The 57,671-nt window shown below is 49.6% G+C and carries 51 protein-coding genes (1 of these 51 only partly in view); 40 read left to right on the top strand and 11 right to left on the bottom strand.

Annotation, left to right across the window (positions count from 1 at the left end):
- Positions 1-402 carry the 5' portion of a PadR family transcriptional regulator gene (locus tag PAT3040_RS14765; protein ID WP_108993337.1) on the bottom strand. It extends 138 nt beyond the left edge of the window, so the window shows 402 of its 540 coding nt (coding positions 1-402); it begins with the start codon at positions 400-402; the stop codon falls past the left edge of the window.
- Positions 403-637: 235 nt separating this feature from the next.
- Between PAT3040_RS14765 and PAT3040_RS14760 the strand changes: the two genes are divergently transcribed.
- A complete protein-coding gene (locus PAT3040_RS14760) occupies positions 638-1,099 on the top strand; it encodes a CBS domain-containing protein (protein WP_108993336.1) in 462 nt (153 codons plus the stop codon).
- Positions 1,100-1,280: 181 nt separating this feature from the next.
- On the opposite strand, the gene PAT3040_RS14755 is transcribed toward PAT3040_RS14760, so the two are convergent.
- Positions 1,281-1,967 (bottom strand): GntR family transcriptional regulator, encoded by a 687-nt coding sequence (locus PAT3040_RS14755; RefSeq protein ID WP_181376623.1) that lies wholly within the window; start codon positions 1,965-1,967, stop codon positions 1,281-1,283.
- A 243-nt stretch (positions 1,968-2,210) separates the two neighbouring features.
- Here PAT3040_RS14755 and dapA point away from each other — a divergent pair, with 243 nt between their 5' ends.
- The 12 genes from dapA (at position 2,211) to PAT3040_RS14695 (ending at position 18,223) form a co-directional block, all read left to right on the top strand.
- Entirely contained in the window at positions 2,211-3,146 is a 936-nt protein-coding gene (gene dapA / locus PAT3040_RS14750) for a 4-hydroxy-tetrahydrodipicolinate synthase (protein ID WP_108993334.1), read from the top strand.
- The gene (locus PAT3040_RS14745; protein ID WP_258234981.1) at positions 3,118-5,268 is read left to right on the top strand and encodes an MGH1-like glycoside hydrolase domain-containing protein; all 2,151 of its coding nucleotides are present in this window, start codon (positions 3,118-3,120) and stop codon (positions 5,266-5,268) included. Before dapA ends, PAT3040_RS14745 begins: the two co-directional genes overlap by 29 nt.
- Positions 5,269-5,272: 4 nt before the next feature.
- Positions 5,273-6,436, top strand: coding sequence for an iron-containing alcohol dehydrogenase (locus PAT3040_RS14740; protein ID WP_108993333.1), 1,164 nt, complete (start codon positions 5,273-5,275; stop codon positions 6,434-6,436).
- Between the two features lie 16 nt (positions 6,437-6,452).
- Entirely contained in the window at positions 6,453-7,508 is a 1,056-nt protein-coding gene (locus tag PAT3040_RS14735; protein ID WP_108993332.1) for a sialidase family protein, read from the top strand.
- A gap of 39 nt (positions 7,509-7,547) precedes the next feature.
- Positions 7,548-9,806, top strand: coding sequence for a helix-turn-helix domain-containing protein (locus PAT3040_RS14730; protein WP_108993331.1), 2,259 nt, complete (start codon positions 7,548-7,550; stop codon positions 9,804-9,806).
- Between the two features lie 287 nt (positions 9,807-10,093).
- Positions 10,094-11,023 (top strand): ABC transporter permease, encoded by a 930-nt coding sequence (locus PAT3040_RS14725; RefSeq protein ID WP_108993330.1) that lies wholly within the window; start codon positions 10,094-10,096, stop codon positions 11,021-11,023.
- A 23-nt stretch (positions 11,024-11,046) separates the two neighbouring features.
- The gene (locus PAT3040_RS14720; RefSeq protein WP_108993329.1) at positions 11,047-11,919 is read left to right on the top strand and encodes a carbohydrate ABC transporter permease; all 873 of its coding nucleotides are present in this window, start codon (positions 11,047-11,049) and stop codon (positions 11,917-11,919) included.
- Between the two features lie 66 nt (positions 11,920-11,985).
- Entirely contained in the window at positions 11,986-13,506 is a 1,521-nt protein-coding gene (locus PAT3040_RS14715; RefSeq protein WP_087568014.1) for an extracellular solute-binding protein, read from the top strand.
- Positions 13,507-13,580: 74 nt separating this feature from the next.
- Entirely contained in the window at positions 13,581-14,432 is an 852-nt protein-coding gene (locus tag PAT3040_RS14710; RefSeq protein ID WP_108993328.1) for a glycoside hydrolase family 43 protein, read from the top strand.
- Positions 14,423-15,739 carry a four-carbon acid sugar kinase family protein gene (locus PAT3040_RS14705; protein ID WP_108993327.1) on the top strand — a complete coding sequence of 439 codons (1,317 nt, stop codon included), beginning with the start codon at positions 14,423-14,425 and terminating at the stop codon, positions 15,737-15,739. Before PAT3040_RS14710 ends, PAT3040_RS14705 begins: the two co-directional genes overlap by 10 nt.
- Positions 15,736-16,743 carry a 4-hydroxythreonine-4-phosphate dehydrogenase PdxA gene (pdxA, locus tag PAT3040_RS14700; protein ID WP_108993326.1) on the top strand — a complete coding sequence of 336 codons (1,008 nt, stop codon included), beginning with the start codon at positions 15,736-15,738 and terminating at the stop codon, positions 16,741-16,743. The genes PAT3040_RS14705 and pdxA overlap by 4 nt, the downstream gene beginning before the upstream one ends.
- Positions 16,744-16,750: 7 nt before the next feature.
- Positions 16,751-18,223: a DUF5605 domain-containing protein gene (locus tag PAT3040_RS14695; protein ID WP_108993325.1), complete on the top strand. Its 1,473-nt coding sequence runs from the start codon at positions 16,751-16,753 to the stop codon at positions 18,221-18,223.
- Positions 18,224-18,734: 511 nt separating this feature from the next.
- Here PAT3040_RS14695 and PAT3040_RS14690 read toward each other — a convergent pair.
- A complete protein-coding gene (locus tag PAT3040_RS14690; protein WP_108993324.1) occupies positions 18,735-19,142 on the bottom strand; it encodes a hypothetical protein in 408 nt (135 codons plus the stop codon).
- Between the two features lie 34 nt (positions 19,143-19,176).
- On the opposite strand from PAT3040_RS14690, the gene PAT3040_RS14685 reads away from it, so the two are divergent.
- On the top strand, positions 19,177-20,352 hold the full coding sequence (locus PAT3040_RS14685) for a hypothetical protein (RefSeq protein WP_108993323.1): 1,176 nt from the start codon (positions 19,177-19,179) through the stop codon (positions 20,350-20,352).
- Between the two features lie 364 nt (positions 20,353-20,716).
- Complete coding sequence (locus tag PAT3040_RS14680) at positions 20,717-21,469, top strand: LamG-like jellyroll fold domain-containing protein (RefSeq protein WP_108993322.1); 753 nt, start codon at positions 20,717-20,719, stop codon at positions 21,467-21,469.
- Positions 21,470-21,507: 38 nt separating this feature from the next.
- Here PAT3040_RS14680 and PAT3040_RS14675 read toward each other — a convergent pair whose 3' ends face one another.
- Positions 21,508-22,269, bottom strand: coding sequence for an AraC family transcriptional regulator (locus tag PAT3040_RS14675; protein ID WP_108993321.1), 762 nt, complete (start codon positions 22,267-22,269; stop codon positions 21,508-21,510).
- A gap of 103 nt (positions 22,270-22,372) precedes the next feature.
- Here PAT3040_RS14675 and PAT3040_RS14670 point away from each other — a divergent pair, with 103 nt between their 5' ends.
- From PAT3040_RS14670 to PAT3040_RS14630, 9 genes are all read left to right on the top strand, one after another.
- Positions 22,373-22,729, top strand: a complete 357-nt coding sequence (locus PAT3040_RS14670) for a Rieske (2Fe-2S) protein (protein ID WP_108993320.1) — start codon at positions 22,373-22,375, stop codon at positions 22,727-22,729.
- 13 nt (positions 22,730-22,742) lie between these two features.
- A complete protein-coding gene (locus tag PAT3040_RS14665; protein WP_108993319.1) occupies positions 22,743-23,819 on the top strand; it encodes an amidohydrolase family protein in 1,077 nt (358 codons plus the stop codon).
- A gap of 202 nt (positions 23,820-24,021) precedes the next feature.
- Positions 24,022-25,746: a sensor histidine kinase gene (locus PAT3040_RS14660; RefSeq protein ID WP_181376622.1), complete on the top strand. Its 1,725-nt coding sequence runs from the start codon at positions 24,022-24,024 to the stop codon at positions 25,744-25,746.
- Positions 25,743-27,344 carry a response regulator transcription factor gene (locus PAT3040_RS14655; protein ID WP_108993317.1) on the top strand — a complete coding sequence of 534 codons (1,602 nt, stop codon included), beginning with the start codon at positions 25,743-25,745 and terminating at the stop codon, positions 27,342-27,344. The genes PAT3040_RS14660 and PAT3040_RS14655 overlap by 4 nt, the downstream gene beginning before the upstream one ends.
- 144 nt (positions 27,345-27,488) lie before the next feature.
- Positions 27,489-28,400, top strand: a complete 912-nt coding sequence (locus PAT3040_RS14650; protein ID WP_087568043.1) for an ABC transporter permease — start codon at positions 27,489-27,491, stop codon at positions 28,398-28,400.
- 52 nt (positions 28,401-28,452) lie between these two features.
- Positions 28,453-29,319 (top strand): carbohydrate ABC transporter permease, encoded by an 867-nt coding sequence (locus PAT3040_RS14645; RefSeq protein WP_087568044.1) that lies wholly within the window; start codon positions 28,453-28,455, stop codon positions 29,317-29,319.
- A 23-nt stretch (positions 29,320-29,342) separates the two neighbouring features.
- Entirely contained in the window at positions 29,343-30,836 is a 1,494-nt protein-coding gene (locus tag PAT3040_RS14640) for an extracellular solute-binding protein (RefSeq protein WP_181376621.1), read from the top strand.
- Positions 30,837-30,968: 132 nt separating this feature from the next.
- Entirely contained in the window at positions 30,969-31,418 is a 450-nt protein-coding gene (locus PAT3040_RS14635; RefSeq protein WP_108993315.1) for a MarR family winged helix-turn-helix transcriptional regulator, read from the top strand.
- A 44-nt stretch (positions 31,419-31,462) separates the two neighbouring features.
- Positions 31,463-32,740 carry an MFS transporter gene (locus PAT3040_RS14630; RefSeq protein ID WP_108993314.1) on the top strand — a complete coding sequence of 426 codons (1,278 nt, stop codon included), beginning with the start codon at positions 31,463-31,465 and terminating at the stop codon, positions 32,738-32,740.
- On the opposite strand, the gene PAT3040_RS14625 is transcribed toward PAT3040_RS14630, so the two are convergent.
- Positions 32,681-33,334, bottom strand: a complete 654-nt coding sequence (locus PAT3040_RS14625) for a DUF4386 domain-containing protein (protein WP_108993313.1) — start codon at positions 33,332-33,334, stop codon at positions 32,681-32,683. The genes PAT3040_RS14630 and PAT3040_RS14625 overlap by 60 nt on opposite strands.
- Positions 33,335-33,400: 66 nt before the next feature.
- Positions 33,401-35,533 carry a winged helix-turn-helix domain-containing protein gene (locus tag PAT3040_RS14620; RefSeq protein WP_108993312.1) on the bottom strand — a complete coding sequence of 711 codons (2,133 nt, stop codon included), beginning with the start codon at positions 35,531-35,533 and terminating at the stop codon, positions 33,401-33,403.
- A gap of 89 nt (positions 35,534-35,622) precedes the next feature.
- Between PAT3040_RS14620 and PAT3040_RS14615 the strand changes: the two genes are divergently transcribed.
- On the top strand, positions 35,623-37,161 hold the full coding sequence (locus tag PAT3040_RS14615) for an FAD-dependent oxidoreductase (RefSeq protein WP_108993311.1): 1,539 nt from the start codon (positions 35,623-35,625) through the stop codon (positions 37,159-37,161).
- Between the two features lie 157 nt (positions 37,162-37,318).
- Here the strand turns inward: PAT3040_RS14615 and PAT3040_RS14610 are convergent, their stop codons facing one another.
- Positions 37,319-37,705 carry a hypothetical protein gene (locus PAT3040_RS14610; RefSeq protein ID WP_108993310.1) on the bottom strand — a complete coding sequence of 129 codons (387 nt, stop codon included), beginning with the start codon at positions 37,703-37,705 and terminating at the stop codon, positions 37,319-37,321.
- A 99-nt stretch (positions 37,706-37,804) separates the two neighbouring features.
- Between PAT3040_RS14610 and PAT3040_RS14605 the strand changes: the two genes are divergently transcribed.
- Genes PAT3040_RS14605 through PAT3040_RS14595 form a run of 3 tightly spaced genes read left to right on the top strand, consistent with a single transcriptional unit; the run spans position 37,805 to position 40,417 of the window.
- Positions 37,805-38,467, top strand: a complete 663-nt coding sequence (locus PAT3040_RS14605; RefSeq protein ID WP_108993309.1) for a TetR/AcrR family transcriptional regulator — start codon at positions 37,805-37,807, stop codon at positions 38,465-38,467.
- 34 nt (positions 38,468-38,501) lie between these two features.
- The gene (locus PAT3040_RS14600) at positions 38,502-39,446 is read left to right on the top strand and encodes an alpha/beta fold hydrolase (protein ID WP_108993308.1); all 945 of its coding nucleotides are present in this window, start codon (positions 38,502-38,504) and stop codon (positions 39,444-39,446) included.
- Positions 39,443-40,417: an aldo/keto reductase gene (locus tag PAT3040_RS14595; protein ID WP_108993307.1), complete on the top strand. Its 975-nt coding sequence runs from the start codon at positions 39,443-39,445 to the stop codon at positions 40,415-40,417. The genes PAT3040_RS14600 and PAT3040_RS14595 overlap by 4 nt, the downstream gene beginning before the upstream one ends.
- Here the strand turns inward: PAT3040_RS14595 and PAT3040_RS14590 are convergent.
- Both PAT3040_RS14590 and PAT3040_RS14585 read right to left on the bottom strand, forming a co-directional pair.
- Positions 40,401-42,680: a histidine kinase dimerization/phospho-acceptor domain-containing protein gene (locus PAT3040_RS14590; RefSeq protein ID WP_108993306.1), complete on the bottom strand. Its 2,280-nt coding sequence runs from the start codon at positions 42,678-42,680 to the stop codon at positions 40,401-40,403. The genes PAT3040_RS14595 and PAT3040_RS14590 overlap by 17 nt on opposite strands.
- Entirely contained in the window at positions 42,658-43,350 is a 693-nt protein-coding gene (locus tag PAT3040_RS14585; protein ID WP_108993305.1) for a response regulator transcription factor, read from the bottom strand. Before PAT3040_RS14585 ends, PAT3040_RS14590 begins: the two co-directional genes overlap by 23 nt.
- 632 nt (positions 43,351-43,982) lie before the next feature.
- Here PAT3040_RS14585 and PAT3040_RS14580 point away from each other — a divergent pair.
- The 10 genes from PAT3040_RS14580 (at position 43,983) to PAT3040_RS40020 (ending at position 53,142) form a co-directional block, all read left to right on the top strand.
- Positions 43,983-44,846 carry a sugar phosphate isomerase/epimerase family protein gene (locus PAT3040_RS14580; protein WP_108993304.1) on the top strand — a complete coding sequence of 288 codons (864 nt, stop codon included), beginning with the start codon at positions 43,983-43,985 and terminating at the stop codon, positions 44,844-44,846.
- On the top strand, positions 44,843-45,868 hold the full coding sequence (locus PAT3040_RS14575) for a Gfo/Idh/MocA family protein (protein WP_108993303.1): 1,026 nt from the start codon (positions 44,843-44,845) through the stop codon (positions 45,866-45,868). The genes PAT3040_RS14580 and PAT3040_RS14575 overlap by 4 nt, the downstream gene beginning before the upstream one ends.
- Before the next feature lie 30 nt (positions 45,869-45,898).
- Positions 45,899-46,672, top strand: coding sequence for a glucosamine-6-phosphate deaminase (locus tag PAT3040_RS14570; RefSeq protein WP_108993302.1), 774 nt, complete (start codon positions 45,899-45,901; stop codon positions 46,670-46,672).
- The gene (locus tag PAT3040_RS14565) at positions 46,659-47,831 is read left to right on the top strand and encodes an N-acetylglucosamine-6-phosphate deacetylase (protein ID WP_108993301.1); all 1,173 of its coding nucleotides are present in this window, start codon (positions 46,659-46,661) and stop codon (positions 47,829-47,831) included. The genes PAT3040_RS14570 and PAT3040_RS14565 overlap by 14 nt, the downstream gene beginning before the upstream one ends.
- Positions 47,832-47,851: 20 nt before the next feature.
- Positions 47,852-48,709 (top strand): sugar phosphate isomerase/epimerase family protein, encoded by an 858-nt coding sequence (locus PAT3040_RS14560; protein WP_108993300.1) that lies wholly within the window; start codon positions 47,852-47,854, stop codon positions 48,707-48,709.
- 92 nt (positions 48,710-48,801) lie between these two features.
- Positions 48,802-49,692 (top strand): helix-turn-helix transcriptional regulator, encoded by an 891-nt coding sequence (locus PAT3040_RS14555; RefSeq protein ID WP_179215536.1) that lies wholly within the window; start codon positions 48,802-48,804, stop codon positions 49,690-49,692.
- Between the two features lie 32 nt (positions 49,693-49,724).
- A complete protein-coding gene (locus PAT3040_RS14550) occupies positions 49,725-50,801 on the top strand; it encodes a Gfo/Idh/MocA family protein (protein WP_108993299.1) in 1,077 nt (358 codons plus the stop codon).
- A gap of 141 nt (positions 50,802-50,942) precedes the next feature.
- Positions 50,943-51,863, top strand: a complete 921-nt coding sequence (gene cyoE, locus PAT3040_RS14545; RefSeq protein WP_108993298.1) for a heme o synthase — start codon at positions 50,943-50,945, stop codon at positions 51,861-51,863.
- Between the two features lie 166 nt (positions 51,864-52,029).
- Positions 52,030-52,602 (top strand): DoxX family protein, encoded by a 573-nt coding sequence (locus PAT3040_RS14540; RefSeq protein ID WP_108993297.1) that lies wholly within the window; start codon positions 52,030-52,032, stop codon positions 52,600-52,602.
- A 57-nt stretch (positions 52,603-52,659) separates the two neighbouring features.
- Complete coding sequence (locus PAT3040_RS40020) at positions 52,660-53,142, top strand: S-layer homology domain-containing protein (protein ID WP_108993296.1); 483 nt, start codon at positions 52,660-52,662, stop codon at positions 53,140-53,142.
- A gap of 263 nt (positions 53,143-53,405) precedes the next feature.
- Here the strand turns inward: PAT3040_RS40020 and PAT3040_RS14530 are convergent, their stop codons facing one another.
- Positions 53,406-54,503: a glycoside hydrolase family 88/105 protein gene (locus tag PAT3040_RS14530; protein ID WP_108993295.1), complete on the bottom strand. Its 1,098-nt coding sequence runs from the start codon at positions 54,501-54,503 to the stop codon at positions 53,406-53,408.
- Positions 54,504-54,635: 132 nt separating this feature from the next.
- Between PAT3040_RS14530 and PAT3040_RS14525 the strand changes: the two genes are divergently transcribed.
- Positions 54,636-55,475 carry a helix-turn-helix domain-containing protein gene (locus PAT3040_RS14525; protein ID WP_108993294.1) on the top strand — a complete coding sequence of 280 codons (840 nt, stop codon included), beginning with the start codon at positions 54,636-54,638 and terminating at the stop codon, positions 55,473-55,475.
- On the opposite strand, the gene PAT3040_RS14520 is transcribed toward PAT3040_RS14525, so the two are convergent.
- On the bottom strand, positions 55,472-56,299 hold the full coding sequence (locus PAT3040_RS14520; protein ID WP_181376619.1) for an AraC family transcriptional regulator: 828 nt from the start codon (positions 56,297-56,299) through the stop codon (positions 55,472-55,474). The two genes, PAT3040_RS14525 and PAT3040_RS14520, sit on opposite strands and share 4 nt — an antisense overlap.
- A 219-nt stretch (positions 56,300-56,518) precedes the next feature.
- Here PAT3040_RS14520 and PAT3040_RS38665 point away from each other — a divergent pair.
- A partial coding sequence (locus tag PAT3040_RS38665) for a glycoside hydrolase family 95 protein (RefSeq protein ID WP_258234980.1) occupies positions 56,519-57,671 on the top strand: 1,153 nt, incomplete at its 3' end.

The raw sequence follows: 57,671 nt of genomic DNA, 5'->3' as shown, positions 1-57,671 counted from the left end.
AATTTTTTCATATCGGCGGATTTTTTTGTTCATGACCTCTATACAATCCTCCAGCATGCCAATGACCCGCTCACGGCTCACATGATGGATGAACAGGATGCAGGGGTATAGATCGCTGACCTCTTTGAAGTTTCGAAAGCTTTTATAGATCATCTCGACAAGAGCTTCCCGACCGAGCTCGGTAATGCCGTATAAGGTTCGTTCCGGGCGGTTCTCTTCCCGAGAGGTCGTCATTTTTTCGACGAATTTCCGTTTCGTCAGCGCTTCGAAATGATAATAAAGCGTGCCATCGGTAATACGGATTTCCGGAGCGAGACTTTCTTGCTTAAACATCTTTTTGATGTCATAAGGATGACGGTGCCCCTCGCACAAAATTCCGAGAATAAAGATTTGAAGCGACATGCTTTGGCGACCTCCCGTCCCATTCACTTCCTGATCGACATAAGGTTCTTTCAGGTGTTAAACTCTATTTTACCACATAAGATTATAGAAGTTTTCGGGCCTGCCGAATTAATAAAAATCTTATTGGCGATAACCCACCTCTAAACGCGGTAGATCAGCTTTGAAAGGCTTCGATAAGAGGTTTCCTCACACGAAATCAGATTCTGGTACAGTATATCAGAAAGAAGGGATTCGCATGAAAGCAAGCGACGTGATGAATGCGCAAGTATACAAGGTGAAGGAGTCGGACACAGTCCGAATGGTCATCGAAAAGTTTATCGACCACGGCATCAGTGGCATGCCGGTTGTCAATGAAGCCAATGCGATCGTCGGGTATATCAGCGACGGCGATATTATGCGATTTATCGGAAAGTCGGAGCAAGGTATGTTTGATGCGATCGCATACGCCTTCGTTATTCAACTGGAAGACTATCAGGAGCCTTTCGAGGAAAGAACGAAGCGGCTGCTTAACCTCAATGTCATGGAGCTTGCCAGGAAGCGGGTCGTTACGATCGATTGGGATCGAGATATCGAGGATGTAGCGGCTATTCTGGGGAAGAAGCGCATCAAGAAGCTGCCGGTTGTACGCAATGGCGTTCTCGTTGGCATAATCAGTCGCGGCAACGTCGTTCGTCATGCCTTCAAAAACCTGCTTTAAAAAGTAGTTCAATAAGTCCGCTTCCCATTACGAGGTAACCCTAATAGCTTGTGAACTCGCATTTAAAAAGGTTGTTCATTATAAATACCAAAAGGTACAGTCTTCTCAATAATGTTGAGAACTGTACCTTTTTGATTGATCGTTAGTCAATGACCAGTAGCCATTGGCCGCTAGCCTGCCGCTAAATAACTCCGCCATTGTTTTTGAGATTCTCCAGCAAACGTACTTTCGAATCGTTAAGATGCGTATATATGGCTTCTCGCATAAGCGCGATATCGCCGGTCCGAATGGATGCGATAATCGCGTAATGCTGCTCGAGCGCAGTCTCCACCATCGTTTGGGTTATGAGGGAGGACTTGGCTGCCGAAAAGCGGTAATTCATCAATTGCTGATAGATGTCCGTGTTCCGTTGGTTCCCGCCCATTCGAATAAAAGCAAGGTGAAAAGCCAGGTTGTACTCGGCGAGTTGATTGGAGTCAAATGGAGAGGAGCGAATGGTACTTTCGGTGAGCGACAGAATCTCTTCCATACTTGCCAGAGTTCCATTAATCTCATCTGCCGATAGCTTTGGAAGGTTCTCGAGCACCCAGTATTCGAGCATAAGACGGGTGTCGATGATATCCAGCAGCGTCTTTTCATCGATAGCTACGACGAAGGTTCCGACCTTGGAGACGGTTTTGATCAATCCTTCGGTCTCCAGACGATTAAGCGCTTCTCGAATAGGAGTGCGGCTGACGCCTAGTTGGTTCGCTAATTCAGGTATGGATAATTTCTGATTGGGCTTAAACGTTCTGCGTATAATTTGATCTTTCAACACCGAATACGTTTTGTCCCATAAGTTGGAGTTGTCGAGTTTAGGCAGATCCATGTGCAATAACTTCCTTTGCATAAAATGATTGCAGCCGTAGCCGTTTCACCTTGTATAGTAACATGGGGAATCGGTTGAAGTAAATGATGCATACAACATACCAGATTAATAAGCGCAGCAATATTGTTTGTTGACAGACCGGAAGGATGTCGATAAACTACTCATAAATGATGTATACAACATTTAACGATTCATAATTATTTAATTGATCCAACACTAATTCAACTGAAGGAGCAGCGCAAAATGATCAGACCTGCAGGAATCATACCGGCAATGGTTACGCCATTTACAGAAAATCAAACTTTGGATGAGGCGGGCCTGCGTGTTCTTGTACAACGATTTATCGAGCAGGGCGTGCATGGATTATTCTGTCTTGGAACGAACGGCGAGTTTCTTATGCTTAACAAGCAAGAGAAGGTCAGAATTGCCGAGATTGTCGTCGAAGAGGCTGCCGGGCGAATTCCCGTATATGCCGGAACAGGCGGAATAAGCACGGATGAAACGATTACTTTGACGAAAGAGATGGAGCGGGTTGGCGTAGATGCGGTATCGGTGATCACCCCCTACTTTCTAACGTTCTCGCAGGATGAGCTGACTCTGCATTACCAACGGATTGCGGCTTCCACTAATCTGCCGATTATTCTCTACAACATACCGAATCAGACAGGCAACTCGATTCAACCGCAAACAGCAGCCAGACTCGCTCGGGAATCGAATATTGTCGGGATCAAAGACAGCAGCGGCAGAATGGATGTCATTCTGCAACTTTTGGATGCGGCGGATGAATCGTTCGCGGTATTGGCGGGGACGGATTCTCTTATCCTGCCTACGTTGATGGCTGGCGGAACCGGCGCTATCGCGGCAACCTCGAATGTGCTTCCGCGGCTTGTCGCATCGATCTACAACAACTGGGCAAACGGTGACCTGGAAGCGGCTCAACATGCCCAAGATGCCCTTCGCCCGCTTCGCAACTCCTTTCAATTAGGAACCATCCCTTCGGCATTAAAAGAAGCGATGAGCCAGCTGGGATTGCCGGGGGGACCCGCTCGATTCCCGGTAAAGGGATTAGGCGAAAGCCAAAAGCGCGAGGTTGCAAAGATGATCCAAGCCTATATAGAATCAGGTGCCATCGCAAAGGAGGAGATAAACGTTGCCAGCTTTGAACGCACGGATCGATGATCAATTGGCGAGCGGCAGAAGAAGTTTAAGGACACTGCCGACAACCAGTCTTCTCGGCCCGACAGGGGCCAGGCTCTGGGCGGATTATCTGGATCCCAAGCCTGGCTTTAGCGGTGCGATAGACTTTATACACAAATTGAATATTCCGCTGTTGTTCACCGTCGAATCGGATCAAGAGACTGTATTCGAGCCTTGCAAGCTGAACTGGCATCCCAGCTACTTGGCTTTCGAATATGAGAGCGCTTCGTTGTCATTGCGCGAGCATAAGTTTGTCACCTGGAACGATTGCGCGGTAGCCGTGCAAACATGGGAAAATCGCGGCCCGGATGCCATCGTCATCCGATTGAAGACAGACCCCCATATCCTGCAAAATAAGGATCAGGGTACGATGTCAGGCGTCTACTCGGCAGAACGTTATCCGTTCGCCATACGGACTGTGCTAAAACTAAGCGATAACAGGCTGCACGAAGGGTTGGAGCTTGCGCCGGGCCAGCAGGCTCGGCTTGTCATTGCCGCGGCTATGGGCATCGAGGAGCAGGATGATGCCTCCGCTCTGGAACGGCGGGCAGCCGCCTTCCTCGAACAACCGGCCGAGGATATCCTCCCGGCACATCAAGCCGAATATCAGAGCTGGTTTGATCAAGCGCCCCAGTTCACATGCAACGAACCGTTGATCACAAAAACCTGGCATTACCGCTGGTTTCTTATGCGACATAATTTAGCCGATCCAAAGGTAGGGCAGCTGCAATATCCGCTTTTTTACGAAGGGCGCTCGCATAAGATGTCCAAGACGCCATTTGCCCCGCATGGTTGGGAGTTCTCGAAGCTTATTCCGCTTACCGCTCCGATGCATTTGCTCGAAGCCAGATGGTATCCGGATCGCTCGTACGGGGATGGCATATGGAAAAATATGATGGCAAGCCAGGATGACGACGGCCTGTATCGTTGTTTGTTAGTAAATGAAACGCTGCATTCTTACGCGAATTTTATGGGATGGGGCGCCTATCAATATTATTTGATCCATAGGGACAAGGAGAAGGCCCGGCAATTGCTGCCTTCTCTTAAGCGCCAGATAGATGGCGAAAGCCGGTTGATGGGCAATGCGGAAGATCGTTTAATCATCGAGTACAAACATAATCGGACGGGGAAGGAATACCAGCCGAGCTATTGGTACTTTAATGACTTCCCGAAAAACTGCAAGGATCCGGAGCTTGTAACGCCGCTCAAACGCGTCGATCGCTCGATCTATCATTATTTAAATTGCATCGGCGTCATGAACTTATGCCTGGCGTTAGACGATCCCGAGGCTGAGAGGTTTGGGGAACAGGCAGAGCAAATTAAATCCGATGTTTTATCCGGCATGTGGGACGAGGAAAGTCATTTTTTCTACGATTTGCATTATAAGGACAACCGGAAGGCCTACGTCAAAAATATTGTCGGATTTTACCCGTATTGGGCCGGAATGACGGATGACCGCCACAAAAACGGATTGGACTATCTCTTCGACGAACGTTACTTCGGGACACGCAATCCTTTCCCGTCTGTTGCCAAGGATTGTCCCGTATTCTCGGCCGAAGGGGGCTGGCAGGGCCATTTCTTTAAAGGAAGAAACGGCTGTGTCTGGAATGGTCCAACTTGGCCTTACACGAACAGCGTCATCCTGGATGCGCTGGCGGAGGAGAGCAAACGAAGGGAGCATGTCTACGACAAGGAGTTCGGACATGCCTTCAGAGAGTACTCCATGCTGCATTACGCGCAGCGGGACCTCGACAAACCTTATTTGGTGGAGCATTATGACAGTATGACGGGAGAGCCGATCAGCGATGATGCGGATTATAATCATTCGTACTACATTGATCTCGTGATCCGGCATATTGCGGGATTAAACGTGCAGGAGGACGGAATCGTACTCGATCCCGTACATGTCGGTTTAACCCATTTCGAGCTGAATAATGTGAAAATTAACGATGACGCCATTCGTGTGACTTATAACAAGTCAGCCTCGCAGGACGGTACCATGGAGCAAGGTTATCGCTTATACGTGAACAATGAATTGGTGCTTCATAGCGAGCAACTGCAGATGATGAAGTACACGTTTCCACGATCATCGACAAAGGAATGAGCTTATGCGACCTTATCAATTTCAAACTGCCGACAAAATTGCGGCGGGATGCCATACGCTGGAGAGACTGAACGAATATTTGAATGTGCTTCCGCCGGTTCGAACCGCGCTGGTTCTATCTCAGCCGTCCATCGTTAAGGCTGGATACGCGGAGTCGGTCGTTCGACAGCTGGAGCAATCGGGCATCGCATGCCAATTAAATGCGGATGTGAGGCCGGAGCCGACGGATCAAGCTATTATTGCCATATTCGAAAAATATAAAGACGAAGGATACGATATGGTAGTGGGGATCGGGGGAGGGAGCGTACTCGATGCCGCCAAGATTTTGTCTGTCTTGGCGACTAATGCAATGACCATCGAAGAGATGCTGGGCATCGATAAAATTGCGGCAGCGGGCGTTCCCTTGATTCTGATTCCGACTACGTCCGGAACGGGATCCGAAGTAACGCCCAATGCGATTGTAACGCTGCCGGAGCAAGAGCTCAAGATCGGAATCGTCAGCCGTTACCTGCTGCCGCAACTCGTCATCATCGATCCGCTGCTTACGCTTGGGCTGCCTAAACCGATTACGGCAGCAACGGGCATGGATGCTTTTACGCATGCCTTCGAATCGTTTATCTCAAATAAAGCCAATCCGTTTAGCGATATGTTTGCACTGGAATCCATGCGTCTCATCAGCCAAAGCATCGAAACGGCCTATCATCATGGCGATCAAGCGGATGCGCGCGAAGCGATGATGCTCGGATCGATGTATGGCGGCATGGCGCTTACCTGCGCGGGCACCGCGGCCGTGCACGCGATGGCTTATCCGATCGGCGGGAAGTTCAATATCCCGCATGGCGTCGCGAATTCGATGCTGCTGCCGCATGTGCTGGCGTTTAACCTGGATGCGATCGCGCATCGAATGAATCTTGTAGCTTCCGCTATGGGGATAACGGATTCGCATCGCTGCTCCTCCGGAGAAGCGGCGGATCGCGTACTCGAGAGAATTACGAAGTGGACGTCCGAGCTCGACATTCCACAGGATCTGCGAAGCTTCGGCGTCACCGATCTGGATGTGCCCGACTTGGCCATCGCGGCTTCGAAGGTTACCCGATTGATGGACAACAATCCGAAGCAACTGACAGTGGACGACATCGAGAGCATCTATCGACAACTAATCAGCTAAACTGGGGGAGATGTAAATGAACCGATTTGATGGAATCATCCGCAAGAAGCCGGATCAACCGGGCGTGGAAGAAGCTTATCTGCCTGTTCGGTATTTAACGAGCCACTGCGCGAACTTGATCGAATTGGATCAAGGGGACTTGCTATGCGTGTGGTTCTCGGGGAGTGCCGAAGGCAATCCCGATACCAATATCATCATGTCGCGGCTCCCGCAGGGCGCTGCCGGGTGGACCGAGCCTATTGAATTATCCTGCGACCCGGATCGGTCCGAGCAGAATCCCGTTCTCTTTCAACAACCAAATGGAGAGTTATGGCTGATGCACACCTCCAATGAGCCGCATAATCAGACGACATCAAGAGTTGTGCGGCGAATTTCTGCCGATCGCGGCCATACGTGGTCAGATCCGGAGATCATGTTCGACGGTCCAGGCTTCTTTTTGAGACATCCCGTCGTCATTATGGACAATGGCAACTGGCTGCTGCCGGCTTATTATTGCAAGGAAGAGGATGAATACGCCATCGTATTTATTAGCGGCGATCAGGGAAACACTTGGACGGAACATACGATTCCGGAGGTGTCCCGCCGCGTGCAAATGAGCGTCGTATCGCTTCCGGATGGCAGTCTGTTCGCAATGTTCCGCAGCCGCGATTCCGATCGGATCTATACAAGCCGTTCGCATGATTATGGCGTGACCTGGACAGCGCCGGAACGGAGCGAGCTTCCAAACAATAACTCATCCATGCAGGTCGTGCGATTAATCAATAATCATCTTGCGCTTATCTATAATCCGGCAAGCCTGGAGAATAATAATTTCCGGTGGTACGAAAAAAACGGTCAGACGCTTAAGAAGGCGCTGCGAACTCCCTTAACGATCGCCATATCCCAGGACGAAGGGGAGACCTGGCCGCGCAAGCTCGACTTGCAAGTCGCAGATCAAGAATATTGGGAAAACGAGATTGGTTATTCTTATCCATCGATTCTGCAGAGCAGGGATGGAGCAATCCATGTGGCGTTTACGTATTTGCGTAAAGGGATCAAATACTATAAGCTGGATGAGGGAATTATTCGATAAGACGAGTTGTGCATCTATGATAATGGGCTGGAGGGTCTCATGAGATATCCCAATTATATGTATCGAATACTTGTGATTGCTTTATTGATTGGCATCATTCCGGTTATTATCGTAGGCTTCGTCTCGTATTGGATCGCTTCGAAGGATATTGAGGATAGAGTGAAACAATCCAATATTCAAATCCTGAAGCAAGACCAGCTGAGAGTGGAACAAATGATTATGAATCTGGAGGCTTCCGCATTGCAATATGCGGGGTCTTCTTTGGTTCTTGAAGCGATACGAGGAGAAATTTCGCACAAGGATTACAGACAGATCTGGGATCTGTCCAAAGGGTTGTATACGCTTCAAGCGAACGATGGGATCAAGGAAGTTTATCTGATCCACTTCAAGGACAATTGGATTATTCGCAACAACGGTTTTTACGAGCTTAACCAATTCGAACATGCCGAGCAATTCAAGAATGCAGCCGCGCAAAATCCGAAGAAGATGTTTTGGGTGTTCGCCGATAATCCGTTATCGTCAGATACGGTGAATTTAATCGTCAAGCTTCCTTTATACCTGAATTCCAATAATGCCGATGGCATACTTGTCATTGAGATGTTCAGGAATGATTTATTCCGCTCTCTCTTCGAAGATCAACCCGGACACGCGATCGTGCTTGATGCCGAATATGAGCCTATTGTTGCCGGACCCGGGCAATTTGCGGTGGATACCGATGAGCTTCGGCCTTTATTAGACTCGGCAAATGGATTTGTCGGAGCCAGTTTGAACGGTCAGGACTGGGGCATTGCTTATATCCAGTCGTCGTACAATGACTTGATCTACATGTCGTTTGAATCCATGACGGAAATCAAAAAGCAAACCAGAAAGATTGCGGATATTACGATCATCACTTGTCTTTCCTTGTTCCTGCTCGTGGCGGTGTTTTCTTATTATGGAAGCCGAAGACTGTATTCTCCCATCAAACGATTATTCGAATATTTGGGCGGCGAACAATATCACGATGCCAAGGACAAAAGTCATAACGAGTTTAGCGTCATAGAAGAACGATTTAAAACGATGTTTCATTCGGAGAAAAAGCTGCAGCTGCAGGTCAAAGAGCAATTCCCTCGAATGAGAGAGCTGCTGGTGCTGCAATTGTTTATGGATCATTATTCGCCGGAAGACTGGCTGTACAAGTGCAGGATGCTGGGCTTCTCCGTTCAATGGAAATATTATGCGGTTATTGTGCTGCAGATCGACACGTTAACGGATAGCAAATATAAAGCAACCGACCGCGACTTGCTGTTATACGCGATTAATAATATTGCGGAAGATATTATACAGGACACGAACTGGTTTAAACCGATATTGCTGGATCAATCCCAAGTCAGCATTGTCTATTGCGACAAGCCGACGCTAGAGGAAGCCAACGCTTATTTTTATGACATTGCCAAACAACTAAAAGCCAATGTCGCCCAATATTTGAGCGTGCAGGTCAGCATTGGCATAAGCAATACTTTCGATCAAATAACGGACGCCAAACGCGCCTATAAGGAAGGACTGCAGGCGATTCAGAGCCGATTCGTGCTGGGCAACGATATTATTCTGCACTATGACGATCTGCGCTACAACCTGGAATTCGACAATAAAGCTTATATCGAACTGAAGGCTTTGGAAAATCAAGTGCTGCAAGCTTTTAAACCTGCCGATCAGCCGCGAGTGGAGGAAGCCTTCCAGAAATATCTTGACGCGATCGCGCACAAACAAATTGGCTTCAAGGAATATCAAATTCTGATGAGGCAATTATTATCGAAAATATACGAACTCATTCAAGAGCATGGCGTTCCGATTACCGAGGTATTTGATCCATCCGTTATTCAGGACGAGTGGAAGCAGCTTAATCAGACGGAGGAGATCCGCAAGTGGTTCGGGGAATTCGTGTTCGCGCCGGTTATTACGTTTCTGCTTAATCGCGAGCAATCCAAATTTGCCAATGTAGCGGGCGAGATGCTAAAGATCGTGCGCGATCACTATGACCGGGATCTGTCGCTGGAAATGTGCGGAGATCTGCTAAATTACCATCCCGTCTACTTAAGCCGCGTGTTCAAAAAGCAAGTAGGCATGAACTTTACCGAATATGTCGCCCAGTTCCGCATGGATCAAGCGAAAATTTGGCTGGAGCAAACGGATATGATGGTATCGGAAATCGCCGAGAAATTATCCTACAACAATACGACGGCGTTTATCCGAACCTTCCGAAAAGTTGTTGGCGAAACACCGGGCAAATATCGAACCGAGCACAAGAAAAACGATTAAGTAAAAATGCGTGTTCAAAAAGTCGGGACCAAATAGATAAGAATCTCTTGCTCCAGCAGCCATTGCGGACGCAAGAGATTTTTTTGTCACAGCAGAATTCCGGTCATTTCCGTACTTGTCGTTGAAGTTGAATGGAGCATATTCCATATTGAATGCGGTGCAAATGGGGCTAATCACGCAAAGAGTTGAAAACGGGAGATTGAATGTTACTCTAACCCTGCAATAATTAGCCTTATCAAACACAGCCGCTATCGATCGGCTCAACCATCAACCACTGGAGGACCGCTATGAATGTGAACCGATTAGAAAAACCGAATGATATCCTTCGAGAGTTGTATAAGAATAGCTGGTTGTATCTCATGCTGATTCCCGGTCTCGTATACTTTCTTATTTTTAAATACTGGCCGATGTGGGGATTAGTGATGTCCTTTCAAAACTTCAAGCCGCATCTGGGCATCAGCGGCAGCGATTGGGTGGGGCTGGAGCATTTTATCCGCCTGTTCTCCGAGCCGCAGTTTTTTAAGTTATTCCGCAATACAGCCGTTCTAGCTCTCTATAATATTTGTTTCTTTTTCCCGATCCCGATCATTCTGGCGTTAATGCTAAATGAGGTCCGCGTGGAGTTGTTCAAACGCTCGATCCAAACGGTCATCTACATTCCCCATTTTGTTTCCTGGGTGGTCATCGTGGGGATCAGTTATATGTTTCTAACGACGGAAGGCGGCATTATCAACGATTTGATTGCTCATTTCGGCTTCGAGAAAATTCCGTTCCTGCTAAGCGAAGAATGGTTTAGAACGCTGATCACGGGGCAGACCATCTGGAAGGAAGCGGGCTGGGGAACGATTATTTATTTGGCGGCGTTGTCCGGCATCGATATGCAGCTCTACGAAGCAGCCAAGATGGATGGCGCGAATCGCTGGAGGCAGATGTGGCATATTACGCTCCCCGGGATCCGCGGTACGATCATCATCTTGTTTATATTGAAGATGGGCGATTTCCTGGATGTCAGTTTCGAGCAGGTCTTCCTTGTGCTCAACACCATGAACAGGGAAGTCGGGGAAGTGTTCGACACTTATGTATACACCAAAGGGCTGACGCAAGCGCAATATAGCTACAGCGCGGCTGTAGGGGTGTTTAAATCCGTATTTGCCTTAGTGCTGGTGCTGGGTACGAACTGGCTGGCGAAGAAAGCCGGAGAAGAAGGTATTTATTAAAGGATAGGAAAGGCGTGATCACCATGAAAGATCGTTCTTTGGGAAGTCGATTATTCGATGGCGCGAACTATCTGCTTTTGACAATAGTCGCATTAGTCATGATTTTACCCTTTATTTACGTCATTGCCGTTTCCTTTGCGACTCCCGAGGAAATTGCGCAACGCGGCTTTATCCTGTTCCCTACGCAATTTTCGCTTTCGGCGTATGCCTATATTTTTTCGACAGACACCTTGCTGCGCAGCTTGGGGACATCGATTTATATTACGCTCATGGGCACCTTTATTAATTTGTTTTTTACCTCCATGATGGCCTATCCGCTGGCCAAGCGGCATCTGCGCGGCAGAGAAAAGATATTGCTGCTCGTTCTATTTACGATGTTGTTTAACGGCGGCATGATCCCTACCTACTTTGTGGTGAAGGATGTAGGTTTAATCGACTCCTTATGGGCATTAATGATTCCAGGGGCCATAAGCGCCTTCAACTTGATTATTATGAAAAACTTTTTCCAGCAAGTTCCTTACGAACTTGAGGAATCCGCCAAGATCGATGGATGCAATGATCTCGGCATCTTGTTCCGTATCGTAATTCCCTTGTCGCTCCCGGCGATGGCAACCATAGGTTTGTTTTATGCGGTAACCCATTGGAACACGTTCTTTAATGCGATCCTGTACATTAACGACTCTAGCAAGTGGCCGCTTCAAGTTCTGCTGAGAGATATTGTCATGTTGGCCAATGACCGGTTCGGCGATCAGTCGGCGGTGGAACGCTCCGATTTCCACCCGATCACGATCAGGATGGCGGTTATCGTATTCGCTACCGTTCCCATCCTGCTGGTTTACCCTTTCTTGATGAAACACTTTGCCAAAGGCGCAATGATGGGTTCGGTTAAGGGATAATCCTCTTTGACATTTCAAAGCGGGATATCTTTTAATAAATACAAAGGAAAAAATGGAGGTCTTATCTTGAAAAAGTTAACGGTGTTGCTCTGTACGGTGCTGACTGCTTCCAGTGTATTGACTGCCTGCGGCTCGAACGACAATTCGACAGTCAACAATGCGCCAAATTCAGGAGGGAACAACGCGAAATCGGACAAACCCTTCCACATCACAATGGTTGCCGAGCAATCGACGCAAATCCCGAAGGAAGACAATGAGATTGAAATGAAGCTTCAAGAATACACCGGCGTCGATTTCTCGATGCAGTGGATTCCCGGTTCCGCTTATGACGACAAGATCAACGTCATGATCGCCTCGCAAGATCTGCCTGAAATTATGACGATTAAATACTCGCCCAATTACATTAGTTATATGAAGGAAGGTTTGTTCTGGGAGGTAGGCCCGCTCATCAAGGATTATCCCAATCTGGCTGAGGTCAGCCCGCTTCATTACGAGAATGTGTCTGTAGATGGCAAAGTATACGGCGTGCCGCTATTCCGTTCGCTCGCCAGATCGGGCGTCACGTTCCGCAAAGACTGGCTGGAGAAATTAAATCTGGAATTGCCGGTTACATTAGATGATTGGTATAACGTGGTGAAAGCAATGGGCGAAGGGGATCCGGACGGCAATGGCAAGAAGGACTCTTATGGCATTATGCTGGACAAAATTTTCGCCGATGGACCTTCCTCTGTCGTAAATCTGCTCGCGGTTAGCCAAGGAGCTCCTAATCAATGGGGAGTGGAAGACGGCAAAGTTGTTCCGAGCTTCTATTCCCAGACTTACTTCGACGTATTGACCTTATTCCGCAAATTGTACAGCGAGAATTTGATCAATCAGGATTTTGCGGTTATCGACGACTCCAGCGCGGGCACCACTTGGGATGCCGGCAAGCTTGGCATTAAGGTGGGGACGGCTGGTATTGCGGTTGCGCTGCAAGGCACGGTAGCCAAGACCGTTCCAACCGCTGTGGTTGACGTAGAACCTCTCCAGGGCGCGGATGGCAAGCGGGCGCCTGCCGAATTGGGCAATAACGGATTGCTGGTATTCCCGAAATCCAGCGTGAAGACGGAAGAAGATTTGAAGAAAATTCTGGCGTTCTTAAATAAACTGTTGGACGAGCCAATGGCGACCCTTCTCCAATACGGCATTGAAGGCAAGCACTGGAAAAATACAGACGGCAACGCGACCGTGATCGATGAAGATCTGTTCCGCTTGGAAGGCAAGCCGTATCGTGACAGACTGCTGGCGATTAACCCGGGAGGGAAGTCGATTCCGAAGGATATGTCCGATTTGGAGAGAAAAACATTAGACATCACCGTGGACAACTTAAACTATGCGGTCGGAAACCCGGCGGTATCGCTCTCCTCGGAAACCTATTCCCAAAAAGGGGCGGAGCTCAACATTATTATGCTTGACGCCCAAGTCAAATATATTATGGGCAATATTGACGAAGAAGGCTGGAAAAAAGAGATTGCGAATTGGGAAAAAGCCGGCGGTTTAAAAATCATTGAGGAATATACCGAACAATATAATCTGATTAAAGAATAGGTTTGCGACGGACCGGGAGCAGGTGTTCACACCTCCCCGGTTCATTTTCACACCAGGACCCGGAGGTGCTGACGATGTACATGATCAGCTATTTTAAAAATGCGGATGAGAGTCTGTATCTCGCCGAAAGCAAGGACGGATACTCGTGGAAGGAACGAAATAACGGCAAACCTGTGTTTGCATCCAGCGTAGGAACAAAAAACATGCGCGACCCTTTCCTCTATCAGGATAAGGGCGGGCTCTTCCATCTCGTCTGGACGGACGGTTGGGGCAGCAGGAGCATTGGCTACGCTTGTTCGAGCAATCTGACGGATTGGAGCGACGAGAAGCTGATTCCCGTTATGGAGCATATGCCGGTAACGCAGAACACGTGGGCGCCCGAAATTTATTATGACACCACTCAAGCGGCGTATCGCATTGTATGGTCGTCCACCGTGGAAGAAGGTCCGCGGAATCATCGCATCTGGTCTGTAACGACGACGGATTTTAATACATTCTCGGAGGCGAAGCTGTTTTTTGATCCCGGTTATAACGTAATTGACGCTAACGTTACGGATTTGGGCGATTGTTACTTCATGTTGTATAAGGACGAACGGCATTATGATGATGAAGGGGCGGCATGCAAGGCGATTCGATCCTGTTATCTGGATAAGGAAGCTTCTGATCGACCGAATGTACGGGACATCTCGGAGCTGCTAACCTTCCATATGACGGAAGGCCCCACTCTCTATAACGTAGATCGCGATGGCAAACGGGAATGGATCATGCTTGTCGACCGATTTAGAGCGGATATCTATGATGCTTATCGTTCTTACGACCTGAGGGATTGGGAGCTGATCAACGACCGCATGGAGCTGCCCTCCGCGGTTAAACACGCTACCGTGATTAAGATCGATGAGGAAACGGAGCTGGGGGTGTGGGGGTGAAAATCGCGATCATTGCAGATGATTTAACGGGGGCTAATGACAGCGGCGCGCAGTTAGTTCGTGCCGGCTTGAGAACGTCGGTGATGATTGGCGATCAGCGAAGGACAAGCGGAGATCATGACGCTATCGTATTCGATACCGACAGCAGGGCGGTTAGCGGGGCGGAAGCCTATCGCCGCGTACAGGCGGTTGCCCGATCTGTCGTACAAGACGGTGCCCGGGACATCTACAAGAAGATGGATTCGACGATGAGGGGCAATATTGGCGCAGAGCTTGACGCGATGTATGATGTATGCTCGCCGGATTTTGTTATTATTGCGCCCGGCTTTCCCAGAAACGGACGTCAAGTCATAGACGGGTATCATTATCTAAACGGCGTGCCGCTGCATAAATCCGAGGCGGCCAACGATCCCAAGACACCCGTGACGGAATCCTTCCTCCCCCGTTTGCTGGCGCAACAAACAGATAGGCCGATCGCTTTTGTCACTTATGCCGAAATTCGTCGCGGCTTCGATGAAGTGAAACGTAAGCTGGATCAATTGAAAGCCGATGGAATTCCTTATCTGATCTTTGATTCGGAGGACGAATCCGATTTGGAGGCTATTGTCCGGATCGTACAGGCAACCGAATACCGCGTCGTATGGTCCGGATCGGCAGGGCTGGTGTCGTACATGCCGTTGCACGGCGATGCAAATACAATCGCTCCGATTATGGCAACGGAGCAGGATAAGGACTCCGATCGGACGTCGCCCGTACTTCTTGCGATCGGCAGCGCGAGCTCCGAATCGCGCAAGCAAGTGGCATTTGTGCTTCAACAACCCGATGTCATCGGCGTTATGGTCCGATGCGATCGTCTCGTCTCAACGCCGGACGACTGCCGGGACGAGATTGAACGTGTTTGCGTTTTGGTCTCGACAGGTCTCGCCGGTGGAGCTCACGTCGCGTTGTACTGCGCATCCGATCTCGAGGATGTGGCTAAAGCGCAAGAGATGGGCCGCTCCCATGGGTGGAGCCCGTCAGAGGTCAGTCACCGGATTGCGGTTATTATGGGACAAATGGCTAGCAGATTGTTAGACAAGCAAGCAGTAGCGGGGATCGTGCTTACAGGCGGCGATATCGCGAAGCAGGTCATCACGCAGCTGGGCGCCAGCGAACTGACCTTGATCGGAGAGGTCGAGAGCGGCGTACCGATCGGCAGATTAACAGGCGGCAAAAACATAAGCGCCGTCACCAAGGCGGGAAGCTTCGGTTCCGAGAGGGTGCTATGGGCATCCATAAATTCACTTCAGATGAGGGTTGGCGAATGAAACCTTGTATAGGGATTACGATGGGCGATTGTGCGGGAGTAGGACCGGAAATCATTGTAAAGGCGCTGCAAGCTCCCGAGCTCTATAAAAGTTGTCGACCGGTTGTGATAGGCGATGCCAAAATGTTAAAACGCGCTGCGGAGCTGGCGAATTCAGAGGTCGTTATACATGCCGTGACGAGCATGGAGGATTGTCGATTCCGGCCAGGCGAGATCGACTGTATCGATCTGGATTTATTGCCGGCGGATCTCCCTTTCGGTCAAGTGTCGGCGCAAGCAGGGGACGCGGCTTATCAATATATTGCAAGGGCGATTACGATGGCGCAAAATCATGAAATTGACGCGATCTGCACAGCGCCGCTTAATAAAGAGGCGCTTCATAAAGGCGGTCATCTCTATCCCGGGCATACGGAGATATTGGCGCATTTGACCGATACGGAGGATTTCTCCATGATGCTTACCACGCCAAAGCTGAGGGTGATTCACCTCACGACGCATGTGGGATTAATAAAAGCGATAGAGATGATTAATCCGGAGCGCACCTATACCGTCATCAAGCTGGCTCACGATACGTTGGTAAGGGCCGGATATCCCCGCCCGACGATCGCCGTATGCGGGATCAATCCCCATGCGGGCGAAAATGGCTTATTCGGCAATGGAGAAGAAGAGGAGAAGCTGCTGCCGGGCATATTGAGGGCGCAGGCCGAAGGGATCGCGGCAACGGGACCCCATCCGGCGGATACGTTATTCTACCTGGCGGCGCGAGGCGATTATGACATGGTGGTCGCCTGCTATCACGACCAAGGACATGCCCCGATCAAAGTGTTGGGGATCGAAGAGGGAGTCAACATTACGGTAGGACTAAAGGGCGGCATTATTCGCACCTCCGTCGATCATGGCACGGCATTTGATATAGCGGGATCCAACAGGGCCGACGAAAGAAGCATGATTGCGGCGATTCGCGCAGCCGTCGAGCTGGCGCCAAAAGAAAATCAGGGGAAGTGAGTGTACGGTGAGCAGTCAAGTAAAAGATACGCGCGTTCAAAGATGGGATCTATTCGAATTGGAGCTGACCGGATTAGAGGTTGGCAACCCTTATCTGGACGTCCAAGTGCAAGCGGTGTTCCGGTTTAATCAGCGGTGTGTCAAGGTTGACGGTTTTTATGATGGCGGAAGTTCGTATCGCGTGCGGTTTATGCCGGATGCGACGGGAGAATGGACGTATGAGACGCAGAGCAACCAGGCGGAGCTGGATGGCGTCGCCGGGACATTTACATGTGTAGAGCCCGAAGCGAATAACCATGGTCCTGTTCGTATTCGCAACGATAACCAATTTGCTTATGAAGACGGAACGCCATATTACCCGTTTGGCACGACTTGTTACGCCTGGATTCATCAGGATGAAGCTTTGCAGGAGCAGACGTTGAGAACGCTGGAAGAATCACCTTTTAATAAAATTAGGATGTGCGTGTTCCCGAAAAACTATAGCTTCAACTTTGATGAGCCTGAACATTTTCCGTTCGAAGGTTCGGCAGCTTCCGGTTTTGATTTCACGCGCTTTAACCCAGCTTTTTTTGCGAATCTGGAAGCGCGATTAATGGGATTGCGGAAGCTCGGGATCGAGGCCGATCTGATCTTGTTCCATCCGTATGACAAAGGGCGTTGGGGCTTCGACCGGCTGGATGCCCGAACGGAAGAGTTTTATCTGCGTTACGTCATCGCCAGGCTGGGCGCGTTCCGCCATGTATGGTGGTCGCTGGCCAACGAATACGACTTCATGGCAGAAAAGGCCATGCCGGACTGGGATCGCTTGCTCCGTTATGTACAGGACCATGATCCGTATGTCCATCTCCGTTCTATTCATAACGGGACAAAGATGTATGATTATGCCAGCGTCAAGATGTACGATCATGCCAAGCCGTGGGTGACGCACTGCAGCATCCAGCATTGGGACGCGACGATGGCGTCGATATGGCGAGACCAATACAAGAAGCCGATTGTCATCGATGAGATTTGCTACGAGGGCAATATTCCGCAACGCTGGGGCAATATCTCCGGAGAAGAGATGACGCGGAGATTCTGGGACGGGGTAACCCGCGGCGCTTATGTAACCCATGGGGAAACCTTCGTGCATCCGCAGGATGAGATATGGTGGGCAAAGGGAGGGCGCTTGTACGGAGAGAGCGCCAAGCGCATCGCATTCTTGCGTGAGCTGATTGAGGCGGCGCCGACAGCGTGCAGGCCGATTCCCGAGGTTCGGGATGTGCCTGCGTTCGGCTTGCCCGGGCATTATTATTTGCATTATTACGGCATTCACCAGCCGCTTTATCGAATCGTCGACTTGCCGGAGGGCGAAACCTTCCGGGCGGAAATTATCGATACATGGAATATGGAGATTACGCCGATCGAACAACCGATGTCCGGAACTTGCCGGGTGGATATGCCCGGGAAGCCGTATATCGCGCTTCGAATCGAGAGAATATAGGCAGCAACGCGGTCAAAGGCGCAGTTCCTCTTGTTATGGAGGAGGCTGCGCCTTTTTGGTATCCCAATTAGCGTTTAAATATAGCTTCAATTTCTAAAATATACGACTGACCTGAACTACTACTATAGTAACTTTCTTGATAAGGATCTCGTAAATAGGAGTCAACAGCATTTTCAATGTCTTTGTATTGATGTGAAAATCTGTTGTTACTTGCAATAACTGATAAAATCTTTCTTCAAGCGAGATAGTTTTTCTTAAAATTCCTCCTCAATATCGCATAGCCTCTCGGCATTCGCCGATGCAGATGAGACAAGGGATTCCTTGTCCCATCAATCTTGCCATCCTTAGCGGCTTTGCGTGCTGGTCCTAATTCTGAGAGGATGTTTTAAAATGGAAAAATATTTATTAATTGAAAAAACAGTAGACATATCACTGTTAAAGTTATACAATATTAATTGTTCGTAGAAAGGGAAAATATTCCAAGTGAGGTGATTTTTTCGTAATCTTTGTTCTATGTTTGAGGCGGCCTTGGTGTTGATGGATCTACTGCGGTTTCAATATCGGTAATCATCCATCCAGAATCACCATATATGATTTTAAGAGTTATGAGGCCAATAAGTCTTAAATCCTCATTGTCTTGATGTTCTACTAGATCAGTCCTTAGATCGACCACTGCTTCATTTCCATTAATGCTTTTGCTAGTTGTTTCAACTGAGATAAAATCAATACCTTTTAATGCAGATTCGACATCCATGACACTTTCTTGAACGATTTTCTTTTGGGTTTCTACATCTTCACTTAACAAAGAGTCAGTGTAGGTTTCAATTAGCACTTCCAGCTCTGCTTCCCTATCATCACTAGTTGTACATCCTGCTAGAATTATCGTTATTAGAATAAGTAAAACACTCACCTTTTTCATGTTTCCACCATCACTTTCTTAAAGGAGTTTTCTTATGAAGAAGTATAAAATACTGTCTAGCATTTGTCTATCTTTTACATTATTGTGTACATCTAGCTTTTCAGCTCTTTCAGCGGAACCTCTTTCTAAAGAAGAAATTGCCCAATCGAACATCTTACGCCATATGGAACAAAACTCAAAGAAATTTGAGAATGTTGATTCTCTTATTGATTCGCGTATCACTGATTTAGCGACAAGAAAAAAAATAAGTGATTCTCTTGAGCTTATTGACCCTTCTGGAAGAGAGAATGTTATTATCATTGAAAATGATGGAACTATCCTTTCAAATAAGTTAGGTTCCCTTGAAGAATTTAAAAATGCTAATCAAAAATTAATTGGACAAGATGGAAAATTAATAAACCCGATTGTAGCATCGCAAGAATTGAAAGAAAGCAATAATGGTCAACTTATATCAGGTTCAAATGCAGCTTTAGCAAGCACCGGATGGAAAAACGCTGAAGCGCCTTGCACAAATGACGCCACAGGTCCTTTCAGAAGGGGAACTACAGCAAAGGGTTACTCCAGAATGCACGCTTTTATTCAATTGCCAGGGAAGAACCAAGGAATAACGATTCCTTCTTCCGCATCTACCTCTGCTGACAAAGCTTATGTTTACATGGGAGCTATTGATAAAGATAATGCTCATGTCGATGCAGGTGTGACTTACAATTATGAAAGTGGACCATATTATTGGCAAGAGTCGTGGGGCATGACTCTCGCAGGTGCCAGCCCTACTAACAATCCAACGTTTGGGAACTTTACAGCAGGTTGGATAAACATGAAGTTCTACATTCCATCTAATAATAAAATCGTACTAGAGGTCACTGGCACAAGAAAAGAGACAAACACACTTCAAACCTACACAATACTAGCTAATGTAGATCTTGCTATTTTAAGAAATTTTAATTCGAATGGGTCAGGCGTAACTTTAAAGCGAGTTACTTCAATTGCTCAAGAAAAAGGAAAACAAAACCTAACTTCCGGTTCAACATTGGGAACAAGTACAAATTATGTTTATTGGGAGAATGTCAGAATTGGTACGAAGGAAACAGATCTTAGTACGCAATCAGTCGGTTACTTCTGTGGTCATCAGACAACTAATGTGCTAGTTGATTACACTAATCAAGCTAATGAAAAAGTCAGAGTCAAGACAGGCACTCTAACACCTTAACTTTGTGCACACAATATAATTTTCATCAATACAGGTATACAATCGAACTAACTAAAAATCCATTGTATTAAAATTATACCATTTTGATCTTGGGAGCGGTGATTCCCAAGGTCTTTCTTTTGCCTCCCACCCAGTGCCGAATGAATTGGGGCGACTTCGTCTAAATGAACTTACCCCTCCGACCAGCGTTCGTTTTTGCCCGGGACTGCTACTTTTCCTTGTCGATCAACGCCGATAACAAATCCATCATAGAATTGTTCAAATGAGTCATGTTTTGTATATAGAGTTTGACAGGGGATGCTTGCTATACTCGGTGTAGATCGTATCTCGTACAACTCTTCGAATAATTGGAAGGAGTTTTGAAATGAACGATGTATACCGTATCATTGTGAACCATCCGCAATTAATTTCGTTTTGGGATTTTGCCGAACAGCCCGGACAAGAGGCGGTAGCAAAGGGACCGTTTCCTTATCCGTTAACCGAAATGGCTGGACCGATTGAGCGAGTGGAGGATGGACCATTCGGCGCAGCTGCTCAAGTTAAGCTTGGACAATGGTGGAACCTGCCAAGACATGCCTGTCCTGAACTGAATTTTCATGGCAAAGATGCCAAGGTTACCGTATTGGCATGGCTAAAGCGCGAGAATATTCCCAATCGGGGCTGCGAGGCCATAGCGGGGATGTGGAATGAGACGGAAAAGAAACGTCAATACTGCATGTTCGTTAATTTAAATATTTGGGACAGTGCCGACCAGGTTTGCGGCCATGTTTCGGCGGTGGGAGGTCCTACGCCGGGTTATCCGTATTGCATGACCTCGGCGATCGGCTCTACACCTATTGTAAAAGAAGAATGGCATTGCGTGGCCTTTACGTATGACGGACAATATGCCAAGGTATATTTGGACGGGGTTCTGGATGAACGTGAAGATTTTAACCCCTATTTGTATGATTCGGGACTATTTGATGGCGGAGATGATGGCGCAGACTTTACAGTAGCTGCGGTGCATCGTTCCAACGAAATGGGCAACTTTTATACCGGAGCTATTGGAGGCTTGGCGGTATTTAAGGAAGCTCTGGGTGAAGATGAGTTAGCGAAACTTTGTAAGATAACAGTATAAGTTTGATAGTTTGCAGTCTCTTTAAAGCGCTTACTTACTTATCGTTTAACGCTGGATGGAGGCCCTCCCATTAACTTTTTGAACATACGATTGAAGTGGGATTGATCGCTATAGCCAAGATAGTCCGAAATCTCGCCGATGGTCATATGGTTGTTGATCAATAAGTCCATCGCCGTTTGTATGCGAAGATGATGAATATAAGCGATTGGTGACAAGCCTGTTATTTCTTTATAGGTTTGGCTGATGTAATTGGGCGATCGGCCCGAAAGCTCGGCAATTCGCGGAATGCTGACCGTTTCCCGATAATGCTGGATGAGATAGGTTTGTATGGTTTTGACAAGCTTTATTTTTGCGGGGGAGTAAACCGTCATCTCGGCTTCTCTCCCCATATGTCCCAGCAATTCGGACAAAATGCCTTGGCTGATGATCTGATATTGGGGGAGATGTCCCAGCCACTGCTGCAGCAGGACGACAAATCGCTGCGTCATGTAGTCTAACTGTCGAGTGCGAATTTTACAAAAGTGCTCAACCTGAAGAAAAGGAAACGCATCCGGTTGCAGGATATGAAAATGCGCCGAATATTTCTGATGCGGTCCATCGGGATGATTGCGGCCTCCGCGTAATTTGTTGCGCGGAATGTATAAAATATCGCCCTTTTCGAGCTGGACGTCAACGCCCTCAATCGTATAGGTTAATTTTTCTTTCGTGACGAGAATGAAAATATTATAGGGGGTACGTGCTTCTTCGATTTGCCAGTTGCTCCTCATATCGTCCACGCATACGAGAAAAAGTTGAAGCAAAAGCGATCACCTCATCTAGATTCATGTGATGTGATTATATCACATCTGATTTCGGATTATTTAGAAAACGTTTTCTTAATTGATTGGTTCGGGGGGATTTTAAATGGCTCTTTATCCTGTCGCATTAGAGGGAGAAATCCCGGTCGGAACGAATATCGTGGTCGAAATTGAAGGGCGTTCAATCGGTGTTTACAATGTGAACGGCGAATATTTTGCCATTCATAACTATTGTCCTCATCAGGGAGCCGAAATTTGTAAAGGTCCGGTGTGCGGGACAAATATGGAGTCAGAGGTTTATCAATTTATTTATGGTCGCGATCAGGAGATTGTACGTTGTCCTTGGCATGGCTGGGAATTTGATCTAAAAACAGGGAAGTCCTTATTCAGCGATAAGGTTCGCGTACGCAGCTATCCGATGCAAATACAGGATGGCCAGTTGTTTATCACTGTCGGCAAGTAGAGGAGGAGACATAATGAATCAAGAAGAAAAGTTGCCGGTTATCGATTGTGATGTGCATAATGGCTTTAGGTCGAATCATGACTTGTTTCCTTATCTGGATGATACATGGAAAAGCCAGGCGCTTCTCCGTGGAGGCGGCTTGCCGTTAGGCGGCGGCTTGCCCTATGCATCGCCGATCGGAAATAAGAGGAAGGACGCAAATCCTCCAAGCGGATTGCCTGTCGGGGCAGATCCTGACTATATGATTAAGCAGTTGATTGAGCCGTTTAACGTCGAGTACGCTATTTTATGCTCTGATTCCATGATCGCCGTTTCTTCTTTTGCGGATGCCGATTATGCAGCGGCGATGTGCCGAGCGTACAATGATTACTTAATTGCGGAATGGCTGCCGAAAAGCCCAACATTTAAAGGTTTGTTATGTATAGCTACACAAGATCCGATTCAAGCGGCCAGGGAGATTGATCGAATAGCCCCGCATCCTGATATCGTCGGCGTATCGATTATTGGGGGATCAAGGATGCCATACGGGCAACGCTTTTTTCATCCCATCTATGAAGCCTGTCAGCGAAATGACATGCCGTTGGTTATTCACCCTGGCGCAGAAGGTTCAGGAATTTTTAATCCTCCTACAGCAGTCGGCTACGTATCGAATTATTTGGAGTGGCATAGTTGTTTGCCGCAGACGTACATGGCCCATTTGGTCAGCTTCGTATGTGAGGGCGTGTTTGAGAAGTATCCCGACTTCAAGGTCGTGCTCAGTGAAGGAGGCGTCACTTGGCTGCCGCCGTTGTTATGGAGGCTGGACAAAAATTTCAAAGCGCTTCGCGCGTCAACGCCATGGCTGAAAAGGCTGCCCAGCGAATATGTTCGCGACCATTGCTTTATGACGACTCAACCGATTGAGGAGCCTGATAATCCCAAACATTTAAAAATGATGTTTGAAATGTTCGATGCAGAAAACATGTTATTGTTCTCCAGCGATTATCCGCATTGGGATTTTGACGATCCGACTAAAATTCTAAAGCAATTCCCGTTAGAGACAAAACGTAAAATTTTGAGTGAAAATGCAAGGGCATTATTTAAATTATAGGATAGTATGAGTTTTCTCCATACTGACCTATAATTCTCGGAATGAAACGCGCCGCGCCGCCTAAGGATGGCGACAGCCGTTTCACCTTGAATTGCCATAATGAAATAAAGGTATAGGAAAGATGGAGGAGCGCGAATATGTGCTTCTCCGTCTTTTTCGGCCTTATAGAGATTTTGAACACGCACTTACAGGGGGGAGCGGCATGAAGCTATCGAATGTATGGCATTCTATTCAATTTAAGTTAACGGTCAGTTTTCTGGTCATTTTGCTGCCTCTCGTGGTCGTTAGCGTCATTGCAAATGTTTACTCGCAGCGAATGATGTATGACCAAATTACAGAGCGTACGAGAGGGGCGCTGCTTACAGCTTTAGAATATGTGGACCAGCTTACGAAAAATATCGAGCAGCAATCGCTTTTAATTAGCTCGAATCCGGAAATCGTAAATGTTTGGATGGAAGCAGACGATCCGTTAAATCTGCAGTATCTCTATGATATGCGCATGATCCAACAGCAGCTTTCCGCATTAATTAGCGTAAATCCAGCCGTAAGAGAGGCGTTTATTGTTCATGGACAAAGCGGAAGCGGGATTTCGACATTGCAAGGCGGGGTAAAGTGGAAGGAGATTGGCGAGGAACAATGGTTTCAAGACGCACTAGAAGCCAATGGAGGGTTATCGGTTTATATGCCGGATGCCGCTCAACTAAATGAATCCCGTTATTTGGAGGAAGGTTATATTTATTATGCAAGGCTTTTAGACGTGTTTAACAGTAATTCACAAGATAATGTGCTAGTGATTGTGATCGATAAACATGCTTTGAATACGGTTGTTCAGCATTTGCAAACCTCCGAGCATATTAAAACCAGTCTTCTGTATCTGGATCAGCTTGTGCTGACGAGCAATTCCACGGTTCAGTCGAGCAATAACATGTTCAGTATTGAAGAAAGCAACGGGATCTGGTCCATCCAGATGGAACAGCCGCAATCCGAGCTTTTTAAGCAGCCTTATTATTTAGAGCTGATGACCTATTTGATCATTATGATCAGCATATTGCTGGCGTTATGTTTGGCATGGCTCGTGTACAGTGAAATTTCCAAGCCGATGCGAAAACTATTCGGCGCCATTAAACTATTTAGCGGCGGGCATCTGCTTGCCAATATCAAGCATGGACGCAAGGATGAGTTCGGCCTGTTAATGGATGCTTTTAATCGAATGGCCGAGTCTCAGCGCAAGCTTATCGAGGATGACTACGAGAAAGAGCTTAAGCTGGCGCGCTCCGAATTCAGCTTGCTGCAATCTCAAATTAATCCGCACTTTCTGTATAACACGTTGGATTCTATTTATTCTGTCGCGGATAAGCACCAGATCAAGGAAATCGGCGAAATGGTATTAAATCTGGCCCAATTTTTCAGATTCAGCCTGGGCAAGGGAAAGGAAACCTTTACGTTAGAGGAGACGATTCAGCATCTTATGTATTACATCAGAGTTCAACAAATTCGAACGGATCAGTTTACGGTAGAAATGGATATCGCCGAGGACACGAAGCCTATTCCGGTTCTCAAGCTTTTATTGCAGCCTATCGTGGAAAACGCGATTGTACATGGCATTTGCAAAAGCTCCTATGGCGGTGATCTCTATATACGTGCCAGATTGATAGATGGATTTTTGCGAATAACGATCGAAGATACGGGCTGTGGAATTGCAGAGAACGAGTTGACGGAAATCAAGCAGGAGCTCCAGAAAATAAATGCCCATTCTTATCGGTATATACAAGAAAAAGAATTCAGCAAATACTTTGGGTTAAAAAACGTTGTATCACGAATGAAGATGTATTATGGAAATCAGGCGGAAATGACAATCGATCATAATGCGATGGGCGGAACCCGAGTCACTGTAACTTTGCCGATAGAAAGGGATGAACCAGCATGAGAATGTTAATTGTGGAGGATGAGCATTTTGTACGCGAACGTATGGAGAAGGGGATCGCTTGGGATGAGCACGGGATTGAAGTCGTTGACGCAGTCGGCAACGGACGGGCAGCCATGGAAATCTTGCAAAAAGAGCATTTGGATCTTGTGCTAACCGATATCCGGATGCCCGATATGAATGGGTTGGAGCTTGCTCGGGAGCTCCATCAACGGTATCCGCATATCAAGATCATTATTTTAACCGGCTACGATGATTTCGAATATGCAAGAGAAAGTATTGATTATAAGGTTTATAAATATTTGGTGAAACCTGTAGCGAACGAACTGCTGCTGGAGGCGGTTTTGGAGTTAAAGAAGCTTCATGAAACAGAGCTTTGGGAAAGGCATCAACTCACTTTGCTTGAGCAGAGATGGCAGGAGCAGCTGCCGCAATTGCGAGAATCGATGTATAAGAATTGGTTGAATGGACAATATGCTCTGTGGGAGCTGGAGAAGAGATGTCGTGATCTCAATATTTCGATCAAGCAAGGGCCGCTGTGGCCGCTTGTATTTGACATGGATCCGATTCAGGCCGGCAATACACGTTTTCACGAGCAAGATCGCCCATTAGTACAATTTTCTTTGCTAACCATCGCCAGAGAGGTTTTTATGGAGCTGGATCCAATTATTTTGCAGGATGATGACGGGATGACGGTAGTTATATTATTCGGGTCGCATACGCAGGAGGAGTCAGGGTCTTGGCAATCGCAAGTGCATCAGCATATTCAAACGTTATTAGCGACAGTTAAGGATTGTTTAAAGCTGACAGCCAGCGTAGGGCTGGGTCCTGTTACAGACGACACGCTTATGCTCCCGCATGCTTATAAGCAGAGCAAGCAAGCACTGCAGGAACGGATCGTACTAGGTAATGAAACGATTGTCCAATTCCGTGATCCGTCCAGCTTCAATGTGAGTTTGATGTTTGTACAGGATATCGAGAAAGAGCTGGAGATGGCGATTGAGACGGGCAACGAAGCGGCGATTATGGCATTATCAGAAAAAATAATCGAAAGCAGATTTGCCAATGGCGCTTCCGCAATGGAAGCGAAAGAAGCGATTTTTCGAATGGTCTGCTTTTTGGGGAAAATCGTCCACTCGCATGGCTGGTTCATGTCGGATGCGCTTGGAAAGGATTACGCCCGGTTTGAGCAATACCCGTCGCTTTTGACCAAGGAACAGGTGTTGGAATGGTTCCGGCAGCTGTCTTTCTCTATCAGCTCGACCATTGCGCAACGCAAGCAGACGGGAACACAATTAATGTTGAAGGAAATTGTTCAATTTATTCATGAGCATATTCACGAGGAGGAGCTCAGTCTCTATTTGGTTGCGGATAGACTGTATGTCAATTATTCGTACTTGAGCCGAATATTTAAAAAGCTTATAGGGGAATCCTTCTCGGAATATGTGCTGAAGCTTCGTATGGAGAAAGCAAAGGAACTATTGGCAACCGGACAGCTTGTTTACGATACGGCCGCACAGGTCGGATTTCGACATGTGAACTACTTTTCAAAGGTTTTTATGAAATATTGGGGAGTCAAGCCCAGCGAGATCAAGCATTGATTTGCAAGGAGCCAAAGGACATCTTAACCGTTTCGCCTTGCGAAAAAGTAAAAATTGTTTCATCAGAAGGCAAATATGCTGGATACGAATGTATTGAAAAAAAGGATATAGTTAAAGCATTCCAAATGAATAGGGGAGGGGTATATGAACGCTTTTAAACAAAGATCACCTTGGCTTCGGTATTGGGATTTATATCTTATGCTCTTGCCGGCCATGCTTTTTATTATTGTGTACAAATATGTCCCGATGTACGGCGTCATTATCGCTTTCAAGGATTTTAATATTATGAAAGGGATCATGGGCAGTTCGTGGATCGGCTTCGAACATTTTCGTCAGCTCTTTATGTTCGATGAATTCCCAAGGGTTGTGCGCAATACCATCATCATCAGCTTTATGAAGCTTATATTCGGTTTTCCGGCTCCTATTATTATCGCACTCCTATTAAACGAACTTGTATTGAAACGCTTTAAACGAGTTGTGCAAACGTTTACTTACATCCCTCACTTTATATCATGGGTTGTAGTCGGCGGGATTGTTATTGATTTGCTGTCGCCCAGCAGCGGGATCATTAATAAGGTCATCCAAAGTTTTGGCCTGGAACCCATTTTCTTTATGTCGGACGGACAGTGGTTCCGCTGGATCCTTGTGTTTTCGGATAACTGGAAGGAAGCAGGCTGGGGAGCGATCATTTATTTGGCCGCCATACTGGGCATCAATGATGAGCTGTACCAGGCTGCCAGGGTGGACGGCGCAACTCGACTGAGGCAAATCTGGCATGTGACCTTGCCGTGTATTCGATCGACAATCGTTATTTTGTTATTGCTTCGGATTGGCAATGTATTCGATGCCGGCTTCGAACAAATTCTTGTCATGTACAATGCTATGGTGTACGAGGTAGCTGACATTATAGATACTTACGTATATCGAGTAGGCTTAGGCCAAATGCAATTTGGGCTAACGACGGCAGCAGGCTTATTTAAATCCGTTATTGGATGCGGATTGCTGATTATGGCGAATTGGATGGCGCGAAGGATGGGAGAGGAAGGCATTTTTTAAAGAAGGAAGTTCAACTCGTACTTTTATAAAACAAGTGAGAGGGGGAGACAGATTGATACGATCTAGAGGGGAAATTTGGTTTCAATATTTCAATGTGGCCTTTCTCTCGCTGCTTTCTTTGTCCATGATACTTCCGTTTATCCATATTGCAGCGAAATCGTTAAGCAGCGAGGCTTTTGTGCTGGCGAAGGAAGTATATTTTTGGCCCAAAGGATTCACGCTATCCTCCTTCCAATACGTGCTGGAAAATCGTCAGTTTTTTTATTCCTTTACGAACTCGGTTTTTCTAGCCGTAGTCGGAACCGCGCTGAGCATGGCGATTACGATTTTGGCTGCATATCCATTATCGCGAAAGAATGTACCCTTTACCCGTTTTTTTATGGTCATCATTGTCATTACGATGTTTTTTAGCGGGGGGATTATTCCAACTTACCTGGTGGTAAGAGATACGGGGCTGCTAAACTCCATCTGGTCGTTAATTATTCCGGTGCTTATGTCGCCTTTTAATCTGATTTTAATTCGGAACTTCTTTATGAGCGTGCCGGATGCGCTTGAGGAATCGGCTAGAATCGATGGCGCAAGCAATTTCCGAATATTACGCTCCATCTTTGTCCCGTTGTCGGTACCGGCGCTTGCGACAATTGCGATGTTTTACGCGGTTGGTTACTGGAACAGCTTCTTTAATGCCATGATGTACATTACCGAAAGGCGATGGATGCCGCTCCAGATGTTGCTCCTGCAGCTCATTTCGGAGGAAGGCGTCAACGATTTGGCGATGATCGACGCTTTCCAAGAGGTTACGGCGGAGACCATTCGGGCTGCTTCTATCTTGTGTGCAGTTGTTCCTATTCTGTGCGTTTATCCATTTATTCAAAAATATTTTGTTCAGGGCATCATGTTAGGAGCAGTCAAAGGGTGAAAACATATCCAGGGGGGATGAAGATGAAAAAACGTAGTTTGTCGTTAGTCGGCATGTTGATGATTGTTGCACTGATTGTTGCAGCTTGCGGTTCGGGAAATAATGAAACGGGTGGCAGCGGCGTTTCGGAATCAGGAGAAGTTACAAACAAAAAAGTAAAATTGATGAGGACTTATCATGCCGGTCTGGAGCAATTTAAAGGCTCGGACAATATTAACAGCAATAAGCTGTACAATCTTCTTAAAGAATGGTCCGGTTATAATATTAACTATGAAACGCTGCCGAAAGATAATGCTTCCCAAAAAATTTCCGTCATCCTTGCATCGGGCGACGTACCGGATTTAATGCATATTCCAGGCAAGTCGGATTATTTCAAGTTGGCTCAGCAAGGCTCCTTCGAGCCGTTAGACGATTTGGTGGAAAAGTATATTCCCAATCTTTCCTCGGTATTCAGCAAAGAACAGCTTGATGCCGCAAGACTTGATGGCGTTTTATACGGGCTTCCGGTTCGTGTGGCTCAAAAAGTAGGCAACGGGGTTCTTATTCATGATGGCGTGTTTAAAGAGTTGGGATTAAAGGATCCAACAACGTTAGATGAAATGTATAATGTCCTGAAAACGATAAAGGAACAAAAAAATATCATTCCATTAACGGCCGCGGCTTCTAATCCAGGATCATTCATGGGTGCGTTCTCTCCAATTTCCAGCATGTATGGCGTAGGCAATACAACGGTCGAAAAGGATGGAAAGCTTGCATTCAGCTGGATCCAGCCGGAATATAAAACATTCCTGGAGACGATGAACAAGTGGTTTAAAGAAGGGCTGATCGATCAAGAATTTGCCATCAATAAAGATGTAAAAGATAAAATGATCACGGCTACAGCCGCGATGAGCGTATTGTATTGGGCGGATGCCAAAATTATCGACGATGCGATCGCGGGTAAAGGCGGCACCCTGAATTCCGTGCGCTACATTGATCCGCCGGTAGGACCCAATGGTCAAAGCGGAGTTCCAGAGCAGTCGCTTGCCAATTCGTTTGTTGTTATTCCCAAGCAAGCCAAAAATAAAGAAGGCGCAGCGGATTATTACAACTTCCTTTTGGAAGAGAAAACGGATACGCTGATCACTTTCGGCATTGAAAACGAGGATTACACGGTTGAAGATGGCAAAGTGGTGCAAACGCCAGAACAAAGCAACGAGATTCCATGGCGCACCCTTTATTTTAACCTGGACACCGATACAAGCTTTAACGCACGTCTGGGAGCCAAAGGTTTCCTTCCCTACTACAACCAGTTGCTTGAGCATAAGCAAAACAGAGAAGAAACGGCCTATGCCCCCTTTATCGAAGCGTACGATACAAAGCTGACGGAGCTTAGCAACTATGTGGCCGAAAACTCCATTAAATTTATTATGGGCAATCGTGATTTAAGCGAGTTTGATGCGTTTGTATCCGAGTTTAATGCCAAAGGCGGTCAGAAGGCTATCGACGAAATGAATGAATGGTTTACAAGCAAATAATATCGGGAGTAGTGGAGAAGGCTTTAAACTCCACTACTTTTTTTGTTGAAAAATATTGAGTTATTTAATTGTTTGGTATATAGTTGTCATAGCAACTAATTGATGAAGCGAGGCTAGGGGGCATGGACGAAGATGGAAGAAACAAGAGGCCAGCTTGAGGCATCCGTCGGATTCTGGATGGGCATTACTTACCGCAAACTATCCACAATGCTGCAGCAGCGATTAAGACCGTACGGGCTGACGCCCGAGCAATGGTCGGTGCTGTATACCATACAACGATCGGATAGATTGATCCAGAAGGAAATCGCGGAGCTGACGCACAAAGACAAACCGACAACGACGCGCATTTTGGATCAGCTGGAGGAGAAAGGTTTTATTACGAAAAAAGTCGGGGAGCTTGATCGTCGAGCATTCGTGGTGCATGCGACGGATAAGGGGCGGGAAGTCATTAAAGAGACGGCCTCTATTGAGCAAAGCCTGTCGGAGGAAGTCCGATCGATCATGACGGACGAAGAATACCGCTTATTGATCAATATCCTTCTACGGGTACATGATCACGTCGATGCGAAGCTGCAGTCATAGTCGGATTCGTTAATCGTCATCCTACAGAAGAACGGAGTTTAAATATGCAGCCAGAATTACATCGAGAACCATTATGGACCCGGTCGTTCCTTGCGATTACGGGTTGTTCTTTTTTATTGTTTTTGAATTTGCAAATGTTATTGTCCTCTTTCCCCGCATTCGTGAAGGGGGAGCTTCAAGGCGGAGACGTGGCGGTCAGTCTCGTCACCAGCGTGTTCGCGCTGTCCGCTATCGCATCGAGGTTTATGACGGCGGCTCTTATGCGCAAAATTTCGCGGGACAAGCTGCTTCTGGCAGGGCTGCTGCTCTCCGTGCTGACGACTGCCTTCTATTCGATCGCGGAATCGGTGCCTTCGCTTCTTGTTCTCCGAATCTTGTACGGCATCGGCTTCGGCATGGCTAGTACGATTCTGCCAACGCTCGTCTCGCAGATCATTCCGGCTCGAAGAATGGGGGAAGGCATCGGATATTTCGGACTGTCCACTAGCCTTGCGATGTCGATAGGACCCATGATCGGCATAAATATTATGAACAGCTACGGCTTCGGCGCTCTAACGGCTGCCGGCACTGCGGTCGTCTGTTTCATGCTGCCGATATTGCTTGCATTCAAGCTCATCAAGTGGACCGCGAAACCGGACAGCCATCGTGGCGGAGGGTCAGGTGTCGTCGCCCGATCTGGCGGGGGCAATCGCTCCTTATGGTTTCCCGCCTTCCTCAATGTGCTGCTGTCGATTACGTACAGCGGTCTGCTCAGCTTTATCGTCTTGTACGGAGAATTTGCGGGACTTACGCAAGTCGGATTGTTTTTCCTCTTCAACGCGGCAACAATCGTACTTGTCCGCCCTTTATCGGGCAAGCTGTTCGACCGGAGGGGGCCGGCGCTTGTGTTGATTCCCGCAGGTTCGTTCGTGACGGCGAGCATGCTGTTGCTATCTTATTCGCATGGGCTGCCGATGCTCATTGCCTCGGCTCTGCTGTACGGTCTCGGCTTTGGCGCCATTCAGCCAACGCTGCAAGCCTGGATGCTCCGTTGTTCGACTAAGGAGCGATACGGCGAGGCGAACAGCATGTTCTATAATTCCACCGATTTCGGCGTGGCGATCGGGGCGCTGCTGCTCGGCGCCGTGGCGACCGCGACGGACTATGCGGTCATGTACCGTTTCTCGGCAGGAATCATGGTATTATTCGTATTGCTGTTCTCCGTATCGGCGGCGTTGCGCGTCATAAAGGAGAGGGGGCAGCGTTCGAATGCCAGCCACCTCCTAATGACGAGAATGAAGTCCTTTGACCATCAGCCAGATGGGGAGTACGATCTCGAATAACGCCCCCGGAATGTACAGAACGGCACCGATGTCATGGCCGGCGATCGCCAGACAACTGCTCGTTAACAATCCCGCATACCCGATAAAGCCGATAACGGACAACCATCGAGGAACCAGCTTGGAGCGGTATAGAATCGAGCAAAACAACAAGCTGCCCAAGCTAAGAACGACCATGGCCAGTTCGAATAACATGAAATGGGCGTCTACCGCCGTATTCGCTATCGTCGTGAGGGAAAAACGTCCGGCAGCTTCCGCAGCAGTTATATACTCTTTGCTCAAAGGCAGCAGCAGCATCGGCGCGATCAAACTCACGATCAAAATGGCCGACTCCAATAGGCGGGAGCCGAAGTAACCGATCGCGAATGCCTCGTTATGTCTCTTCAGGGCCGGGTACAGCAGGAAGGCAATACCCGAGACCGCTAACGCGTTGACCAGCTCCAAGAACATGCCCGCTAATGCAAGCGCGCGGTCGTCATGCCATTCCTCCAGAACTCCGGGCTTCTGCAGAAGCGGATTCAGAATGCCGCTCCCTATTAAGTATGCCGCAGTCGAAATCAAAAACAGCGCGCCTGCAACCTTGACTTTCCTATCCATGTCGATCTCCCCTTCGCTCGTATTAGCTGAATTATAGCGAAGGGGGAGCGATGGGCAATAGACACTTTAGTGTGGTTTGTCTGGCGAAGGGAGCAAATGCAATTCGTGGGCGCGAGCGATGGCTTCCGTTCGCCGCCGCACTTGCAGTTTCTCGAAGATTCTGCGGTTATGCCCCTTGACCGTATCGAGAGCGAGGAAAAGCCGCGACGCGATGTCCCGGTTGGAAAATCCCTTGGCGATGAGCGCGAGTACTTCGAGTTCCCGCTGGCTGAGCGGCTCGATTATGCCCTCCGCCGTTGCGGCCAGCCGTACGCGATCTAGGCCTGCCCGCGCTTCGCGAAGAGCCGGAAGCGGCAGATCGCCTGCCAGCTTGAGTGCCTCAGCGTAACAGGCTTCCGCCATGCCGGGTTCGCCCTCCGCCTCCCCTATTTGGCCCAGTCCGATAAGAGACAGGACGGCCATCGGTATATGGCCGATCAGATGGCAGTACGATATCACCTCGTTATAGGCTTTGCGAGCTTCGGCAAGATCACCTCGCCGTTGGAGCGCGACGCCAAGCATCCAAGCGGCCGATGTCCGAACGGGGAAATTGTCCTGCCGCAGATATTCAAGCGCTCGGACGGACTGGGCGATGACCCGGTCGATCTCCGCGGTTTCGTCCGTCCGGGCCAAGCTTGCGGGGGCGATGAGCCCGATCAGATCATCGGTTTTGTCGGCCTGCTCCGACAGTTGCATGGACGCCTCGGCTTCCAGCAATTTCGGACGGAAGCCATGCGGCTTTGCAGCCATGGTTAACGAGGCGACGGTCGCGCGGGTCGCCGCGATCAGTCCGATCAGGTCTCTAACGCGGACATCCTGCCGGATGCCCTCCAGCGCCTTCTCCGCGGCTAGCAGCTTATATTCGATAGCGGTCGGCCTGCCCTTGATCAGCAGCGCCGAAGCGTACATAACCCACAACGCGGGTCTGGCGTCCAGTTCCGCGGAATGCAGCGATTCCAGCCATTGCAGCGCGATATCCGCTCCCCCGCGAAGATGCAGAGGCATCCCGTTGCCTTCCAGCAGTCGCGCGGCCCGTTCGATATCGCCGGCTTCCGCGGCATGACGGAACGCGTCGAGCTCCTGTCCCTGCTGCTCGTACCACTCGCTAGCCCTTAAGTGCAATTCCGCGATGGCGCTCCCGTCGAGGCTATCCTGCAGCCGTCTTCGCAAGGACTCGGCGAATAAGTGATGATAACGATACCATCGCCGTTCATGATCCAAGGGGATAAGGAACAGATTGCGACGTTCAAGATCCTGCAGCCGTTGCATGCCCGACATCTCGGGATCGGGCAAAATAGCGTCGCAGAGAGGGGCGCACAACCGGTCAAGGACGGAAGCGCGGATCAAAAAGTCCTGAACGGATCGAGATTGCCGCTGCAGAACCTCTTCCACCAAATAATCCAACACAAACGGATGGCTGCCGGCAATAGGCGGAACGATCCGATCCTCTTCGGGCGTTCCCTGCATGGAAAGCGCGGCCAACTGCAGGCCGGCAATCCAGCCTTCGGTTCGCGATGCCAGCGCCTCGATGCTGTCCGACGACAGGGCGAGTCCCATATAGTCGGTTAAAAACCGATGGGCTTCGGCGGCATTAAATCGCAGTTCTGCCGCCCGCAGCTCCGTCAACTGGCCTTGCGCCCGCAATCGGGCCAAGGGAAGAGACGAATCCTCCCGGGTAATCATCACGAGATGGATGCCTGCGGGAAGATGGCGGAGCAGGAAGGAGACGGCTCCGTCGACGGCATTGGACTTCGCCGCGTGATAATCGTCAAAGACGAGCGCGAACGGAGCCAGCGCGGAGGCTTCCTTAAGAAGCTCCGCTAGCATCGACTCCGCAGGCGGCGGCTCGGGCGATTGAAGCACGGCGAGCAAGCCATCCCCGAAATGCTCTGCAACCGTCCGCAAGGCGGAGATCGCGCAGGTCAGGAAACGCGTCAGATCGCTGTCGCTATCCTCAAGCGACAGCCATGCGACCGGCCGACCGCATCGGGACGTCCAGTCGCTAACCAACGTTGATTTGCCGTAACCGGCCGGCGCGGAGATCAAGGTTAATTTGCGGCTCAACCCGCGTTGAAGCTTATCGATTAACGGCTCGCGAAGAACCGTATTGGGCCGAAGCGGCGGAATATGAAGTTTGGTAGATGGAATTGGCGTAGACATAATTCCATCTTATCATGCAAGCGCGCCGAATAGAATCAGCCGATTAGGGAAGGAATGAATGAAACAGACCATTTCTAAGGAGCGTTTCTATGAAGCATAATCCGCTATTGCCGACTTACCCGGAGTCTCTTTGGATTCAAGCGACCGAAGAGCTGCCGTCCTTCTCAAAGCTGCAGCATGACATCGAAGTAGACGTCGCCGTTGTAGGCGGCGGCATCGCCGGCATTACGACTGCTTATCTGCTGACGCAGGCGGGAATGAAGGTCGCGCTGCTGGAAGCCGGCAAGCTCCTGCACGGCACGACGGGCCACACGACGGCCAAATTAACGGCCCAGCATCATCTCATCTACGACGAACTGATCAAGCAGGAAGGCCAAGAAAAAGCGGCGCTCTATTACAAGGCGAATGAAGGCGCCCGCAAGTTCGCGGAATCGCTGATCAGTCAGCATGCCATCGACTGCGGCTTGCAAGCGGAAGACGCCTATGTGTTTACCAACTCGGATGATTATATTCGGAAGCTTGAGGACGAAGCTGCGGCTTACGAGTCATTAGGTATTCCGGGTTCTTATGTCGGAGGCATTCCGCTTCTCGACATTCCCGCGAAAGCCGCGGTTCGAATGGACGGACAAGCCCAGTTCCATCCCGTGCGGTATTTGGCGGCTCTTGTCAAGCTGGCCACGGAATCCGGCTGCGAGATCTACGAAGGGACGACCGCCTTGGATATTGAGAAAGGGGAGCGGCCCAAAGTCGACACGGCCGACGGTCATTCCGTTACCTGCAAGCATGTCGTCGTCTGCACGCATTACCCCTTTTACGACGGACTTGGTTTCTACTTCGCGCGGATGCATGCGGAGCGCTCTTACGCGCTTGGTATCAGGACCGACAAGCCGTATCCCGGCGGCATGTACATCAGCGCGGAAGAGCCGAGCCGGTCTATTAGGAGCGCGGCTTCCCAGGATGGAACGCCGCTGCTGATCATCGGCGGGCAGAATCACAAAACCGGACAAGGCATTTGCACCATCAATCATTACGAAGCGCTTCAGGGTTATGCCTCGCAGCACTTCGACGCGAAGGAAATCGTCTATCGCTGGTCGGCGCAAGACTTGGTCACCGGAGACAAGCTGCCGTATATCGGCCGGATAACCGACTCTACTCCCAATATCTATGTCGCGACCGGTTTCAAGAAGTGGGGAATGACAAGCGGTACGGCAGCCGCGATGCTCATCAGCAATCTCATTCAAGAGAAAAGCAGTGAATTCGAGGAATTGTTCTCGCCTTCGCGCTCCTTGTCGTTAAAGACGGTCAAAAACTTGGTCGTCGACAACCTCGATGTCGCAAAACATCTGATCGGCGGCAAGCTGGAGATGGTGAGACGGAAACCCGAGGATTTGGCTCCGGACGAAGGATCGGCCGTTACGGTCAAGGGGCGCAGGGCAGGCGCGTACAGGGACAAGGAGGGCAAGCTGTACATCGTCGATACGACTTGTACCCATATGGGCTGCGAAGTGGAATGGAACGACGGCGAACGCACATGGGATTGCCCCTGCCACGGCTCCCGATTCTCGATTACGGGCGAAGTGATGGAAGGCCCAGCGGAGAGACCTTTGAAGTCCGTGTCAAGCGAATAGTTGATTCGAGAGCCTTGATTCCTTCCTTGAGGAAGAATCAAGGCTCTTCCCATTAGACTGTTACGCTGAATCGGTTAATTAATCGCACCCCAACCTGAAATCCAGGCTCTTATGTCCATGTCTGAAGGCGGATACATTGACTTGGAGGAGAGCGATGTCAGTTTCTAGCCACTTGTCGGGCGATTAAGTCGGTCTTACCGACTAAAATCCGCAGTCCGCCTGCCTTTCGAGCGATTAAATCGGTCTCGCCGACTAAAATCGGCATTCCGGCCGCTTGTCGAGCGATTAAATCGGTCTCGCCGACTAAAATCGGCATTCCGGCCGCTTGTCGAGCGATTAAGTCGGTCTCGCCGACTAAAATCGGTAGTCCGGCCGCTTGTCGGGCGATTAAGTCGGTCTCGCCGACTAAAATCGGCATTCCGGCCGCTTGTCGAGCGATTAAGTCGGTCTCGCCGACTAAAATCGGTAGTCCGGCCGCTTGTCGGGCGATTAAATCGGTTTCGCCGACTAAATTCCCCGCCCCGCCTGCCTTTCGGCTCGACAACCCGATTTTCTTACTTGCAGTATACTAACTATTTATGGTATATTTTGAACGAACGTTCATTCAAAATATTAATTCCACCTATAAAGCAAGGGGGCTCCGATGGTCCATAAAGGCGAAAGAACGAAGTCCGTACAAAGCGAACGATTGCAGCAACTGTTTTTGGAATCATTTGAATTGGGTGCGGGGGACCCGGTCAGACGAAAAATATTAGGGCATGCGGTTGAAGTGTTTTCCCGCAAAGGGTTTGCGGGCACAAAAATTAAGGATATTGCCGCAAGCGCAGGCTTTAGTCAAGGTTATGTATACAGCTACTATAAATCCAAAGAGGAGCTGTTCGCCAAAATCGTAGAGCTGGCGCTGAACGGCGCTGGGCAATCCGTCTACCAAGCTTGCCAGCTTCCGGGCTCGCCACTGGAGCGCCTTTATTGGCTGACGGAGGCGTATTTGGCGCCCACAAGCGCCGCATCGGGACATTGGCGGCTTAATCTGCTGCTGGCGACTTCGCCGGAAGCCATTCCGGAACCGGTAAAAGCAATGGTTGCGGAACGAAGGGGCGAACCGTTTAAACATCTTGTACCGCTCATTATGGAAGGCCAAAGACTCGGGGAACTGATGCAGGATGATCCATTGATGCTTGCAATCGCCTATTATTCGATTGTGCAGGGGATCGCGCTCTCCCGCATACAGACGGAGGAGGGGCACGGCTTGCCTTTCCCGGATGCCGAAATAGCGCTTCGTTTCTTGGTTGCACGCAGAGACTAAATGCGGTATGCGAACAACAGGAGGATGAGAGATCATGGTTCAAATATTCAAAAACGAAAAGATGCGCCAAGAAGTGTTGTCCTCCTATGATGAAGTGCTGCAAATGTGGGGGACGGAAATAGAAGTTCGAAACGTAGAGACCCGATTCGGAACGACTCATTGCCTTATCGCGGGTCGGGCGGATAACCCTCCGTTGCTGCTGTTTCATGGAGTGGGGGACAATTCGGCGCTTATGTGGGCTCTTAATATGAAGGAGCTTTCGCGGCGATTTTATTGTATAGCGGTTGACACTTTGGGCGGGCCCGGCAAAAGTGTGCCAAATGAGTGGTTCGTCAAAGGATCTTTCAGCCAGTTGGAATGGTTGGACGATGTGGCAGATCATTTCGGCCTTCGAACGACGAATGTGGCTGGCGTCTCCAATGGAGCGTATCTGGCGTATCAGTATACCGTTGCCCGGCCGGAACGGGTGCGAAAAGCCGTATGTCTGGAAGGCGGGATGGTTGTGAGCCCCATCCAATCCATGTTTCGTACGATTATGCTTATGTTTCCGGAAATGCTGATACCAACCGACCGGAATTTGCGCAAAATCATACCAAAGCTGTGTTCTCCTGCTTCGCGGGTATTCGACGAGCATCCGCTGCTGGCTTCCCATCTTGTCCTGTTGATGAAAGGCCATAACCAGAAGGCGATGTTTCCCCATCAACCCCGGAAATATATAAGCGAGCAAGGCATGGCTTTAAAAGACAAGCTTTATTTTCTCGTTGGCGATCATCACGCGGTTGTCGGCAAAGCGTTTATAGAATTGCTAAAGAGGGACGGGTATCGATACAAGATGATTTCGAAAGCAGGGCATGCCATCAATCAAGAGCAGCCGGAATCGGTGCATAAAGAGATGTTTGGTTTTTTGCTGGGCGACAACCTCGAAAAGCGAGAGTCATCCGATTCGCCAGCAGCAGAAGGGAGAAGGGAGTACTTATGAGAAAATTAACAATCGAAGCCGTATCCAGTCCTGTCACTCTCTCCAAAATCATTCTTGGCAGCACCATGTTCGGAACAAAAATCGACGAGAAAACATCCTTTGAACTTATGGATCTTTATGCCGAGCTTGGCGGCGACAGCATCGACACGGCCAGCGTATACGGAGATTGGCATGACACCGGCGATCCCGTAAGCGAAAGGACCATTGGCAAGTGGCTCAAACAATCCGGTAACAAAAATAAAATGACAGTGATAACCAAAGGCGCGCACTACAAATTACAATCTCCTCAGGAAAGCAGAGTTTCCGCGGCTTGTATCCAGAAGGACATTCAAAAAAGCCTCAAGAGCCTTATGGTAGATGCCATCGACGTTTACTTTCTACATAGAGATAACGAGGATGTTCCCGTTAGCGAAATCATGCCTGTTTTGCACAAACAGGTCGCGGAAGGCCATATCAAAAGTATCGGGGCATCAAACTGGACGGTAAAAAGAATCCTGGAAGCAAATGCATTTGCTAAAGCCAATCATTTGACCCCGTTTACCGTTTCCCAACTGAAATGGAGTCTCGCGGTAACGATGGCTGACCAACAGGCAAATGAAGTGCTTCCAGAAATGACGGATGAAGAGTATGAAGCCTATATGGCCGCAGGAATTCCGGTGCTGGCATGGTCCTCTCAAGCTTCGGGCATCGTTCCAAAGGTAGTTGCCAACGGCTGGAACGGGATTAGCGAACAGCTTAAAAAGAAATATTTCAACGACATAAACGTGGCCAGAATCGAAAATGTCCAAGACTTAATCAAGAAAAAAGGAATCCATGCGACTCAAGCGTCGCTAGGTTATATTACCTGCAATCGATTGCCTGCTGCAGCGATTATCGGACCCTCCAGAACGGATCAACTCAGGGATTCCATGTCCGCCGCCGATGTTGAACTTGATGCAGAAGATATTCAAGCTCTTATAAGGCCGCGATGAGATCAGGAGCCGCCTGCTTGGCAGAAGCTTGAAGCTTGAGAGTAATGGAGACTTTAAACAGATCCCCGTCGGTTTCCAACGTAAGGCGGCCCTCGTGAAGGTCGATGATCGATTTTGCGATCGCGAGTCCGAGGCCCGCCCCCTCGGTATGACGAGACGTATCTCCGCGTTTAAAGCGCTCGAACAGCTCATCGGCGTTGTCGCTAATCTCATATTTCGATACGTTCTTAAACGTTATCGCAACCTCTTGAGTTTCCGATATCTGCATGGAAATATAGGCGCGCGTGTGACTCAGCGAATACTTTAACATGTTTCCAATCAGGTTGTCGAAAGCGCGCCACAGCTTTTGACCGTCAGCGAGTACGAATAACGGTCCCGCCGGCAACGAAACCCGGAATTGAACATCTGATCCGTCCATATCCTCTTTATACTCTGCCAGCGCCTGTTGCATGAGCTGGACGAGATCCGATTTCTCAAGGATCAGCTTTACATTGCCGCTTGCCATTCTCGATACTTCGAACAAATCGTCGATCATCGTTTTTAATCGCTTCGACTTCTGGTTGATGATGTCGACATAGGCAGCTCTTTCCTCCACGGTTGCATCCTCTGTCTTTAACAGACCGGCGTAGGTAATGATGGAAGTCAGGGGAGTCCGCAGGTCATGGCTGACGTTCGTAATGAGCTCCGTCTTCAGTCTTTCGCTTTTCGCTTGTTCATTTTGAAGCAGCGTGACCCCTCGTCTTAAAGCATTGATATTAGAAGCCAAAGAAGCAAGCACGTCGCTTCCCGATTGGGGAAGCTCATCCGGCATTCGACCGGCTGCAAGTTCATCCGCTGCCTTGGCAACCTTATTCAAATACCCGAGCCTACGTGTCGTAAGGAGAAATACGACAAGCCCCACTATCGCCAATATTGGCAAAACAAGAACGAATGAAGAATCGTTGTATTGAAAAAAAGATACCGTCATCCATCCTCCAATAAAACCTAGACAAATCCAGATACATGAGAGAAGAAGCAACCGGATTCCCGTGTTTTTATAAATAAAGGAATCTCGCACTTGATTCAAAACGCTTATGAAACCTGCTTTTATCCGCAAGCCGCCTCGTTGCAGCAAAGAACGTTTCCATTCTTCTCCGAACTTGCTCCAGCTATGTAGATCTTGCACAAGGAATTTTCCTTGAATAAGGGTCAAAGCCATGCTGATCGCTGCAATTGCAAGTGTAACAATCAGCTTCTCGCCATAGAACAAAGGCTCCACGGTAATGGAGGAATAATGTCCTGCCAGGTCCGCCAATAAACCGAGTGTAAGAGCTGCCATGCCGATTGAAAACAACAGTTTGGCATCCAACGGCAGTTTACGATAATAAGTTGTCCATTGACTTCTCTCTGCTTGAACAGACATGACGCGTTTGAAGCGAATGATACATGCGACAAGCAGAACGGCAGCTGCCGCGCCATAGGCAAGCAATACGATTTGCTCCCACTGATATCTTCTGGCCTGTTCCTGCAGGGGACTGTCCTTCGGCACGGCGATCCAGCCTTTGTAAGGAAGGATGGAAGCGTCTAGCAGTTCGCGTGCTCCGAACATGTAGTGAGCAGAATTAACGATGTCTATCGAATAGTTCGTTGCATAGACATGGCTGTCACCATATAATTCGTTTTGCGCCACAACTTGGTCATCCGCATTGCTCAAGCTCGAATGGACCATCCCTGTGGAAGGGTTGCGGAAGTAATAACTGAACAGATCCTGATTATAAAGATATTCGGAGCGGTACATCTCTCGTTGACTGTAATACTCGTCTATTTGTCGTTCCTTCTCCTTGCGGATAAGCGATAGGGCATAGTCGTTATCCTCGAATACCTTTTTCTGCTCTTCCAGCTTATTATCTCTCTGAGCTTTGTAAGAATCGGCCGCACTGCTGTTGTCGGTCGCGACCGCTTCCAGAATGAGAGAATCATATTCGTTGTGGATATTTTGAATCTGAAACGCAAGAGGCTCCAACTGTTGGCGATAATCGATTATTTCATCTTCATTTACTGTAATCGCAGCTTTTAATTCCTTCGCCGAGAGGGAATTGAGCTCGAACAGGTTTAAGTAGGTCGCAAATTGTTCAAGTTGCTGCCGGAATTCCGGCGTTCGGTAATAATCGCGATACAGGTAACGGCTGCCTTGATCCATTATCGTTAAAGGACCGCTCAGACCAACAACCAGCAAAAGAGAGTAGAGCAAAAAAAGAGTCCTATTTTTCCATTTTGTATCCAATGCCCCACACCACCTTCAAATATCTTGGATTTTTTGGATCAATCTCAATCTTTTCGCGGATTTTGCGTACGTGGACGGCAACCGTATTTTCGGCATTATAGCCGGGTTCTTTCCAAACGCGTTCGTATATTTCCTGGATCGAGAAGACTCGTCCCGCATTCGTCATCAGCAGCTCCACAATCTTATATTCGATAGGCGTTAGCCTGACCGGTTCGCCGTTAACGGTAACTTCCTTTCCCTCCTGATTTAACGCGAGACCTCGCAAATCGATCGTTTTCTTCATGCCTTCGTAGGAGCCGAAAGTGACATATCTCCTAAGCAGTGATTTGACCCGGGCAACAAGCTCCATCGGATTAAAAGGTTTGGTCACATAATCGTCCGCTCCAACATGGAGTCCGAGTATTTTGTCGCTATCCTCGCTTTTAGCGCTTAAGATAAGAATTGGAAGATTGCGTTGCTCCCGGATTTTAAAGGTTGCCGTGATACCGTCAAGCCTGGGCATCATGATATCCAGTATGATGAGATGCACTTGCTTGGATTCCAAGGTCTCTAGCGCGTCCAAGCCGTCCTTTGCTTTCAAGACCGTTATGCCTTCCTGTTTCAAATAAATTTCAATGGCGTCGCGGATTTCCTTATCGTCGTCGACAACCAGCACCACGCGCTGCTCCATCCCATTCTCTCCCCTTGCTTGTCTCCTGTTCTTTCTCTCATTATAAATGGAAAATCTTAATATCCCATTCTCGAATTTATGAAGAACGTCTTAATTTATTTTTTTCCCGGTTAGAACAATAATGGTGAGTCGCAAGTAGAAACTTTATAGTCGATTCATTGTATGAAAAACTGGAAATGAGGCTGGCAATCAAGCATCGCCAACTGTTAACGGAAATGGGGGCCCTTATATGGATCGTTTGGCGTGATATTTAAATCTAAACTCTGCGACGTTATTCGTGAGAAATCCAGGCAAACCGTGGACTTTTGCCTATCATAAGGGCAGTCAGTTCCATTAGATTTGCGAAGTGCTGCTTTTTGCCGAAATAACGCCTTTCAGTTCCGTTACAGTTGCTCCCGTTCATTTCTTACCGGGCACTTGACCGCAATTTCAACGTTGCACAATGAATAGACAGCCACACTGTTTGTCCGTTAGATTATCGAAAACCTGTTTTTGTGTTTTGATTGCCGAGCACGTTTGAAAATACCTAAAAAAATGTAAATTTAATTCGAAAGAAACGTCAACACGCGCGCCGAAGATGTTGATATAGTAAATTGGAGACAGGAAAGACAAAGAAACGGAGGGAAAACTCGTTGGTACTAAACCGGTTAGGGATTCTGACGGATGAAGTGTCGGATCGATTCGAGGAGGCGCTGGACTGGATTGCCGAGCAGGGCTTGAAGCATGTGGAGGTCCGGGTGGTTAACGGGCAAAATGCCGCAGACTTGAACGACGATCAACTGCGAGAGGTTCGCAAGCAGGTTGAGGGACGAGGATTGTTTATTTCCGCTATCGCCTCGCCTTTATTTAAATGCAAGCTGGATCCTTCCAGGGAGGCTGCGGCGGGAGACACCTTCGGTCAAATAGAAGAAAGCGTGGATGCGCATTTCGCCAAGCTGGACCGCGTCATTGCGATTGCAAAGCTGCTGAACACGAATCGGATTCGTATTTTTTCTTTTTGGCGTGAAGCCGACCCGTCCTTGTATACGGGCGAAATCGTCCGTCATCTGCAGCGGGCGGCCAAGACAGCCGCAGAGCAAGGAGTTACGCTACTATTGGAAAATGAGCCTTCCTGCAATGGAGGTTATGCGGAGGAGGTCGCGCTTCTCGTTCGCGAAATCGCATCCCCTGCGCTTAGAGGTTTGTGGGATCCGGGCAACGAAGCGTATGCCGGCCGCGAGGCGTATCCTGCAGGTTATGCGGCCATGAAGGAATATCTTGCTCACGTCCATCTAAAAGATGCGTATATCCGCGAAGATGGCACTGGACGTTGTGTTCCGCTCGGCTCCGGCAACGTAGCCGTTATCGAGCAGCTGAAAGCGCTTCAGGCTGATGGTTACGATGGCCTTTTTACGATAGAAACGCATTTTATTCCCGCAGGCGGAAGCAAGATGACGGGCACCTGCATGACGCTGGATGCGCTGCGCACCCTGCTTAAGGAGGCAGGGACAGAATGAAGACGTGGAATTTCGGGATCATCGGCTGCGGCTCGGTTGCCGACTTTCATATGGAGGCGATCCGCCAAATTGAAGGCGCGAGCTTGACGGTTGTTTCCAGCCGTAACGAGGATATAGCGAAGGCGACTGCCGAGCGGGAGGGCTGCGCTTGGACGACCGACTACCGGCAATTAATCCGCCGCGAGGACGTAGATATTGTTTGCGTGACAACGTCAAGCGGAAGCCACGCCCGCATCGGCCTGGATGTTCTTAACGCCGGCAAGCATGTAGTCATTGAGAAACCGATTGCGATGAGCGCAAATGATGCAGCCGAACTGGTCCGAACGGCCAAGGAGCGCGGCGTTACCCTATCCGTCATATCCCAGCGGCGTTTTGAAGTCCAGCATCAGGCAGTCAAGCGGGTGCTGGAGGAGGGCGCTCTCGGCAAGCTGTTGCTGGTCGAGATGTCGCTTCCCTTTTATCGCACGCAGGCATATTACGACAGCGCGGACTGGCGGGGCACGATCTCGGAGGACGGCGGCGCCTTGATGAATCAAGGCATTCATAGCCTGGATCTTCTGCTGTGGTTCGCCGGGGGAGTTCGCTCCGTCTTCGGACAAGTCGCAACGCAGACGCATAAGATGGAAGCGGAAGATTTGGGGCTGGCGATTTTGCAGTTTGATAACGGAGCCTTCGGGACGATTATGGCTTCAACCAGCATTCAGCCCGGCTTTGCCGCAGCTATTAACCTGTACGGCGAGCTGGGCACGATTAAGCTGGAGGGCAATTCTATCGTTCATTGGACGGTCCCGGACAGGAACAAGCCGACCTGGATTCACTCGGACGCTTACGGCGGAGTAACTGATCCAAAAAGCATCCCATCCGACTTTCATCAAAGCCAGCTGATTGATATCATCTCCTCGATCGAAACGGGCGGAAGTCCGCTCGTTACCGGCGAGGATGGACTGCGGGCGGTACAACTGGTTGAGGCCATATACGAAAGCGCAGCAAAAGGCGTGCAACTGCTTTTGCCAAAGAGCTGACCTACGAATCGAATCGAGAGGAGCAAGAATATGAGTGAACAGCTTGCAGTACGGACAGAAACGGTAGACGCGTTGAAGGTTTCCGTATTTAAGGATCGAGGTGCGCTTGGCACGGCAGCCGGGATGGACGTTGCCGCCAAGATCAAGGAGCTGCTGTCCCGGAAAGCGGGCATCCGGATGATATTCGCGGCAGCCCCGTCGCAGAACGAGCTGCTGGAGCAGCTGGCGCAGGATAAGGAAATCGACTGGTCGCGCATTACGGCCTTTCATATGGATGAATATATCGGACTGCCGAATGATGCGCCTCAGAAATTCAGCCGTTTTTTGTGCGAACGGCTGTTTGACAAGGTAAAGCCTGGCGCGGTTCACCTGATCGACAGCTCAAATACGATTGACGGCGAATGCAGCCGATACGGCGGATTGCTGCAGGAAGCGCCGATCGATATTGTTTGCCTCGGCATCGGGGAGAACGGACATATTGCCTTTAACGATCCGCCTGTCGCCGACTTTAACGACCCGCTTGCAATTAAAGCGGTGGAACTGGACGACGCCTGCCGCCAGCAGCAGGTAAATGACGGTTGTTTCCCGACATTTGAAGCGGTTCCGACTCATGCGCTGACGCTTACGATTCCCGCGCTGTTGTCGGGGGCTCACCTGTACTGCAGCGTCCCGGGACCGACGAAACGAAATGCGGTCAACCGTACACTAAACGGGCCGGTCTCGACGGAATGCCCATCCACTAGTTTGCGGAACCATCCCGATTGCACTTTGTACGTGGACTATGACTCCTATGGAATCTCTTAATCGGCAGCAGGCGGTGAAGGCCGTCCACTACTCGACAGGAGAACCGGTATCGATCCGGATAGAGCGCGGATGTTTTGCTGCGATCGAATCGATAGCCATGGAGAACAAGGAAGAGCTGCCGACTATCGCCCCGGGTCTCGTGGATCTGCAGATTAACGGGTACAGCGGATATGACTTTAACCAGTTGCCTATTCCGGAGGAAGCCATAAGCGAAGCGGTCCGCAAGCTATGGGAGCAAGGCGTCACTTCTTTTTATCCGACCGTCATTACGAACAGCGGCGAAGCGATCCAGGCGGCAATGGAAACAATCGCCCGCGTATGCGGACAGGATGCGGCAGCGGCCCGCGGCATTGCCGGCATTCATCTGGAGGGACCGTTTATCTCGCCGCATGACGGCGTCCGAGGCGCGCACAACCGCGATTATGTAAGGCCGCCGGATTGGGAACTTTTTAGCCGCTGGCAGGAGGCCTCCGGCGGACGGATACGGATTGTGACCCTCTCGCCCGAATGGCCGGAGAGCGTACCGTTTATCGAGCGCTGCGTGAAGCATGGAATAACGGTGTCGATCGGGCACACCTCCGCAACGGCTGAGCAAATTCAGGATGCGGTCGAAGCCGGCGCGCGAATGTCGACGCATCTCGGCAACGGAGCCCATCTCATGTTGCCCCGCCATCCCAATTACATTTGGGAGCAGCTGGCGCAAGACCGCCTGTGGAGCTGCGTAATCGCTGACGGCTTTCACTTGCCGGATCAGGTGTTAAAAGTCGTGCTCAAGGTGAAGGGAGAGCAAGCGATGCTGGTCAGCGACGCGGTCTCTCTAAGCGGTTTACCCGACGGAGCTTACACGACCCCTGTAGGAGGGGAAGTGGTGCTGACGCCGGAGGGCAAGCTTCATCTCGCCCGCAATGAGCAAATTTTGGCCGGTTCGGCGCAAATGCTGCTGTGGGGCATCGAGCATCTAACGAATCGGGGGCTCGCCGAATTGGCGGAAGCCTGGGACATGGCGTCTGTAAGGCCGGCGGGCTTCATGAAGCTGTCCGCGGCTGTAGGTTTGGCCGCAGGCGCCCCGGCCGACTTCGTTCTCTACCGAAGGGACGGCGAACGGATCCGACTAGAGCAAACCTATAAATCCGGCGAATTGGTGTTTTATGGATCGTAAAAGTTGCAGGAGGGAAATCGATGAAATTTGCAGCGTTTAGCGGAGTTTTTATAGACCATAGCATTCAGGAGGCAATGCAGCTGACGAAGCGGCTTGGCATGGACGGTATCGAAATCGCCGTGCGCGAGCCGCACCTGTCTCCTGCGACGAGCCTGCCGCGCGTAAAGGAAATGAAAACGCTGGCGGACAGCCTGGGCTTGGAGATTCCGGCTCTGGCCGGATATATGGGCGGTTTCTCTACGGCAAGCGATATAGAAGCCGAGAAGGCATTTGACGATTTCAAGCGGATGCTTCCCATTGCAGACGAGCTTGGCGCCTCTATGATCCGCGTGATGCCGGGCGGACCGAACGCCTTTCTCGCCCATGATTATCACTTTGCCAAAGCGGCTCACTGGCTGGATAAGTGCGCAGCGGAAGCCGAAGCGTTGGGCATCAGGATTGTATTGGAAATCCATAACCTGTCGCTGGTAGAGACCGTAGACAGCAGCCTGCGCCTGCTCGGCCTGCTGAAACACGATAATGTCGGCATGATTCACGATGCCGGTAATATGTACATTACCGATACGGATTACGGTCGCGATTCGGTCGACAAGCTGGGCAAACATTTATTTCACGTGCATGTCAAGGACGAACGGCGGATCGAAAAAGCCGGCGAGCCTGGCACCTTCGTAAACTTGACCCATCGGGGCGAGGAAAGCTTTTTGCAAAGCCGCCTGGGAGAAGGGGAAGCCGATCATCAGCCTCTGTTCGACGCGCTTCTCGACAAGGGCTACAAGGATTGGGTTACGCTGGAATGTCATGCGCCGTTTCCAGCCTACGAACGGCTGGAGCACGATTTACGTTTTATAAAAAATATGCTGGGCCGCATGTCCCGCTGAGATTGTTATCCTCAGCCGTTTGAAATATGCTAGCTATAAGAGGCACTATAATTGAGTGTTCAAAAAGTTCGTTTTCGACTGGTGGTATGGATATGGAGATGCCTTATTTTCAAAGCAAGGATATGCTCAGCAAGGACTTTCCCTTTAAAATCATACGCCACACGAACATGGAGCTTAAGCAGCCCCTGCATGTCCACGAATATGTGCAGATTGCTTATGTGCTAGGAGGGGTATGCAATCATCAGCTGCGCGGCAAGTCGCTCATGGTCAACCGAGGCGATATATTTATCATTTTGCCCGGCATTGAGCACAGCTTAAGCGCGATTGAGGACAAACCATTCGAAATCGTGCTTCTCGATTTCATGCCTTTTCTGGTGCGGGAGGAGCTGAAGCCGTTCGCCGAGACGCTGCAACCTTTTTTTCAGCAATCCCGGCATGAGGACACGGCTGCACTGCATCAGCCCTGGCTGCACATCGACAATAGCAAACAGCCGCTCGTCGAGCAGCTTCTGCAGGATATTCAGGACGAGCTTGAGCATCGCGAGGCCGGATACGAATACTCTGTCCGCACCAGCCTCATTAAGCTGCTGATTTTAATCGACCGAGAATACCGCAGATTGTGGAGAAAGCCGGCCAGCAGGCCTGCGCTCGCCGACCAGCATCCAATCGATGAGGTCAAGCGGTACGTCTATAACAATTACAGCCAGGATATCCCGCTGGAGCACGGCGCTCTTATTGCCAATATGGCGCCTGCCTACTTCAGTCATATGTTCAAGAAGGAGACGGGGCAGACGTTTATCGATTTTATGAACGAGGTTCGAATCGAACGGGCGATGGAGCTTATTCGGAGGGATTCGCATACGATTACTCAAATCGGCTTCCAGGTAGGTTTTCATCATTTGAGCCATTTTATTCGGACCTTTAAGAAACGTACGGGAATTACGCCCACGGAATACAAAAAAACCTTTGGACATAACCCATAAATTGATCTCATGACGAGAAGAGGAGCTTACCTATGACGACTAAAGCATTAAAGGTAGGAATTATCGGGCAAGGGCGCAGCGGACGCAACATTCATGGCAATCTTCTTGTCCAGATTTCCGAGTATTACACAATCGCGGCGGTAGCCGATTCCATGCCCGAGCGCCAGGAGCTTGCAAGGCAAGAGTATGGCTGTAACGCCTACGCGAGCTGGGAGGAAATGGTTCAAAACGAGGAGCTTGATCTCGTTGTTAACGCATCGCCAAGCCATCAGCATTTCTCGATTTCGTTGGAATTGCTAAATCGCGGGTTTAATGTTCTATGCGAGAAGCCGCTTGCCAAGACGGCGGAAGAAGTCGACAAATTAATCGAAGCCTCCGAACGTTCCGGCAAATTAATAGCGATCTTCCAGCAATCCCGTTATCAGCATGCGTTTACGAAGATCCGTGAAGTCATCGAGTCCGGCGTGCTTGGACGCATTGTACAAGTAAATTTTACGCTTAACGGCTTCGCCCGCCGCTGGGATTGGCAGACGCTGCAGAGCAACAACGGCGGAAATCTGCTCAATACGGGTCCGCATCCCGTTGATCAGGCGCTGCAACTGTTCGGAACGGATATCATGCCGCAAGTAACATGTATAATGGACCGCGCGAACACATTCGGCGACGCGGAGGACTATGTCAAGCTCATTATGAGAGGCCAAGGACGTCCGACGATCGACCTTGAAATTTCCTCATGCTGTACTTACGGTCGCGAGCCATTCAACATTCAAGGCACGAACGGCGGCCTCCGCGGCACGGCGCAGCAATTGGAATGGAAATATTTCAAGCCGGAAGAGGCTCCCGAGCAGCAACTGATCAAGGAACCGCTGCTCGGCAAGGACGGTCTTCCCGCCTATTGCAACGAAACGTTAATCTGGCATGAGGACAGTTGGAGCTTAGCGCTGGAAGAGGGCAAAACACCGTTTGAGGATATGACGGAGAAAGTCTACATGATGCTGTATCGATCGATTACCGAGGGGGCGGAGCTGGAAATTACGCCTCAGCAGGTCCGCCAGCAAATGATGGTCATGGAGGAGTGCCGCCGTCAAAATCCGCAAATTTACGGATAATTAGCCATTTATAATCCCTTTATTCACGAAAGCGACAAACATTTTTGACAGAATGATGAGGGTTGGTTGAAGAACGGCACATCAAGGGCACAATATGGTAACCTTATAGAGGTAAATTACTTTAGGGGGAGTGTTACCGTCATGCGTGTCCAAGGCAATACGGTTAGTGTCGAACCAATTCCAACCTCAGTCACGAAGGTACTCTTCGAAACGATAAAAATTGGCATCATCAAGTCGAACCTCATCGCGATGGTCGCAGGCCTCACCATGGCGCTGTTCGTTCATGACATCCCGTTTATGGATCGGATCGGCAATATCGCGTTGGCATTGATCGGATCAGCACTCGTGATCGGCGCAGCCGGCATCTTTAATAACTTGTACGACCGCGATATCGACAGTATTATGGATCGAACAAAAAACAGGCCGACCGTATCCGGCATCATCGATACTTGGAGCGGACTGATTATGGGGGGCTGGATCGCGCTCGGCGGTCTTGTCGCGCTGTATATTGCTTCTCCGCTATCCGCTTTAATGGGTTTCCTGGGACTGTTCCTCTACGTTGTGCCTTACACCATGTGGACGAAGCGCAGAACCATCTATAACACGGAGGTTGGAAGCTTGTCCGGCGCCATGCCTCCGCTGATCGGTTGGGCCGCGATTTCTCCGGATATTTTTCATCCCGGCGCCATTGCGTTGTTCGTGTTGATGGTCATCTGGCAGATGCCGCATTTCTACGCCATCGGGATTCGCCGCATGGAGGAGTACCGCGCGGCTAACATTCCGATGCTGCCCGTCGTCAAAGGAATTAAAAGAACATACGTGCAGATGAACGTGTATTTGGTTGCATTGTTTATGAGCAGCTTCTTGTTCTGGTCCTTTAATCCTTACATTGCCATTGCGAATGCGCTCCTGAGCTTGGGCTGGCTGATACTAAGCATTAACGGTTATCGGCGGAAGCAGGAGGACAAATGGGCACGTTCGATGTTCATATTTTCGCTGAACCACATCACGGTGCTGCTGCTATTGATCGTCGGCTACTCCGTGGGCGCTCCATTATTGTAATGCCAGCAAAGAGCCAACCAACCTTTTAAGGTTAGTTGGCTCTTTGTTTAACGGCAGAAACAAACGGGTACCATAGTGATAGTGACATTTGTCACAGCATGAATAAGCATCTATCCATATAATGGACCTATACACTACATAATATGAATTTGGAGGTGCAAAGATCATGTCGAAAGAGATCAATATTCCTGAGAATCCGGTCTCCAGATTTTTATTCAGCAGCACGAAGGCTGGTTGGATATGGCTTTTCGTTAGATTGTATCTTGGTTATTCGTGGATCACTGCAGGTTGGAAGAAAGTGAACTCGGATGCATGGGTTGGCGAAAACGGGGGAGCCGCGATCAAAGGTTTCGTAAGCGGAGCGTTGGCCAAGGCTGAGGAAGGCAAGGATGTAACAGGCTGGTACGCATCATTTCTCGAAAATATGGTATTGCCAAATGCGAAAGTATTCGCGGTTATGGTCGCATTCGGCGAGCTGCTTGTCGGGATTGGCTTAATCGTAGGATTACTTACAGGTATTGCCGCATTCTTTGGTGCTATCATGAATGTAAGCTTCTTGTTCGCGGGTACACTAAGCACGAATCCTCTGCTGTTTATCCTTGCCACATGGCTCGTCCTGGCTTGGAAAAATGCCGGCTGGTATGGACTGGACCGCTTCGCATTGCCGCTGCTTGGAACGCCGTGGGCCCGTAAGGGGAATGAATTTGTCGGTCACGACAGGAATAACACATCTGTATAATGAGCCAACCACTCCTATGCCTTCAATGGCATAGGTTTTTTTTCTCTTTTTTGTTTCTTGTTTGAGGAGAAGGATATTGCCAAATTGTGCTTCGCAGCTTTGAATTTAAAGGGAAATGGGGGGTCCTTTATATTCTATGACTCGGATAAGATAGGAGTGTGGGCACAGCCTGCGATAGCGCTAGCGGTCAAAGCGGGCTTGATACATGGCTATACTGACGGAAGCTTTCGTCCGAAAGAGAAGCTAAGCAGAATGGAACAGGCTACGCTTCTGTCGCGAGCCTCTCGCTTGATTGGATCTTATGAGGCGAATTTACCCCATGCTGTTTTGAGCGAAAGGGGTGACGTTCCAGAAAGGGGTATATCCTATGTATCCTTTGTGACAGAACAGCATGTGATGGAGTGGCGCGGGGATAATCGGTTCGAACCCCAAGCTGCAGTTACGCGGGCTGAAGCCATCGTAAGTTTGTTGACACTAATAGAGTATCATCGCCAACCTGTTAATGGAAATGAGGGCCCTTATATTGATCGTTTGGCGTGATATTAAAATCTAACGGAACTCTGCGACGTTATTCGTGAGAAATCCAGGCAAAACGCGAACTTTGGCCCCTTATAAGGGCTGGCAGTTCCATTAGATTTGCGAAATGCTGCTTTTTGTTGAAATAACGCCTTTCAGTTCCGTTACAGTTGTCCCTCGCCCCCGCCCCCCGTTCAGTTCTTACCGGACACTTGCCCGTAATTTCACCTTTGCACAATGAATCGACAGTCTAAGGGACAAGACTATCCTTGTCCCTTAGCGTTATTTTATTGCGCCGCCAGATTCATCTCGGCGCACATCAGGATAAAGGCGCCCGCGCCGTGCAGATCGTTTTCGCTGGTCGGGCGTGCGATGTAGTGGGCATAGTCGCCGATTCCCGTGCCGATACAAATGTTGCCGATGACGACGTTGCCGTTCTCGTCGAATTTCAGCGTATCAATGACGCCCTGATAACCCTTCCAGGCCTGCTCCATATACTTGGCATCCAGATAACCGAACCGGACAGCCTTGGCAATGGCATGTACGAACAACGACGTACAGGAGTTCTCCAGCCAGTTATCCGGACGTTCTCCTTTGTCGATGACTTGATACCACAGTCCGGTAGCGGGATCCTGGAAGTTCGTCAGGGAGATCAGCAGATCCTGAAGAATCGCGACGAGCTTGGCTTTGTCCGGATGGTCGGCCGGGTAGTGCTCGAACATCTCCAACAAGGCAACGGGATACCAGCCAATGGCGCGGCCCCAGAATTCCGGAGCAAGCCCCGTTTCGGGATCGGCCCAAGCGGCTTCCCTGGTTTCGTCCCAGCCATGGTACAGAAGGCCGGTAACGGGATCCTTCGTATGTTTCTCCATAAGCAGCGCCTGAAAGGCCATCATGTCGAAATAGTCGCTGTCGCCGAACGTTTTGGCGAATTGCGCGGCGATCGGCCCAGCCATGTACAAGCCGTCCAGCCACATTTGATTAGGGTAATGGCCTTTGTGCCAGAAGCCGCCGGACGGGTTGGTCGGCCACGACTTGAGCAGCGGAACCAAGGTGTGCAGAGCTTTCTTGTACCGTTCGTCGCCCGTCTGCTCGTAGAGGGTGAAGAGAAGAACGCCGGGCTGGATATCGTCCAGCTCATCGGATTTAAATTTTTTGATGCTGCCGTCCTCGAGAATCTGGCTGTCGACCCAGCCTTTCATGTAGTCGTAAAGCTTCTGCTCGCCGCTCTGCCGCCAAGTTTTCTCCATGCCGGACAGGAAGACCCCTTGATGATAGTGGAACCGGTCCGGCGGAAGATGCTCCGGTTCGAATTTGGCCATGATCGCCTCGCAAGCTTTGTGCGCCCAGCCGATCGGCGTCGTAAGAGATGATGCGGTTGTCATGCGTATCCTTCCTCCTTGTGGTTTGTAATCTCATTCTAGCATCAGGAAATGTACATGTTTTGCGAATAGTTGTGATTTCTTCTTATTTCTTGCGCTATAATGGGTAACAGATGCCGAAGGAGGGATAGCAGCATGCACGATCTATATTTTGAAAACGGAGAGGGAACCTTTCTGGTCTCCCACCGGAAAGCGCTTCGCCACCATATGCCGGCGAGCCACTTTCACAGCACCTACGAGATCTATTATCTGATGGCGGGCAAGCGGGAGTTTTTTATACAAGACCGGACGATAACGATCCATGAAGGCGATGTCGTCATTATTGCTCCTAATATTTTGCATCGCACGACCAATGCGGAGCAGCCGATGCACGAAAGATTTATCATCAATATGCATGAGTGCCTATTCTCGTCCGACGGTGCCCATAAGGAGGCGCTTCGTCCTCTGTTGGAGAAGGATTACTTGGTCTTAAGCGGTTCCCTTCGCAATAGGCTCTCCATGGATACGCTTGCCAGAACGATTATTCAAGAGATGAAGGAGCGGGGCAGCGGATTTGAATTGTTGGCCCGATCGCTCGCTGTGCAACTGCTGATTGCCTGCTGTCGTCACTATCAGCAGCATGAGGAGGAACTGCCGTTATCGCCAAGCCAGATGCATGATCGCATATCGGAGATCGTCCGCCACATTAACGATCATTACCAGGAGGAGCTGTCGCTGGCTCTTATGGCGGACAAGTTTTATATCAGCCCCTATTATTTGAGCCGCTCCTTCAAGGAGGCGACGGGCTTCGCGTTCGTAGAATACGTCAATAGCGTGCGGATCAAGGAAGCGAAGAAGCTGCTTGAGCTTTCCTCGCTCAAGGTCCATGCCATTGCGAGGAAGGTGGGCTTTGGCAGCGTGACGCATTTCGGCCGGGTATTTAAGGAAGTCACAGGCCATGCGCCGTTATATTATAGAAGGAATAGAGTGTTCTAGCGAGACCCGAACGTCACCCGATAAGCGGTCGGAGAGAAGCCGGTCGACGCCTTGAAGAGGCGGGATAAGTAGGAGATGTCGGATATTCCGACCCGGTCCCCAATCTCGGATAACAAGAGGTTTGAAGTGACGAGCAGCAGCTTGGTTTCCTCAAGCCTCTTCTTATTCACGTACTGAATCGGGGATGTGCCGAATTGACGCTTGAATACGCGAATGAAATAGTTGGGATGCAGATGGGCCTGCTCCGCCAGCTCTTCTATGGTCAAATTTCGATGATAGTTGCTCTGAATGTGCGCGATCACTTGCTGGAGAGGCTCCGTCAATGCGGCAGGACTCAGAGTTGGCTGCGCTGCAACGGCATGCTCCAGGTAGTAGGCGATTAGTTGGAGCATGGCGGATTTCACGAGCAGCGGAGCGCTGATGGAGGACAATGAACGGTATTCGAACAAATCCCGGAAGAGACGCGCGGCCTCCCCGTCATTTTTTGCGTCGATGAAATCCGGCACTTGCAGCAAGTCGAACAGATTGCGTTCTCCTACCCGGGCCGTGAAGTGGCACCAATACTTGGTGAATCTTGTTCCGGACGTGTACGAGAAGGACTGCTTGACGCCCTGCGGCATCAAGAACCATTGTCCTGGCGCGGGATGGTATTCCGAGTCGCCGATCTTTAACCAGCCCTCCCCGTCGCATATCAAATAAAACTTGTTATAGTCCGGCGTATAGTCGAGCTCCCGCCAATCGGTCCATACCTGATTGTAGCCTACCGCGGTTACGCGCACGTCCAGGTTCTCCATGTATAATCGGGTTAGTGGCAGGCTGCTCACATCCACACGCTCCGTTCCGTCATCGTTAGATAGTTTTATACAACAGGAAGTTAACATTAGACATTCATTGCAACAGTCCAAGTCTGCTAGGATGGAATCGAATCCTAAATTAAGAATGGAGGCCCCGATAGAGGCGGGCTTTACTACGATTCTAACATTCATAGACGAAATTCGGTAGACAAGAGCAGAAGAATGAAATAGAAAGAAAGAGGTGCTTGCATGCATAGTAACGAGCTTCGCATGATGTTCGACAGACCGGCTACATACTGGACGGAAGCGCTGCCGGTCGGCAACGGACGCCTGGGAGCGATGGTCTTTGGCGGAGTAGAGTCGGAACGCATCCAACTGAACGAAGATACATTGTGGTCCGGCGAGGCGAGAGATTGGAACAATCCGAGGGCGAAGGAGGTGCTTCCTGCGATTCGGGACAGCATCGCGCGGGAGGATTACATCGAAGCGGATCGTCTCGGCAAGGAGATGATGGGGCCCTACACGCAATCCTATCTGCCGCTTGCGGATCTGTTGCTGACGATGGATCACGGCAATAACTGTCGCGGTTATTCGCGAACGCTGGATTTGACCTCGGGCATTGCGTCCGTCACGTATACGATCGGGGGAATTCAATACAACCGCGACACGTTCGTCTCTCATCCCGCCCAGGCTGTCATTGTGAGACTGGAGTCAAGCGAGCCCGGCATGTTGAGCTTTCGTGTCAGATTAACAAGCTTGCTGCGTGCGCGAACCAACGGCGAAGAGGGAGATTATACGATAGAAGGCGTTGCGCCCGAGCAGGTATGGCCGAACTATTACAACTCGGCTAATCCTATCCAGTATGGCAATCCCGAGACGTCAAACGCGCTGCGTTTCCACGGCCGTTTAAGGGTCGTACTCGAAGGGGGGCGACTGAGCGTCGGTCATGACGGCGTACAAGTAGAAGAGGCGACGGCGGCAACCTTGTATTTCTCCGCGGCGACTTCCTTCGATGCCATGCTTGGCGAGGCAAGCAAGGACCGCGTGCCTTCGCGCGTGACGCTTGCTGCTATTGAGGAAATCGCAGATCAATCCTATGCCGTTATTCGGGAGGCGCATATCGCCGATCATAGGGAGCTGTTCGGTAGGGTTGCGCTTCGTCTCGGCGAGGCCAAGGCGCCGGCGAACATGAGCATGGATCGCCGTATTATGGAATACGGCAGCGACGATCCGGGACTGGTGGAGCTGCTGTTCCATTACGGCCGTTACCTGATGATGGGAAGCTCCAGGCAGGGAACGCAGCCTGCCAACCTGCAAGGCATCTGGAACGAAGAGACGCGCGCGCCCTGGAGCAGCAACTACACGCTTAATATTAACGCGCAGATGAATTATTGGGCAGCCG

This window comes from Paenibacillus agaridevorans, assembly GCF_003112455.1.
In the GTDB taxonomy this organism is placed as follows: Bacteria; Bacillota; Bacilli; order Paenibacillales; family Paenibacillaceae; genus Pristimantibacillus; species Pristimantibacillus agaridevorans.
This window is presented reverse-complemented; position numbering and strand designations above follow the sequence as displayed.

Excerpts from the sequence above, each read along its gene's own strand:
- PAT3040_RS14670 (WP_108993320.1), top strand. The coding sequence starts at position 22,373 with ATGGCTCTTTATCCTGTCGCATTAGAGGGAGAAATCCCGGTCGGAACG.
- PAT3040_RS14690 (WP_108993324.1), bottom strand. The coding sequence starts at position 19,142 with ATGAAAAAGGTGAGTGTTTTACTTATTCTAATAACGATAATTCTAGCA.
- PAT3040_RS14640 (WP_181376621.1), top strand. The coding sequence starts at position 29,343 with ATGAAAAAACGTAGTTTGTCGTTAGTCGGCATGTTGATGATTGTTGCA.
- PAT3040_RS14530 (WP_108993295.1), bottom strand. The coding sequence starts at position 54,503 with ATGACAACCGCATCATCTCTTACGACGCCGATCGGCTGGGCGCACAAA.
- PAT3040_RS14655 (WP_108993317.1), top strand. The coding sequence starts at position 25,743 with ATGAGAATGTTAATTGTGGAGGATGAGCATTTTGTACGCGAACGTATG.
- PAT3040_RS14730 (WP_108993331.1), top strand. The coding sequence starts at position 7,548 with ATGAGATATCCCAATTATATGTATCGAATACTTGTGATTGCTTTATTG.
- PAT3040_RS14630 (WP_108993314.1), top strand. The coding sequence starts at position 31,463 with ATGCAGCCAGAATTACATCGAGAACCATTATGGACCCGGTCGTTCCTT.
- PAT3040_RS14760 (WP_108993336.1), top strand. The coding sequence starts at position 638 with ATGAAAGCAAGCGACGTGATGAATGCGCAAGTATACAAGGTGAAGGAG.
- PAT3040_RS14680 (WP_108993322.1), top strand. The coding sequence starts at position 20,717 with ATGAACGATGTATACCGTATCATTGTGAACCATCCGCAATTAATTTCG.
- PAT3040_RS14625 (WP_108993313.1), bottom strand. The coding sequence starts at position 33,334 with ATGGATAGGAAAGTCAAGGTTGCAGGCGCGCTGTTTTTGATTTCGACT.
- PAT3040_RS14565 (WP_108993301.1), top strand. The coding sequence starts at position 46,659 with ATGGAATCTCTTAATCGGCAGCAGGCGGTGAAGGCCGTCCACTACTCG.
- PAT3040_RS14615 (WP_108993311.1), top strand. The coding sequence starts at position 35,623 with ATGAAGCATAATCCGCTATTGCCGACTTACCCGGAGTCTCTTTGGATT.
- PAT3040_RS14575 (WP_108993303.1), top strand. The coding sequence starts at position 44,843 with ATGAAGACGTGGAATTTCGGGATCATCGGCTGCGGCTCGGTTGCCGAC.
- PAT3040_RS14595 (WP_108993307.1), top strand. The coding sequence starts at position 39,443 with ATGAGAAAATTAACAATCGAAGCCGTATCCAGTCCTGTCACTCTCTCC.
- PAT3040_RS14525 (WP_108993294.1), top strand. The coding sequence starts at position 54,636 with ATGCACGATCTATATTTTGAAAACGGAGAGGGAACCTTTCTGGTCTCC.
- PAT3040_RS14740 (WP_108993333.1), top strand. The coding sequence starts at position 5,273 with ATGCGACCTTATCAATTTCAAACTGCCGACAAAATTGCGGCGGGATGC.
- PAT3040_RS14605 (WP_108993309.1), top strand. The coding sequence starts at position 37,805 with ATGGTCCATAAAGGCGAAAGAACGAAGTCCGTACAAAGCGAACGATTG.
- PAT3040_RS14600 (WP_108993308.1), top strand. The coding sequence starts at position 38,502 with ATGGTTCAAATATTCAAAAACGAAAAGATGCGCCAAGAAGTGTTGTCC.
- PAT3040_RS14635 (WP_108993315.1), top strand. The coding sequence starts at position 30,969 with ATGGAAGAAACAAGAGGCCAGCTTGAGGCATCCGTCGGATTCTGGATG.
- PAT3040_RS14725 (WP_108993330.1), top strand. The coding sequence starts at position 10,094 with ATGAATGTGAACCGATTAGAAAAACCGAATGATATCCTTCGAGAGTTG.
- PAT3040_RS14685 (WP_108993323.1), top strand. The coding sequence starts at position 19,177 with ATGAAGAAGTATAAAATACTGTCTAGCATTTGTCTATCTTTTACATTA.
- PAT3040_RS14560 (WP_108993300.1), top strand. The coding sequence starts at position 47,852 with ATGAAATTTGCAGCGTTTAGCGGAGTTTTTATAGACCATAGCATTCAG.
- PAT3040_RS14735 (WP_108993332.1), top strand. The coding sequence starts at position 6,453 with ATGAACCGATTTGATGGAATCATCCGCAAGAAGCCGGATCAACCGGGC.
- PAT3040_RS14540 (WP_108993297.1), top strand. The coding sequence starts at position 52,030 with ATGTCGAAAGAGATCAATATTCCTGAGAATCCGGTCTCCAGATTTTTA.
- PAT3040_RS14665 (WP_108993319.1), top strand. The coding sequence starts at position 22,743 with ATGAATCAAGAAGAAAAGTTGCCGGTTATCGATTGTGATGTGCATAAT.
- cyoE (WP_108993298.1), top strand. The coding sequence starts at position 50,943 with ATGCGTGTCCAAGGCAATACGGTTAGTGTCGAACCAATTCCAACCTCA.
- pdxA (WP_108993326.1), top strand. The coding sequence starts at position 15,736 with ATGAAACCTTGTATAGGGATTACGATGGGCGATTGTGCGGGAGTAGGA.
- PAT3040_RS14720 (WP_108993329.1), top strand. The coding sequence starts at position 11,047 with ATGAAAGATCGTTCTTTGGGAAGTCGATTATTCGATGGCGCGAACTAT.
- PAT3040_RS14585 (WP_108993305.1), bottom strand. The coding sequence starts at position 43,350 with ATGGAGCAGCGCGTGGTGCTGGTTGTCGACGACGATAAGGAAATCCGC.
- PAT3040_RS14650 (WP_087568043.1), top strand. The coding sequence starts at position 27,489 with ATGAACGCTTTTAAACAAAGATCACCTTGGCTTCGGTATTGGGATTTA.
- PAT3040_RS14755 (WP_181376623.1), bottom strand. The coding sequence starts at position 1,967 with ATGGATCTGCCTAAACTCGACAACTCCAACTTATGGGACAAAACGTAT.
- PAT3040_RS14710 (WP_108993328.1), top strand. The coding sequence starts at position 13,581 with ATGTACATGATCAGCTATTTTAAAAATGCGGATGAGAGTCTGTATCTC.
- PAT3040_RS14620 (WP_108993312.1), bottom strand. The coding sequence starts at position 35,533 with ATGTCTACGCCAATTCCATCTACCAAACTTCATATTCCGCCGCTTCGG.
- PAT3040_RS14550 (WP_108993299.1), top strand. The coding sequence starts at position 49,725 with ATGACGACTAAAGCATTAAAGGTAGGAATTATCGGGCAAGGGCGCAGC.
- dapA (WP_108993334.1), top strand. The coding sequence starts at position 2,211 with ATGATCAGACCTGCAGGAATCATACCGGCAATGGTTACGCCATTTACA.
- PAT3040_RS14660 (WP_181376622.1), top strand. The coding sequence starts at position 24,022 with ATGAAGCTATCGAATGTATGGCATTCTATTCAATTTAAGTTAACGGTC.
- PAT3040_RS14570 (WP_108993302.1), top strand. The coding sequence starts at position 45,899 with ATGAGTGAACAGCTTGCAGTACGGACAGAAACGGTAGACGCGTTGAAG.
- PAT3040_RS14555 (WP_179215536.1), top strand. The coding sequence starts at position 48,802 with ATGGAGATGCCTTATTTTCAAAGCAAGGATATGCTCAGCAAGGACTTT.